Consider the following 56,576-nt stretch of genomic DNA (forward strand, 5'->3'; position numbering starts at 1 on the left):
GGACGACGGCACGATCTACGTGGGCGCCGCCGACGGCCCCTCGGCCGCGGCCGCCATCGACAAGATCAACGCCATCGCCAACCCGCAGCTTCCGAAGGTCGGTGAGCGCTTCCTGGGCACCGTCGTCAAGACGGCGGCGTTCGGCGCGTTCGTCTCGCTGCTGCCCGGCAAGGACGGTCTCGTCCACATCTCCAAGCTGGGTAACGGCAAACGCATCGACAAGGTCGAGGACGTGGTGAACGTCGGCGACAAGCTCCGCGTGGAGATCGCCGACATCGACAGCCGCGGCAAGATCAGCCTGGTCGTCGTCCGTGACGAGGACGAGCAGGCCGAGGGCTCGCAGGCCGAGTCCTCCTCGGCGGAGTCGGAGAAGGGCAAGCAGGCGAAGCCGGAGAAGGAGCGGAGCTCGCGGCCGAGGCAGCGCACCCGTCGTGGGCGGAACCGCGGTGGCGACAAGGGCGGTGACAAGGGGGACCGCGCCGAGAAGGTCAACAAGCAGGCCGGTGAGGGCGGACCGGCCGACGTCGAGTAACGGCCACCCACGAAAACCCCATCCACGAACGAACGACCTCGAACGGCCCGTCGCCGACGACACCGGCGGTGACGGGCCGTTCGGGTGAGGTGAGTCGACGAAGTCATGGCGCGACAGATTGCCGGACACCTTCAACCCATCGGTTCCACCCGTACCCTCGACTCCTCGACATCGGGGGTTGTCAAACGCACGGTGCTGCCCGGTGGACTACGAGTGATCACCGAATCGGTGCCGGGAGTGCGCTCCGCGACGCTGGGCGTGTGGGTCGGGATCGGTTCCCGTGACGAGCAACCGCGTGTCGCCGGAGCTGCGCACTATCTCGAACACCTGCTGTTCAAGGGCACGAAGCGGCGCGACGCCACCCAGATCGCGGAGGAGATCGACGCGGTCGGCGGGGAGATGAACGCCTTCACCGCCAAGGAGCACACGTGCTTCTACGCCCAGGTGCTGGACGAGGACCTGGAGCTGGCGGTGGACCTCGTCACCGACGTCGTGTTCCAGGCGACGTGCGAGGACCCTCACGTGGAGACCGAACGTCGCGTGGTGCTCGAAGAGATCGCCATGCGCGACGACGACCCCGAGGACCTGCTGCACGAGACGTTCGTGCGCACGATCATGCCCGCGCACCCGCTCGGCCGGTCGGTCCTGGGCACCGAGCAGTCCATCACGGACATGACTCCGGCGGCCCTGCGCGGTTTCTACCGCCGTCGCTACAGTCCACATCGGATGGTCATTGCGGTGGCGGGCAACGTGGAGCACAAGGACGTGGTGCGCCTCGTCCGTTCGGCGTTGCGCGACCGGCTGTCGGGGTCGGAGGTACCGATAGCGCCGAGGGCGGGCCGGGCGCGATTCGGGCGGTCCCCTCGGCTGGCGCTGCACAGCGACGACACCGAGCAGGCACACCTCATGCTGGGGGTGCGCACGCCGGGACGGCACGACGACCAGCGGTACACGTTGTCGGTACTCAACGCGGCCCTCGGTGGCGGCCTGAGCTCCCGACTGTTCCAGGAGGTCCGGGAACGCCGGGGACTCGCCTACCAGGTGTATTCCTCGGTGGCGAACTACGCCGACGCCGGGCATCTCGACGTGTACGTGGGCTGCCAGCCCGATCGACTCGGTGAGGTGGCCGGGGTCGTGGGTGAGGTCCTCGCGGAGGTGGCCGAGAACGGGCTCACCGACGCGGAGGTGGCCAGGGCCAAGGGACAGCTTCGCGGCGGTCTCGTTCTCGGGCTGGAGGACACCGCGTCCCGGATGTTCCGGCTCGGCAAGAACGAGTTGAACTACGGTCTCTACCAGAGCGTGAGCGACACCGTGGAGCGCCTCGACGAGGTCACGCCCGAGGACGTGGCGCGGCTCGCCCGTACGTTGTTGCGGCGACCCGGTGGCCGTTCGGCGGTCGCCGTGGTCGGACCGTACGCTCACACCGACGAGCTTCCCGATGAACTGCACGAGGTGATGGCATGACCGGGGCATCCGTGGACGGCGACAGGACTCCGATCAAGGTCGGTGTCCTCGGCGCGCGGGGCCGCATGGGGACCGAGGTCGTCAAGGCGGTGAACGCGGCACCCGACATGGAGGTGGTCGCGACGGTGAACTCCGGCGACGACCTCGCGGCGTTGACCGCGGCCGAGGTGGTCGTCGACTTCACCCACCCCGACGCGGTGATGGACAACCTGCGGTTCGCCGTGGACCACGGACTGCATGCGGTGGTCGGCACCAGCGGGTTCACCGACGAGCGGATCGAGACGCTCACCGGATGGCTGGCCGACAAGCCGGAGCTGGGCATGCTCATCGCCCCGAACTTCGCGCTCGGCGCGGTGCTCGCCATGAGGTTCGCCCAGCAGGCAGCGCGGTTCTACGACTCCGCCGAGGTGGTGGAACTGCACCACAATCGCAAGGCCGACGCCCCGTCCGGCACGGCGGCGCACACCGCCCGGCTGATCTCGACGGCGAGGGCCGAGGCGGGACGAGGGCCCGGCGAGGACGCCACGACGTCCGAACTGGACGGTGCGCGTGGCGCCGACGTGGCCGGGGTCCGCGTGCACTCGGTGCGGCTGCCCGGTCTCGTGGCGCACGAGGAGATCCTCTTCGGCGCGCAAGGGGAGACGCTGACCATCCGTCACGACTCGCTCGACCGCACGTCGTTCATGCCAGGGGTCCTGTTGGGGATTCGCTCGGTGCTCTCGCGCCCCGGCTTGACCGTCGGGCTCGAACACGTGCTGGGTGTGTGACCGTCGTCATGAGAACCCGTAACCTCGCCATCGTCGTCACCCTCGCGGTCGCCGTCTACCTGGTGTTGCTGGCCGGCCGTGCCGTGGAACTGCTGCGTGCGGACGAGCCGGTGGCCGTCGCTCTCGGCGCGGCCGTGCTGGTGTTGTCACTGCTCGGAGTCTGGATGCTGGTGACGACATGGCGTTCGGGGGTGCGGATTCAACGGCTCACGCGGCGGTTGGAGGCGGAGGGCGGTCTTCCCGACGTCTCCGACCTGCCGCGCAGGCCGTCCGGTCGCGTCGACCGGGAGGCGGCCGACGCGTGGTTCGACGAGCGGCGGGCCGAGGTGGAGGCCGATCCGGAGGACTGGCGCCGTTGGTACCGCCTGGCCTACGCCTACGACCTCGCGGGAGACCGTCGACGAGCTCGCGCCATCATGCGCAAGGCCGTGGAGCTCGAAGCCGCCGAGCACGCCGACGGCGATCGGTGACGAGTTTTCAGAACCGCAGCAGACTCGCGAACACCGCCGGAGCCGCCGCCAGGGCGCTGAACCGCACGAACCGCCCGAGGAACCCGAGTACCACGAACAGCGACGGCCGCATCCGCGCGATGCCGGCGAGCACGGCCGTGGCCATGTACGGGGGGAGTCCGATCAGCGAGCTCACCCCGTAGGTGGTGGTCATCCAGTGTGGGTGTCGGCGGCAGCGTTCGCGCACCGTCTCCAGGAACGCGCGCAGCCTCTTGGTGCGCTCCCGCCAGCGTTGCCGGAGCGGGGAGAGCGGCCGATCCTCGTGCCGGAGCTTTGCGTGCAGGAGCGGGGGCAGCTCGATGGTGCCGCGAGCGGCCAGGTAGTAGAGCAGCTTGCCCAGGACCTGCCCCAGCGCGACGGCCGCGCCGATGCCGATCCACGGCAGGGACGGTTCGCTGGTGACAAGCCCCACCACGAACAACTCGATGCTCACGACCGGCAGCACGGACGCGCCGAAGGCGACACAGAGCGAAAGGCACAGCCAGGCGAGCACCGGAGACCCTTTCGAGGGACGAGCGGGGTGACGCTCACCTTAGCGATCTCTCGGTGCTCGCGGAGGCGGATCGGCCAATTCCGGCGAAAACGGAGCCGAGGTCAGGACTTGACCGTTTCGGTGGACGTGGACTTCGCCGGGGACTTGAGGAACAGGTTGGTCACCGGCTCCACGACACGCGCCGCGATCGGACCGAAGATCGCCATGAGCAGCACGTACGTGGCGGCGAGTGCGGCGAGTTCACCGTCGACGGCGCCCGCCGACACGGCGAACCCGGCGATGACGATGGAGAACTCACCGCGCGAGACCAGGGCCGCACCGGCCCTCGCGCGGGCCATCCGTCCCAGCCCGGAGCGGCCGGCCGCCCACCAACCGGTGAGGACCTTCGTGGCCGTGGTGACCACGGCGAGGACGACGGCCCACAACAGCACCGGCGGGATGCTCCGCGGATCGGTGTTGAGCCCGAAGACGACGAAGAAGACGGCCGCGAACAGATCCCGCAGCGGTTCGAGCAGCTTCGTGGCGTTCTCCGCCGTCGAACCCGAGATCGCGATGCCGAGCAGGAACGCGCCCACCGCGGCCGAGACCTGCATGGCCGACGCCAGCCCCGCCACCAGCAACGCGGCCCCGAGGACCTTCAGCAGGAAGACCTCACGGTCGGGGCTGTCGACGACCGCCGAGACGTAACGGCCGTACTTCAGGGCCACGAGCATGACCACGGACACCACGGCGAGCGAGATGCCCACGGCCTTCAGCCCGCCGATGAGGCTCACCCCGGCCAGCACGGCGGTGAGGATCGGCAGGTAGATCGCCATCACGAGGTCCTCGAACACGAGGATGGACAGCACGACCGGGGTCTCCCGGTTACCCAGTCTTCCGAGGTCGCCGAGGACCTTGGCGATGATGCCCGACGAGGAGATGTAGGTGACACCACCGAGCGCGAGCGCGCCGAGCGGGCCCCAGCCGAGAATCAGGGCGACGGCGACGCCCGGCGCCGCGTTCAGCACGAGGTCGAGCAGACCGGCCATCCAGGACTGGCGCAGACCGGTGAACAGTTCGTCGGCGGTGTACTCCAGCCCCAGGGTGAGCAGCAGGAGCACCACGCCGATCTCGCTGGCGAGCGAGGTGAAGCCACTGATGTCGCCGAGGGGGAAGACTCCACCCTCACCGAAGGCGAGACCACCCAGCAGATATAGGGGGATCGGTGACATGCCGATCTTGCCCGCGAGCCGGCCCAATACGCCCAGCCCGAAGAACACAGCGCCTAGTTCGAGTAGTGACAGTGCTGTGTGGTCCACGCGTGTTTGCCTCAGCCTTGCTTGAGAATCCTGGCAGTTTCTTCGAGCCCCTCGGGCGTGCCGACGACCATGAGTACGTCACCAGCGGTGAACAGAAAGTCGGGAGTGGGGGAGGGATGAACCTGGCCGGCGCGCATGACCGCGACGACGGACACGCCCGTGCGACTACGCAGGGCCGCGTCACCGAGGGTGTGACCGTCGTACGGGGACCCGGGCTTGATCGACATCGGCTTCGTACTGATGCCGGGAAGCTCCCGTTGCTCCTCGATCAGCTGCGCGACCAACTGCGGAGCGCCGAGCAGGTTGGCGAGTGTGCCCGCTTCCTCCGCGGTGAGCTGAAGCGAAGCCAGGCACGCGTCGGGGTCCTCCGCCTTGGACACGATGAGTTCGATCATGCCGTCGCGATGCGTGATGACACCCACACGGCGGCCGTTGTTCAACGCGAAGTCCTTACGGACGCCGATTCCCGGCAAGGGGGTTACGTCGACGTTCACGGGTCCACGGTAGCGCATGGAGGGGGCGTGTCTTTCGGAGGTCGGTTCGAAAGAACGGAGGTCGGGATCGGATGCCGAGGCGACGGCTCGGGGGTCTCGATCGGGGACGGCGTTCCGGATCTCAATTCATGGATTCTACTATGAAATCGGCGTCGAGAAACTGAGAAGATCATCACGCCTTGCAATGGGCTGCGCTTACTGTGATCGGGAAAGGTTGTCCCGTAAGATGGGACCGCGGGGTTCTTGACGATCAGTACGCTGTATGCGCTGACTGTCCCCCGTCGAGCCCGATGACAATGTTTCCGATCCGAGACGGCGGTGGAACGTATGCTTGTGGCGATTCTCGCCCATTTCGCCGTCGCGGCGCTGCTGCCCGCGGTCGCGCGCAGGTGGGGGAGGGTCGCCTTCGTCGTCGGGGGTGTGCTGTCCGCCGCTACTCTCGCCATATTACTCCTTTTCCACTCCGGCGGAGCTTTCGGCGATCCCGGCGATGCCGTGGAACAGACGGTGGCGTGGGCGCCGTCCATCGATTTGGAAATCACGCTCCGAATCGATTCCCTTTCGGTGCTCATGTCGTTGCTCGTCTCCGGAATCGGCGCGCTGGTTCTTTTCTACTACGCGTGCTACGCGAAACCCGGTGACAAGAACATCGGCCGGAATTCCACGCTGTTGGTGACGTTCGCGGGGGCGATGCTGGGGCTCGTTCTCGTCGACGACGTCTTCTCCCTGTACCTGTTCTGGGAACTGACGACCGTGTGCTCGTTCCTGCTCGTCGGCGGGGACGGCACGACGAAGCGCTCGCGCCGGTCCGCCACGCAGGCGTTGCTGGTCACCGCCGCCGGCGGGCTGTCGATGCTGCTGGGGTTGATCCTGCTCGCGACGGCGGCCGGGACGGTCCGCGTGTCGGAGATCGTGGCCGACCCGCCGTCCCCGGGGCCGATGGTCAGCGTCGCGGTAGTGCTCGTGCTCGCGGGCGCCTTCACGAAGTCCGCCCAGTTCCCGTTCCACTTCTGGCTGCCCGCCGCGATGGTCGCGCCCACGCCGGTGAGCGCCTACCTGCACGCCGCGGCCATGGTGAAGGCCGGGGTCTACCTCGTCGCGCGCTTCGCTCCGGGGTTCTCCGCGATGCCGGCCTGGTGGGTCCCGGTGGTGGTGCTCGGGCTGTGGACCATGCTCCTCGGCGCCGTGCGAGCGCTGCGGCAGAACGACCTCAAGACGCTGCTCGCGTTTGGTACCGTGAGCCAATTGGGATTTTTGATGGTTTTGGTCGGTTCGGGCGGTTTTGTGTCCGCCCTGGCCGGCGCCACGCTTATTCTCGCGCACGGGTTGTTCAAATCGACACTTTTTCTCGTCACCGGCGTTATCGACAAACGCGCCGGAACGCGAGACCTGAGGCATTTGTCCGGTCTGGGTCGCCGGTGGCCCCTGCTGGCCGGGGTGGCGGCACTCGCGGCGGCGTCGATGGCGGGGGTGCCGCCGCTGCTGGGCTTCGTCGGCAAGGAGACGGTGCTGGAGGCGTTCCTGCACGGGGACGTCCTCGGGCGTGGCGTGAGCACGATCGTCCTGGTGGGACTGGTGATCGGCTCGGCGCTCACCGCGGCGTACAGCCTCCGGTTCCTGGTGGGGGCATTCGGAACCCGGCCGGACGTCGAGCCGACCGCGGTCGACCGGCCGGGAGCGCTGTTCGTGGCCCCGATCCTCGTGCCCGCCACGGCGAGTCTCGTGCTCGGCCTCGTCCCGTCCTGGGTGGAGGTCCTCGCGGGACGCTACGCCGAGGCCTATCCCCTCGGTGAGGAGCGCTATCACCTCGCGTTGTGGCACGGGGTGAACGTGCCCCTCCTCCTGTCGGCGGCCATCCTGGTGGCCGGTTACGGCGCCTACAAGGCCACCTGGGTGCTCCGCCGGTTCGCGGGCCGGCTGCCCAGGGCGTTGCAGGCGGAACCGTCGTATCAGGCCACGATGGGCGCGCTCGACCGGAGCGCCCGGTGGCTCACCGGTCGGTTGCAGGTCGGTTCGCTGCCGGTCTACCTCGGCGTGATCATCGTGACGATGTCGCTGGCGCCCACGTTGGGTCTGCTGGGCGGCGTCGGTGAGCAGACCGCCCTGCGTTTCGCCGACTCGTGGATCCAACCGGTGCTGGTGGTGGTGATGCTCGCCGCGGCGGGCGCCGTCGTGCTCACGCGTCGCCGACTGACGGCCGTGCTGCTGACCGGGTTGGTCGGCTACAGCATCGGTGCGCTCTTCGTGGTCGAAGGTGGCGTGGACCTCGCGCTGGCACAGTTCCTCGTGGAGTCGCTCACGCTCGTCGTGTTCGTGTTCGTGCTGCGCCGCTTCCCGGCCCGGTTCGGACAGGACCGGCCGCGTCCTCGGGGAGTGCGCTGGATCAAGGCGACCATCGCCGCCGTCGGTGGCACCGTCGTGGCGGTCCTCGCGGTGATCGTCTCCGGAGCGCGCAGCGGCCTGCCCGAGACCAGCCGGGAGTACATCGCCCGCGCCGAGCCCGAGGCCGGGGCCTCGAACGTCGTGAACGCGATCATCGTCGATTTCCGGGCCTTCGACACCTTGGGAGAGGTCACGGTGCTGGCCGTGGCCGCGATCGGGGCGGCGAGCCTCATCCTCGCCGCTCACCGTCAGCGTCGGCGGCCGAGCGACGTGGTCGAGAACACGGACGCCGCCGCGGAGGAGTCCGTGCCCGAGCGGACGGACGACGAATCCAGGCCCAAGGAAGGGGCGCCCTCGTGACCGCATCTCGTACCGACGCCGTCGCGAACCTGTGGTGGGACACCTGTGACCGCCCCCGCGAGCACTGGCTGATGCGGGAAAGTGAACAGACCCGCTGGCCTCGGTCGCTGCTGCTCGAAGTGTGTCTGCGCATCGTCTTCCCGACGGTGCTGCTCGTGGCGGTCTACCTGTTGTTCGCGGGTCACACGCGGGCGGGCGGCGGATTCAGCGCCGGGCTCGTGGCCGGGCTGGCGTTCGTCCTGCGATACGTCGCGGGTGGCTCGCTGACGGGACTTCGCCGTCCCTGGGTGCAACCGCCCGTGATCATGGGGTTCGGCCTGATCGTGGTGGTCGCGAGCGCGATCGTGCCGGTCTTCTTCGACCTTCCCCTGCTGTCCAGTGCCGTGTGGAAGGTCGACGTCCCGGTGCTGGGGTCGTTGAAGATCGCGACGAGCCTCGGGTTCGACACCGGCGTCTTCCTGCTCATCATCGGCGTCGTCCTGAACCTGCTGCGAACGCTCGGAGAAGGAATCCAACGGGGGGAACTGGAGAACGAACTGAACGACCAGCAGCCGGGGGACGCGAGCACGTGACGATCAATCTGACCATGGCGGTGGCCCTCGCCGGGCTCTACACCGTGGGGTTCTACCTGCTCATGCAACGATCGCTGATGCGCGTGGTCATCGGCATCGCGATCCTCGGCCACGGGGCGAACCTGTTCCTCCAGGTCGCGGGTGGCCCACCCGGTGAGCCCTCCTTCGTCGGGGAGGCCGTCGCCGAGCTCATGGTGGACCCGCTGCCCCAGGCGCTCGCACTCACGGCGATCGTCATCACGTTCGCCCTCACCACGTTCCTGCTGGCGCTGGCGTTCCGCTCGTGGGTCCTGCTCGGCCATGACGAGGTGCAGGACGACGTCGAGGACCGCCAAGTGGCCGTCCGTCAGGCTCGCGCCGTGGAGGAGAGCTCGTCGCCGGACGTCACCGACTCCGACACCACCGCCGAGGCGGAGGAAGCGTCGGAGGACGCTCCCGAGACCCCGAGGGAGGTCCGCCGATGACCGTGCTGCTCGCCCTTCCCGTCCTGCTGCCGCTGCTCGGCGCGGCGCTGTCTTTGCTCCTCGGCACTCGGCCCGATCTGCAACGCGTGATCGGCATGACCGTCCTCAGCGCCGTCGTCGTCATCGCGTCGGTGCTGGTGTACGCCACCGACACCGAGGGACCGGTGGTGCTGCAACTCGGCGGTTACGCCGCGCCGTTCGGCATCACCCTGATCGCGGATCGGCTCGCCTCGTTGCTGCTGCTCGTGTCGGCGGTGGTGACGTTGGCGGTGCTGGTGTTCTCCATCGGACAGCGCATCACCGACTACGGCCGGGAGATCGCGTCCACGACGTTCCAGCCCGCGTATCTGGTGCTGTGCGCGGGTGTCTCGCTGGCCTACATCACCGGCGACCTGTTCAACCTGTTCGTGGCGTTCGAGATCATGCTCTCGGCGTCGTACGTGCTCATCACACGCCGTACCAGCGCCCGACGGGTGCGGGCGGGGATGACGTACGTGATCGTGAGTCTCACGTCGTCGCTGCTGTTCCTGACGATGATCGGGCTGGTGTACGCGGCGACGGGCACCATCAACCTCGCCGACCTGTCGGTAGCGTTCCGGGACCTGTCGCCGGGCGTGCAGACGAGCATCGCGTTGCTCGCCACCGTTGTGTTCGGCATCAAGAGCGCGCTGGTCCCGTTGCACTTCTGGCTCCCGGACAGCTATCCGACGGCACCGGCGCCCATCACGGCCGTGTTCGCGGGCCTGCTCACGAAGGTCGGCGTGTACGCGCTGATCCGCACGCACACGCTGGTGTTCCAGAACGATGTCGTGTGGAACGTGCTGCTGGTGGTGGCGATCCTGACCATGATCGTCGGTGCCCTCGGGGCCATCGCCCAGGAGGACATCAACCGGTTGCTGTCGTTCCTGTTGGTCAGCCACATCGGCTTCATGTTGTTCGGGCTGGGCATGGCCACCGTCGTCGGCGTGACCGGCGCGATCCTCTACGTCGTCCACCACATCACCGTGCAGGCGGCGTTGTTCCTGGTCAGCGGCCTGCTGACCAGGCGAACGGGAACGGTGTCGCTGCGGGAGATGTCCGGTGTCGCCAAGAGCGCGCCGTTGATCGCGGCCCTGTTCGCGGTGCCCGCGCTCAACCTCGCAGGGATCCCGCCGTTCTCCGGCTTCATCGCCAAGATCACGCTGTTCCGCGCCGGGGCCGAGAGCACTACGGTGCTCGCGTACACGGCCACGGCCGCCGCGGTGCTGACGAGCTTCCTCACCTTGTACGCCATGACCCGCGTGTGGGTCGGCGCGTTCTGGGGCGCGAAACGCGAGCCGTTCCCCGACGACGACCCCACCGACGAACTCACCGTGGGGACGGGGCTCACCAACCGGCCGATGGTGTTCGCCACGAGCGTGCTGGTGGCGGCGGGCGTGGTCATCGCGCTCGCCGCGGGGCCGCTGTCGGCGATGAGCGAACGGGCCGCGGAGGACCTCATGGGCGGCGACCAGTACCGCGGCGTGGTGCTCACCGAAGGGAGGGGCTGACATGCAGAACGGAATGCGTCGGTTCTCCCCGCTGCTCGCCCCGTGGCTCCTGCTGGTGTGGGTGCTGCTGTGGCGTTCGGTCGAACCGCTCGTGCTGGTCTCCGGCGTGATCGTCACGGCCGCGGTGTTGCTGATGTTCCCCTTCAGCCCCGTGCGGTCACCGCTGCTGCTCCGTCCTCACCGGCTCCTCGGTCTCGCGGCGTATTTGGTGTGGGACCTGGTCAGCTCGGGTGTGCGGGTCGGATGGGACGCCGCGCGGTACGGCCCCCGCACCAAGGCGGTCATCGTCGAGGTGCCGATCCTCGTGGACCGTGACTTCCTGGTGGTCTCGGCGGCCAACCTGGTGTCCCTGGCTCCGGGAACGTTCGTGCTGCACATCGACCGGCCCAGGGGTTGTTTCTACATCTACGCGCTGGGCGTGTACTCGCCCGATGTGGAGCCGCACGTCCACAGTGCCATGAGGATGCAGGTCAGGGTGGCCAAGGCGTTCGGCACCGCCGACGAGATCCGCACCGCGGTCGAACGTGCGCGGAGCTTCGGCGCCGAGGCGAGCCGGACGGAGGTCGCCGCGTGAGCCACCCGAACACCGCCCCCGAGCCGACTTGTGAGGAAAAGCAGTGACCGTCGTCTACATCGCCACCCTGGCCATTCTCGCCGTGGCCGGACTGCTCACCCTGATCCGCCTGATCAAGGGGCCGTGGATCCTCGACCGCGCTATGGCCCTCGACGTGCTCGTCGTTCTCATCGTCGCGGGATTCGCCGTGAACATGGCGATGACCGACTCCGTGCTCTCGCTGCCGATCCTGGTGTGCACGGCGTTGCTGGGCTTCGTCGGCACGCTCAGCGTCGTCAGGCTCACCGAGGGCCGGAAGGAGCACCGCTGATGTGGATCGACGTCGTCTCCAGCGTCCTCCTGCTCCTCGGAGCCCTGTTCTGCGCGGTGGGCGCGTTCGGGCTGCTGCGGTTCCCCGACCTGCTCAGCCGGTTGCAGGCCGCGACGAAGCCCCAGACCGTGGGGCTGATCATGGTGCTGCTCGGCGCGGCGCTCCAGCTTCAGATCGTGGACGCCTTCGGCCTGGTCCTCGTGGCGCTGTTGCAGGTGGTGACGGCCCCCGTCCTGTCGCAGCTCGTCGGCAGGGCCGCCTACCGGATCGGTGCCGTGGAGAGGTCCTCCCTCGTGCGGGACCACCTGGGCGACCGCCTGCGCCGGGAAGGCTTTCCCACCCCGGAGGGGCGTCCGGGGGACCGGTGAGACGAGTCTCATCACACCACCGGGCACAATGAGACCCGCACGCGCGGCCGCCCTCCGGGGCGTGACCGGCGGACGAACACGAGACGATCATGAAGTGGCGAGGAGTGGGCCCGGTGGCTCAAGCGCTGTGTGGCGTGGTGGCATTGGACGGTCCGTCGGGAACCGGCAAGACGACGGCGGCGCGGAGGCTGGCCACCGAACTGAACGCCGGGTACCTGGACACCGGGGCCATGTATCGCGTGGCCACGCTGGCGGTGCTGCGGGCCGGGGTCGATCCCACCGACGCGGAGGCCGTCGTGGCGGTGGTGCGGCGGACGCGGATCGACGTGGCCACCGATCCGAGCGCGCCGAGGGCGCTGTTGGACGGAACGGACGTCAGCGTCGAGATCCGCACGGAGGAGGTCAACCGAGCCGTCTCCCCGGTTTCGGCGGTGCCGGAGGTCCGGGAGCTCCTCGTGAGCGAGCAGCGTCGAGCCATCCGCGAGGCCGTCGACAACGGCGGCGGCATCGTGGTCGACGGCCGGGACATCGGAACGGTGGTCGTCCCGGACGCGCCGCTCAAGGTCTTCCTCACCGCGTCGGCCGACGTGCGGGCGCGGCGGCGCAGCGCCCAGGACATGGCGGCGGGCCGGGCCTCCTCCTTCGAGGAGGCGAAGGCCTCCGTGCAGCGCCGCGACCACCTGGACTCGACGCGGGCGACCTCGCCGCTGCGGGCCGCCGACGACGCCGTGCTGCTCGACACCTCCGACCTGACGATCGACGAGGTCACCGCGAAGCTCACCGAACTCGTGGAGGGTCGGGGGCTGCTCGGCGACGAGGTCGCGGGAACGCGCCGGTGACTCCCGTGACCCGAGCGGACGGACAGGGCCTGCCGCCCGGAGCGATACCGTGGCTGCACGATCTGGGCAGGCTCATCGCCCGCCTGCTCTACCGGCCCGCGTACCGGCTGCGGGTCCGGGGCATGGAGCGGGTGCCGCGCACCGGTCCCGTCGTGCTCGTCGCCAACCACAGCACGATGCTGGAACCGCAGCTCATCTTCGGAATGTTGCCGCGGCGCTCGGTGTTCCTCGTCAAGAAGGAGATGTTCACCGGCGCGGTCGGGTGGGGGCTGCGCCGTATCGGACAGGTACCGGTACGGCGCGGTTCCCCGGATCGCACCGCGCTGCTGACTGTCACCGACGTGCTGCGGGACGGCGGACTGGTGGGCGTGTTCCCCGAGGGCACTCGCGGCGCGGGGGACGTGAGCCAAGCACAGCGGGGAGCGGCGTGGCTGGTGCGAGCGACCGGTGCCGTGGTGCTCCCGGTGGCGGTGCGGGGGACACTACGACCCCGGAGGACGTGGCGACGCCCGCGTCCGGTGATCGACGTGGTGGTCGGTGACCCGTTCACCCTCGACGTCGGCAAGGGACGAGCCGGTCTCGTCCGGGCCACCGACCGGCTTCGGGAGACCCTCGCCGCGCTCGTGCGCGCCGTTGACGACGAGCGTGCCCGCCGAGACCGCGAGAACTGACGATTCCGGGGGAGCGCCCCCGGCAGGACAGGCAGAACGAGGGAAGAGACGACGCATGACCGAACTGGACGGAACCTGGTCCGACGAGGCGGAGTTCCTCCGACTCGACGCTGCCGCCGCCGAGGAAACGTACCCGGAGGCGGGCGAACCGCCGCAGCCCGTGGTGGCCGTCGTCGGCAGGCCGAACGTCGGCAAGTCCACGCTGGTGAACCGCATCCTGGGCCGTCGGGAGGCGGTCGTTCAGGACACGCCGGGCGTGACGAGGGACCGCATCGCCTACGACGCTTCCTGGCGCGGCCGCCGCTTCACGCTGGTGGACACCGGTGGCTGGGAGCCGGGCGCGTCGGGCCTGCAGGCCTCGGTCGCGGCCCAGGCCGAGCTGGCGATGTCCACGGCCGACGTGGTGCTGCTCGTGGTGGACGCCTCCGTGGGAGCCACCGCGACCGACGAGGCCGTGGCCAAGGTCCTGCGCCGCTCGAAGCGGCCCGTGATCCTCGCGGCGAACAAGGTCGACGACGAGCGGCTCCTGGCCGAGGCGGCGTCGTTGTGGTCCCTCGGGCTGGGCGAGCCGAGGCCGGTGAGCGCGCTGCACGGGCGCAGCTCCGGTGACCTGCTCGACGCCGTCGTGGAGGCCCTGCCGGACGCCCCCCGCGAAACCGACCGGGCCACCGCGGGGCCGAGGCGGGTGGCTCTGGTGGGCAAGCCCAACGTCGGCAAGTCGAGTCTGCTGAACAAGCTGACGGGCGAGCAGCGCGCCGTGGTCGACTCCGTGGCGGGCACCACGGTGGACCCGGTGGACTCGCTGGTCGAACTCGACGGCCAGCTCTGGCGTTTCGTGGACACCGCGGGGCTGCGCAAGCGGGTGCAGACGGCGAGCGGCACCGAGTACTACGCCTCCCTGCGCACCAAGACCGCCATCGACGCGGCGGAGGTGGCCATCGTGCTGCTCGACGCCAGCGAGCCGCTGTCGGAGCAGGACCTGCGCATCGTCACCACCGTCGCGGACGCGGGACGGGCGCTGGTGCTCGCGTTCAACAAGTGGGACCTCGTGGACGAGGACCGCCGCCACCAGCTCGAACGAGAGGTCGATCGAGGGTTGGTGCGCGTGCCGTGGGCGGAGCGGGTGAACGTGTCGGCCCTGACCGGACGAGCCGTGCGCAAACTCGCCCCCGCTCTCCGAACCGCCTTGGCGTCGTGGGAGCAGCGCGTGCCCACCGGACAGCTCAACAGTTGGCTGTCCGACCTCATCGCCGCCACTCCGCCCCCGGTGCGTGGCGGCAAGCAGCCGAAGGTGCTCTTCGCCACGCAGGCGGGGGTGCGGCCGCCCACGCTGGTGCTGTTCACCACGGGCTTCCTGGAGGCGGGCTACCGCCGGTTCATCGAGCGCAAGTTCCGCGAGCGCTTCGGGTTCACGGGCACCCCGGTCCGGATCAACGTCCGAGTGCGGGAGAAGAAGCCCAGGAAGAAGTGACGTGCGCGGGCTCAGAGCACGGGCTCGCGCAGCGGCACCGTGACGAGTGAGGGGTCGCCCGCCGGGCTGCCCCTGTCCACCCACCGGGCGAGGCGCTCGGGGGTGAACAACTCGTCGATGACCATGAACGCCGCACCGACGAGCCCCGCTCGGTTGCTGAGCGTGGAGCGCGTAATGCGCAGTTCCCGTGTCGCGAGCGGCAGTGATCGCCGGTAGACGGTCTCCCGCACGGCGGCCAGCAGCAGGTCGCCCGCTCGCGACACTCCGCCACCGATGACCACGAGGGCGGGGTTGTAGAAGCTGACGAGCGTCGCCAGCAAGCTGCCGATGAGCCGTCCGGCGCGGGTCAGCAGCTCCACCGACGTGCGGTCGCCGCTTTGCGCCGCGCGGGAGACGTCGGCCGCCGTCACCGTACCGGTGGAGGCGAGCACCTCGGCGAGGAACGGGCTGCGGCCCTGCTTCGCCGCGGCCAGCCCGTCGCGGGCCAGTGCCGCGCCGCCCGCGTACGCCTCCAGGCACCCCGTGTTGCCGCACCGGCACACGACGTCGTCCTCGTCGGAGGCCGCCGCGTGCCCGATGTCGCCCGCGCAGCCCTGGCTGCCCCGGTGCAACGTGCCACCGGACACCAGGCCCGCACCGATACCGGTGCCGATCTTCACGTAGAGGATGTCCCGCTGACCCCTCGCCGAGCCGGCCCGCAGCTCGCCGAGCGCCATGGTGTTCACCTCGTTGTCCACCCAGACCGGGGTGTCGTAGCGGCGCGCGAGACGTTCGCGCACCGGGTAGCCGTCCCAGCCGGGCATGATCGGTGGCGCGCTCGGCCGTCCCGTGGCGAACTCCACCGGACCGGGAAGGCCGATGCCCACTCCCCACACCGCGAGGTCCGGGGCGGCGAGTTCGGTACGCACCTGGTCGAGCAGTTCGTCGAAGATCTGCTCGACGCGGTCCAGCACGGGGTCCGGTCCCGCCGCGATGTCGTGCCCCTCGGTGTGCTCGGCCAGCACCGTTCCGGTGAGGTCGGTGACTCCGACGCTGATGCCGGTGGCACCGAGTTCCGCGGCGAGGATCACTCCCGCTTGCGCGCGAAACCGGAGCTCACGGGGCGCTCGCCCGCCACTGGAGGGCCCGAGGGCTCCTTCCTCCAGCAAACCACACGCCGTGAGTTGGTTCACTCGCTGTGTGACGACGGTGCGGCCGAGGCCCGAACGCCGGCCGATCTCCGGCCGGGTCCTCGCGGTACCCGAACGCACGAGATCGAGCACGGTGGCCAGGCTGTCGACGTGATCACCGACCGGCATCGTCGGGATTGTTGGTCCGGATTGAGACACCTGCACCCGCTCCATCTTTCCATCATGGGCCGCCTCGAAATGGCACCCTCGGGTGGTGTGGTGGGATTGAACGGGCGTCAGCAGGCGTTACCCCTGTGAGGCAGACGTGGTGAGGTCAGGAGGTTGACGTGGATCGCAATCCGGAGCAGCTGTACGACCTGGACTCCGGGGTCTTCGTGCCGGAAGAGGCGGTGCTGCTCTACCACTTCGACGGATTCGTCGACGCGGGCTCGGCAGGGAGGACCCTCGTTGACCACCTGCGGTCGGAATTCGACGGACCCGTGGTGGCGCGGTTCGACGTCGACCGGCTGCTCGACTACCGCTCGCGGCGGCCCGTGATGACGTTCGCCGCCGACCACTGGGCCGACTACGACGAACCGGAGCTGGTCGTGCGCCTGTTGCACGACTCCGACGGAACACCCCTGCTGCTGTTCACCGGCCCGGAGCCCGACACGCAGTGGGAGACGTTCATCGCCGCCGTGCGCGGCCTGGTGCAGCGCTGGCGGGTGCGGCTGTCGGTCACCGCGCACGGCATCCCGATGGGCGTGCCGCACACCAGGCCGCTGGGCATCACCGCCCACGCGACCCGCCCCGAACTCACGCGCAGCCACCGGGCCACCTTCAACCACGTGCAGGTGCCGGGCAGCGCCGGGGCGTTGTTGCAGTACCGGCTCGGCCAGGCGGGGCACGACGTGGTGGGGTTCGCCGTCCACGTCCCGCACTATCTCGCGCAGTCGCGGTACCCGGCCGCGGCGCTGCGGCTGAGCGACGCGGTGTCCGAGGCGACCGGCTTGCGCATCCCTCAGGCTGGTCTGCGGGAAGCCGCGCACGCCGCGAACCTGGAGGTCGACCGTCAGGTCCGGGAGAGCGCCGAGGTCGCGGACGTGGTCGCCGCGCTGGAACGGCAGTACGACGCCTTCACCGAGGCGAGCCCGGAGAGCAACCTGCTCGCCGACACCGAGGAGATGCCCAGCGGCGACGAGTTGGCCGCGCACTTCGAGCGCTTCCTCGCCGAGCAGCAGCAGGGCCGCTCCGAACCGGGGGAGAATTGACGACCGGGCCGCCCCTCGTTCGGGTTCGCGGGGTGAGGAAGGCAGCGTGACGCGGCGGACACGACCGCCGATCGCGCTGCCATTCGTTTCTCCACCGGCTCGTGGCGTCGACCGGGGTCCTCGGCGCCCGTGCCGAGCCCTTCGTCCGTGTCGGTGGGTTTCGGGGCGCACACGCCCGGTGGAAGGCCGGAGATCCCGTGTCGAATGTCCTACCGGGTCCCACGTGAAGGGGAGGGGGCGGTCCTTCGGTCCGTCGACAAAAGACAAACCCCGCCCCGGAGCTTTCCGGGACGGGGCTGGTGGTGCGCGATACTGGGATCGAACCAGTGACCTCTACCGTGTCAAGGTAGCGCTCTCCCGCTGAGCTAATCGCGCGAGGCGGAGACGGGAATCGAACCCGTGTACAGGGCTTTGCAGGCCCTTGCCTGAACCACTCGGCCACTCCGCCGTGTGTGTGGATCAAGCGCGAGCTCGATCCAACTGCGGAATGCCGCCGCAGTCGAGCGGACGACGGGACTCGAACCCGCGACCCTCACCTTGGCAAGGTGATGCGCTACCAACTGCGCTACGTCCGCAATCTCCGACTCCGTGTCACTCGGCCTCTCGGTCGGTGACCCGTCGTCGTCGTGTGGAAAGAACTTTATCCGATGCCCTTCCGGCCGTTTTCACCGGGGGTGGTCATGTTCTCGCGCAAGCCTCTGATCAGCCAAGATCATGCGGAATCAGCCTCGTGAGCGCGTCGTCGACGTCGACCCACAGGTGTTCGTTGCCGGGCAGCACGACGTCGTAGGTCTGGTCGAGGAAGTCGGCCAGCTCCTGGGCGGAGGCTTCGAACATCGCGTGACCGGAAGGCGAGTTCAGTTCGACGAAGACGGAGTCGGGGTCCTCGATCGACGGCTTGATGCGCACGTCGCCGTCGCCCGCCTCGCCGAGCAGGCCGTCGGCCAGGAGGTCGCGGGCGAAGACCCACTCGACCCAACCGGCGCGTCCCGTGCGGAACGCCGCCACGACCGCGTACGGATCGCGGGTGTCGTACCGCAGTTCCACCTTCACCGGAACCGGAGGCGTTCGCGGCGCGAGAAGGTCGAAGACCGCCGTGGACCGGAGCGTGACGTGATCGTTTCGCATGTCGTTACCCTTCTGCTCCCTTCCGGCCGGCTTCGGCCGTGTCCTACGGGTGTGACGCACTCCGGCGCCGGCTCGATCACCTTGAGTCCGAACATCACCCAAACGTGTGCGTCGCGTGGGAGGCCCCGGTACATCCTGCTTGCTTGCCGGGGCGAAGGACAGACAAGTCGCGCGAATGTTGCAGCGGACACCCGGCGGGTGCCGGACCGCCGTGCGTCCTCGTTTCGGGCTCGCATCGACCTGTCACCAGTGGAAACGGCTCTCGGTGCTCCCGCCGCGATCCCGTTGCCGCCCCAAAAGGGGACCCCGCTTTCGGGGCGCGATCAGCCTCCGCTACAGTTGTTCCCACAACAGCACAGGGCGATTAGCTCAGCGGGAGAGCGCTTCGTTCACACCGAAGAGGTCACTGGTTCGATCCCAGTATCGCCCACCACGACGATTCAGTTGTTTTCCTTGCAGGGCCCGGCATTCGCCGGGTCTTTCTCATGTTCCCGTGGTCATTGGTTCCAACCAGCCGCGACGGGCACACACCCCGGCCCGAGTGAACAGTTCGGACACGGTGTGCTGCTGATTTCACGGCGTCGGCCGGGTAACGGCCACGAGGTCCACCCACCACGGCGGGTGTTCGCTCACTCACGGCGACAAGCGATGTCTTCCGACGTGCCACGACGTCTGCTCGACGTCACGATCTCGCGAGGTCGCCGGGATGAACTTGGTCGGGGCCGGGAACAACCGTTCTCGGTGCCTCCCACGGTAGTGGGCGACCCGGGGATTGTGACGTTCCTGTTACCACGACCACCTTGTGCTCGACATCACAGCGGGGCCGGGTGTGAGTGTGGTCTCCTGGGAGGCTTGTCCGCGTGACCCGAGGTCGGGGCGGCCGATGTGAGGGCTAGCATCGTGCGTGCACGTCAAACCACTTTCGCAAGGGAGTTCCCCGTGTCGCAGTCGTCGTCCGCCGCAGTCTCGTCCGCCTCGCGCGTGGTGGTGCGAGCAGGCACTACGGCGGGTGCCGCGGTACGTGAGGCGGGTTACCCCAGCAAGGGTGCCGAGGCCATCGTCGTCGTGCGTGACCCCTCCGGGGCCCTTCGAGACCTCGCGTGGACGCCGGACGCCGACGTCGAGGTGGAGCCGGTCGCGGCCAACACCGAGGACGGCAGGAGTGTGATCCGGCACTCGGCCGCGCACGTGCTCGCGCAGGCCGTGCAGCAGCAGTTCCCCGAGGCCAAGCTGGGTATCGGGCCGCCCATCAAGGATGGCTTCTACTACGACTTCGCGGTCGACCGGCCGTTCACCCCCGAGGACCTCGAAGCGCTCGAGAAGCGCATGAAGCAGATCATCAAGGGCGCCCAGCAGTTCTCGCGTCGCGTGGTGCCCTCGGTGGAGGACGCCAAGGCCGAACTCGCCGACGAGCCGTTCAAGCTCGAACTGGTGGACCTCAAGTCGGGCGGCGACGCCGACGCCGTCGACACCTCCGAGGTGATGGAGGTCGGCGCGGGCGAGTTGACCATCTACGACAACCTCGATCCGCGGACCAAGGAGCGGGTGTGGGGCGATCTGTGCCGGGGTCCGCACGTGCCCACCACCAAGTACATCCCCGCGTTCAAGCTCACCCGTGTCGCGGCGGCCTACTGGCGCGGTGACGAGAAGAACCCGCAGCTGCAGCGCATCTACGGCACCGCGTGGGAGTCGAAGGAAGCGCAAGAGGCCTACCTGGAGATGCTGGCCGAGGCCGAGCGGCGCGACCACCGCAAGCTCGGCGCGGAGCTCGACCTGTTCTCGTTCCCGGACGAGATCGGGTCGGGGCTGCCCGTGTTCCACCCCAAGGGGGGTGTGATCCGCAAGGAGCTGGAGGACTACTCGCGGCGTCGCCACGAGGAGGCGGGCTACCAGTTCGTCAACACGCCCCACATCACCAAGGGGCAGTTGTTCGAGACCTCGGGGCACCTGCACTGGTACCGCGAGGGCATGTATCCGGGCATGCACCTCGACGCGGAGTACAACGACGACGGCAGTGTGCGCAAGCCCGGCCAGGAGTACTTCCTGAAGCCGATGAACTGCCCCATGCACAACCTCATCTACCGCTCGCGAGGGCGCAGCTACCGTGAGCTGCCGTTGCGGTTGTTCGAGTTCGGCACCGTGTACCGCTACGAGAAGTCCGGTGTCGTGCACGGCCTCACGCGGGCGCGGGGCTTTACTCAGGACGACGCGCACATCTACTGCACCGTCGACCAGATGCACGACGAGATCAAGTCGCTGCTGCAGTTCGTGCTCGACCTGCTGCGCGACTACGGTCTCGACGACTTCTACCTGGAACTGTCCACACGAGACCCGGAGAAGTCCATCGGCAGCGACGAGGAGTGGGAGCGGGCCACGAACGCGCTGCGCGAGGCGGCCGAGGCCAGTGGGCTGGACCTGGTGCTCGATCCGGGTGGCGCGGCCTTCTACGCGCCGAAGATCAGCGTTCAGGTCAAGGACGCCATCGGCCGGAGCTGGCAGATGTCCACCATCCAGGTGGACCTCATGGAGCCGGAACTGTTCGAGCTGGAGTACCAGGCCGCCGACGGGTCGCGGCAGCGCCCGGTGATGATCCACCGCGCCCTGTTCGGGTCGATGGAACGGTTCTTCGGCGTGCTCACGGAGCACTACGCGGGCGCGTTCCCCGCGTGGCTGTCGCCGATCCAGGTGGTGGGCATCCCCGTCGCCGACGCGCACGTGGAGCACCTCCGGGGCGTCGAGAAGGCGTTGCGTGAGCGGGGAATCCGGGTCGAGGTGGACGCCGGCGACGACCGCATGCAGAAGAAGATCCGCACCCACACCACGCAGAAGGTGCCGTTCCTGCTGATCGCGGGTGGCAAGGACGTGGAGGCGGATGCCGTGTCGTTCCGCTTCCGCGACGGCAGCCAGATCAACGGGGTTCCCGTGGCGACGGCCGTGGATGCCGTGGCCGACTGGATCGCGCGCCGGGAGAACGCGTCGCCGACCGCGGAGACGATGGGAGCCCTCGTTGGCCGGTGAGCGGGGCGAGGACCGGACGTTCGTGGAACAGGACGGGGTGGGGGTCCCCGACCAGCTTCAGCGGTTGTGGACCCCTCACCGGATGGCCTACATCCGGGGAGAGAACAAGCCCGACGGCGACGGTGAGAGCGGGTGCCCGTTCTGTCGACTGGCCGGTTTGGACGACGAGACGGCGCTGATCCTCGCGCGCGGTGAGACCGTCTTCGCGGTGCTCAACCTCTACCCGTACAACCCCGGACACCTCATGGTGGTGCCGTACCGGCACGTGGCCGACTACACGGACCTCACGGCCGAGGAGACGGCCGAGGTGGCCGACTTCACCAAGCGGGCGATGCGGGTGATCAGGACGGTGTCGCAGGCCCACGGGTTCAACATCGGACTGAACCAGGGGGTCGCGGCGGGAGCGGGAATCGCCGCCCACCTGCACCAGCACGTGGTGCCGAGGTGGGGCGGCGACTCCAACTTCATGCCGGTCATCGGTCACACGAAGGTGCTGCCGCAACTGCTCGGGGAGACTCGGAAGTTGCTCGCCGAGGCGTGGTGAGGTCTCAGTCCCGGAGCCCGGCCTCGATGTCGAGTTCGATGATGACCTTGTCGCTGACGACCGCCGAGGGGATGCCCGCGCCGACCCCGAAGTCCGAGCGCTTGATCTCCGTGCGGGCCGCCACGCCGATCACCTTGCTGCCCTCGGTCAGGCCGGGGCCGAAGCCGCCGAGCTCGGCGGTCAGCGTCACGGGCTTGGTGACGCCGCGCACGGTCAGCTCGCCGTCGATGAGGTAGTCCTCGCCGTCGACGCGGATGCCCGTGGAGCGGAAGCTCAGCGTGGGGTGGTTCTCGACGTCGAGGAAGTCGGCGCCGCGCACGTGGTCGTCGCGCTGCTGGTTGGTGGTGTCGATGCTCGCGGCCCGCATGGTGGCCGTCACCGAGGAGTCGGTGATGTTCTCCGCGGTGACGATCTCGCCGCTGACGTCGGTGAACCGGCCGCGCAGGCGCGTGACACCGAGGTGCCGCACGACGAAGCTCACGTTGGAGTGCACCGGGTCGATCGTCCAGGTACCGGTGAGGTAGCCGGGGATCTCGGTCGTACTGGTGGTCATGGAACTCCTCGCATCAGTGTGGTTGAGCGTTCAAGCAAAATGATAATAGAGTTGATTGAGCGCTCAACCAAGTGGTCCGTGAGGTTAGAATGGACGTCATGTCGGCACCTCGATGGCTCACGTCGGAAGAACAGCGCGTGTGGCGCGACTTCTCGGCCGCCATCGACATGCTCCGAGCCCACCTCGAAACGCAACTGCAACGCGACGCGGGCATGCCGACTACTTACTACTCCGTCCTGGTCGCCCTCTCGGAGGCCCCCGGCCGAGTGCTCAGGATGAGCGATCTCGCGCTCGCCACGCGTTCCTCCCGGAGCAGACTGTCGCACGCCGTCGCCCGTATGGAGGCCAACGGCTGGATCCGCAGGGAGACGTGTCCCACGGACAAACGGGGCGCGTTCGCCCACCTCACCGACGCCGGGCTCCGAGCCATTCGCGACGCCGCCCCCGGACACGTCGAGGCGGTGCGCGAGGCCCTGTTCGACGCGCTCACCCCGGAACAGGTCCGTCAGCTCGGTGAGATCAGCAAGGCGATCACCGACCGATTGACCCCGGCCTGCGCCCGCGCCCAGGCGGCCGAGTCGGAGACGGCCACGGGCTCCCACGGCACCGTGGAACCGGCCGCCGACAGTCGTCTGTGACACGCGGTGTAGGGGCGAAAGACGCTGGAGTGATGGTGGCTCGATAGGGTTTGCTTGCCGAGTTGATCCGCACTCGCCAGCAAGCACCCGTAGGATGAGATGCTCAACATCTTCGCGCGCGCGTCCGTGTCTCGCGTTACCGACCCGATCGGTGCCGCCTTGGTGCGCGTCGGGCTGACCCCGAACGCGATGACTCTCATTGGCACCGCGGGTGCCATCGCGGGAGCCCTGGCGTTCTTCCCGACCGGGATGCTGCTCGCGGGCACCTTCGTGGTGTGGGGCTTCGTCATGCTCGACCTGCTCGATGGAGCGATGGCGAGGGCGAAGGGGAGCACGCCGTTCGGAGCGGTGCTCGACGCCACGTGCGACCGGTTGGTGGACGGTGCGGTGTTCGCGGCCATCGCCTGGTGGGCGTTCGTCGTGGCGGACAATCCCAGGGTGGCCGCGGCCGCGTTGCTGTCCCTCGTGCTCGCGCAGGTCATCTCCTACGTCAAGGCGAGAGCGGAGGCCTCCGGGTTCGGTGACGCGGCCAACGGAGGACTCGTCGAACGTGCCGAGCGACTGATCATCGCACTCGTGGGGACGGGATTGCAGGGGCTGGGAGTGCCGTACGCCATCGAGGGATCGCAGTGGCTGCTCGCCGTGCTCTCGGTGGTCACTCTGGGCCAGCGCGTCACGGCTGTGGCCATGGCGGCGAGGAAGGCGCGACTGTGAGCAAGCAGCGGCTCGTGGAATGGGGTTATGCCACGGCGTGGCGCTTGGTGCCGAAACTGCCGGAGACGTTCGTCACCGCGATGTTCGCCCTGGGGGCCGACATCGCCGCCCGGCGGGATCGGGGTGGCGCCGCGAGACTGCGCCGCAACCTCGCCAGAGTGGTGCCGCAGGCGGGTCCCGTGGAGCTGGAGGACCTCACCCGCCGGGCCATGCGCTCGTATGCCCGCTACTGGCAGGAGGCGTTCTGTCTGCCGTCGATGGACGCCGAGGCCGTGCGCGGCCGGGTGGACGTCACGGGGATCGAGTACCTCGACGCGGCCCTCGAGGAGGGCAACGGGGCGGTGCTCGCGCTGCCGCACACGGGCAACTGGGACGTCGCGGGCGTGTGGCTGGTGGGACACTCCGGCAACTTCACCACGGTGGCGGAGCGCCTGCGGCCGGAGTCGCTGTACGAGCGGTTCGTCGCCTACCGCGAGTCGCTCGGGTTCGAGGTCGTTCCCGCCGACGGGAGCGTGTCCTTCCGGCTGTTGCTGCGGCGGCTCCGAGAGAACAAGGTGGTGTGCCTGGTCGGCGATCGCGATCTCACCGGCTCGGGTGTGCCGGTGACGTTCTTCGGGGAGAAGGCGACGTTCCCCGCGGGTCCCGCGAGGCTGGCCTTGAGCACCGGGGCCGCGCTGTTGCCGGTGGGATGCTGGTTCACCGACGGCGGCTGGGCGCTGCGGGTGCATCCCCGCATTCGGGTCAACACCCGCGAGGAGGTGCCCGCCGCGACGCAGGCGCTCGCCGACGTCTTCGCTGGGGACATCGCGGCACACCCCACGGACTGGCACATGCTCCAGCCGTTCTGGCTCACCGACCACGAGAACGACACCGACGACGAGGCGGCCCGGTCGGACGAACGGAGCGCGTCATGAAGGTCGGCATCGTGTGCCCGTACTCCTTCGACGTGCCCGGCGGAGTGCAGGGGCACGTCGTGGACCTCGCCAAGGAGTTGCGTTCGCTCGGGCACACCGTGTCGGTGCTCGCCCCCGGTGACGACGAGAGCGCGCACCTTCCCGACTTCGTCCAACCCGCGGGCCGCGCGGTCGGCATTCCGTACAACGGTTCGGTGGCACGACTGCAGTTCGGCCCCGTCTCGTACGCGCGGGTGCGGCGCTGGCTGCGTGACCACGACTTCGACGTGCTGCATCTGCACGAACCGACGGCGCCGAGCCTGTCGTTGTTGGCGTTGACGGTGGCCGAGGGCCCCATCGTCGCCACGTTCCATACCTCCACCCCCCGGTCCCGCACGCTGGCGGCCTTCGAGCCGGTGTTGCGTCCGCTGATGGAGAAGGTGACCGCGCGTATCGCGGTGTCGGCGCTGGCCCGGCGGGTTCAGGTGGAACACCTCGGTGGGGACGCCGTGGAGATCCCCAACGGGGTGGACACCGCCTTCTTCTCCGGCGCCGAACCGCTGGAGGGGTATCCGCGTCCGGGTGGCACGATCGGATTCGTCGGCCGGTACACCGAGCCCCGGAAAGGGATGGGGGTGCTGCTCGAAGCGCTCCGGCTGCTGGCGCCCGAGTTGCCGGAGCTGCGGCTGCTGGTCGTCGGACGCGGGGAGGCCGAGACGCTGTACCGGGAGGCGGGGCCCGAACTCGCGGCGCGGTTGGACCTGCTCGGACAGGTGGACGACGAGACCAAGGCGCGGGCGCTGCGCAGCGTGGACGTCTACTGCGCTCCCAACACCGGTGGGGAGAGTTTCGGGATGATCCTCACCGAGGCCATGGCGGCGGGCACCCCCGTGGTGGCCAGCGCGCTCGATTCGTTCCGCCGCGTGCTCGACGACGGCAACGCCGGGGTGCTGGTGCCCACCGGCGACGCCGAGGCCTTGGCGAGCGCGCTGCGGGAGTTGATCGCCGACCCGGTGCGCCGGGCCTCCCTGGCGGACGCGGCCAGCCGTCACGTCGCGCGCTACGACTGGGGCACGGTCGTGAAACAGGTCGTCCGCGTGTACGAGACGGCGATCGCGGCCGACCCCCGCAAGGTCGGTGCCGAGAGTGGCGTTCTGCGATGACGACCTGGCTGGTGGTGCTCGCGCTCGTCGTGGCGCTGGTGGTGGCGAGTGCGCTGTGGCTGGTCGCCACCGCGAACCGACTCGACCGGCTGCACGTGCGCATGGACGCGGGCTGGGCCGCCCTCGACGCCGCGCTCGCGCGTCGGGCGGTGGTGGCCAGGACGGTGGCGGCGAGCGCGCTGAGTGGGGAGGACGCCGAGGAGCTCAAGTCCGCGGCCGACCGGGCCGAACGCGCGCCTCGTCCGGAGCGGGAGTCCGCGGAGAACGAACTCACGCTCCGGCTCGCCGAGGTCGACCGACGGAGGTTGCCCGCCGGGCTCAACGACGAGCTGGCCGACGCGGAGGAGCGCGTGGTCATCGCCCGCCGGGTCTACAACGACGCGGTGCGCGACACGTTGGCACTGCGGCGCCGCCGGCGGGTGCGGTACTTCCGGCTCGCGGGAACGGCCCGGCGTCCGGAGTACTTCGAGATCGCCGAGCCCGACCTCGTGGCACCCCCGAACTCCTGAGAGCCGAATCAGGCTCGGGCCTTGGCGGGGTCTCGCGCCGGGAGTTTCTGCGGGGCGACTTCGTAGCGGGCGTGGTGCCGGGTGAAGCTTGCCCGACCGGAGGTGAGCGAGCGGAGGTCCACGGGGTAGCGCACCAGCTCGGCCGACGGCACCTCGGCACGGATGAGGGTGTGTCCGCCCTCCAACGACTCGGTGCCCAGCACCCGGCCCCGTCGGGAGGACAGATCACCCAGCACGGCGCCGAGGTAACTGTCGGGCAGCCGGACGACGACCTCGTCGAGCGGTTCGAGCGTCACGAGCCCGGCCTTGGCCGCCGCGTCCTTCACCGCGAGTGCCCCGGCGGTCTGGAACGCGGCATCGGAGGAGTCCACACTGTGGGCCTTGCCGTCGAACAGGGTGACGCGCACGTCCACCACGGGATCGTCGCCGCCGATGCCCTCGCGCAACTGCGCGCGTACCCCTTTCTCCACGCTGGGAATGAACTGGTGGGGAATCACGCCGCCGACGATGCGGTCGACGAATTCCACCCCCTCGCCGCGGGGAAGGGGCTCCACCGACACGTCGCACACCGCGTACTGCCCGTGGCCACCGGACTGTTTGACGTGGCGGCCGTGGCCCTCGGCGGACCGGGCGAACGTGGCGCGGCGGCTGGTGCGCACGGGCTCGGTGGTCACCTCCGCGCCCCCGGCCCGGAGCATGGACAGCACGACGTCCGCGTGCGCCTCGCCCATGCACCACAACACCAGTTGTCCGGTCTCCGCGTTGTGCTCCAGCCGTAGCGTCGGGTCGCCCGCGACGAGTCTCGACAGGTTGCGGGCGAGGGTGTCCTCGTCACTGCGGGTCTGGGCGACGACGGCGACGGGCAGCAACGGCTCGGGCATCTCCCACGGCGCGATGAGCAGGGGATCGTCGGTGCCCGACACGGTGTCGCCGGTCTCGGCGGAGGTGAGTTTCGTCAGCGCGCACACGTCGCCCGCCACGCAGTGGGGCACTTCCCGGAGAGCGGCTCCGAGTGGGGAGTACAGGTGCGCCACCCGCTCGTCGGCGTCGTGTTCGTCGTGGCCTCGGTCGGTGAGGCCGTGGCCGCTGACGTGGATCGTCCGTTCGGGACGGAGCGTTCCCGAGAACACCCTGACGAGCGACACCCGGCCCACGTAGGAGTCGACGGAGGTGTGCACGACCTCGGCGGCGAGCGGACCGTCGGGATCGGGGGCCAGCCGGGGATGGGGGATGCCCTCCGGCGTGGTGGCCGTCGGCGGTGCGTGCTCCAGCGGGGAGGGAAACGCGCGGGCGATGCCGTCGAGGATCTCGGCCGTCCCCACGCCCGTCTGCGCGCACGCGGGGATCACCGGATGAAACGTGCCCCGAGCGACGGCCTGCTCCAGGTCGGTGATCAGGGTGTCCTCGGAGATCGGCTCCCCGGCGAGGTAGCGGTCCATGAGGGTCTCGTCCTCGCTCTCGGCGATGATGCCCTCGATCAGCGCGTCACGGGCCTCCGACAGGCGTTCGGCGTCCTCCGACCCGACGTCGTCGAGCCGCGGGGGATGGCCGTTCGAGTAGTCGTAACGGCGTTGTGTCACCAGTCCGACCAGGGCCGGGTCGCCGTCTCCCGTCGGGAGGTACAGCGGGAGGACTCCCGCGCCGAACGCCTCCCGGCAGGCCGCGATCGTCGCGTCGACGTTGGCGCGAGCGTGGTCGAGACGCGACACGACGACGGCGCGCGGCAGGCCCGCGGCGGCGCATTCCTCCCACAGCGAGACGGTCGCGGGGTCGATGCCGTGGCCCGCGCTCACGACGAACAACACGGCGTCGGCGGCGCGGAGTCCGGCCCGGACCTCGCCCACGAAGTCGGCGTAGCCCGGCGTGTCGATGAGGTTGATCTTGATGTCGCCGTGGACGACGGGAGCGACGGCGAGACCGACGGAACGCTGCTGCCGGATGGCGGCTTGATCATGGTCACACACGGTGGTGCCCTCGACCACGGACCCGGCCCTGTTGAGGGTCTTCGCGGCGACGAGCAGGGCCTCGGTGAGGGTGGTCTTCCCGGAACCGGAGGGGCCGACGAGTGCGACGTTGCGTACCCTGCCGGGATCCTCCACGGCGACCGCGGTCGCCGAGCCGCTGGTTTTGACGTTCTTCTCGGCCATCACGGCCTCCTGCGACGCTGGCGGATGCTGTGCTTTCGAGCACACACCCGATCGGGGCGCCTGGCAAGACGGGCGGGCACGGGGCGGCTGCCACCCCGAAGTGGACTTCCGAAATAGGTGTGTAATGGCCATCTTCGACAGTCCACATCCGTCCTACGGTGGTGCCGTCAGGCCGAGAGGAAACCGGTGAAAGGTACTGCTGTGTCGAACGTTGCGCCCAGTGACGAGTCCCGGAACGGCACCGCGCGGGTCAGGCGCGGAATGGCCGAGCGGTTCAAGGGCGGAGTGATCATGGACGTCGTCACTCCCGAACAGGCCCGGATCGCCGAGGACGCCGGGGCGGTCGCCGTGATGGCTCTGGAGCGGGTGCCCGCCGACATCCGCGCCCACGGTGGCGTCGCTCGCATGAGCGACCCCGACCTCATCGAGAGCATCATCTCCGCCGTGTCGATCCCGGTGATGGCCAAGGCGCGCATCGGCCACTTCGTCGAGGCGCAGATCCTGCAGGCGCTCGGCGTGGACTACATCGACGAGTCCGAGGTGCTCACCCCCGCCGACCACGACCACCACATCGACAAGTGGGCGTTCACGGTGCCGTTCGTGTGCGGGGCGACCAACCTGGGCGAGGCGCTGCGCCGCATAGGCGAGGGTGCCGCGATGATCCGGTCCAAGGGAGAGGCGGGCACCGGGGACGTGTCCAACGCGACCACCCACATGCGCCGTATCCGTAGCGAGATCCGCGCGTTGACGGCGCTTCCCGAGGACGAGCTCCACGCGGTGGCGAAGGAGCTGCGAGCCCCCTACGACCTGGTGAGGGAGGTCGCGGAGACCGGAAGGCTGCCCGTGGCATTGTTCACGGCGGGTGGCATCGCCACGCCCGCCGACGCGGCGATGATGAGGCAGCTCGGTGCCGAGGGAGTCTTCGTCGGCTCGGGCATCTTCAAGTCGGGCGACCCCGCCCGGCGGGCGGCGGCGATCGTCAAGGCCACCGCCTCCTACGACGACCCGGACGTTCTCGCGAAGGTCTCACGAGGGCTCGGGGAAGCGATGGTGGGTATCAACGTCGCCGAGGTGCCCGCGCCGCAGCGGTTCGCCGACCGCGGGTGGTGAGGGCCCGAGCGCGTACGAGGGCGGAACTTTCGGGATGCTCCGGGAACCTCGTGGGGGAGAGGGCGCCGACGTCCGACCGTCCCGCCGCCGTGCGCGGAGTCCACGGTGGGAGTGGGCGGGGCCGTCAGGACTGCTCGGAGACGAGCACGGCCATGGTCCGAGGCTCCAACGCTCTGAACACGTGCGGCAGATCGCCGGGATAGGAGATGTAGTCGCCCGGCCCCAGCTCCACCGGATCGTCGAGGAGTCCGACGAGCGCGCGCCCGCTGCTCAACACGACGTGTTCCACGGTGCCGGGCGTGTGCGGCTCGGACTCCCTCGGCCGGCCGGGCTCGGCCTGAACGAGGTAGACGTCGCGGCGGGCGTGCGGGGGAGCGGGGGACAGCAGGGTGGTGACGTAGTCCGCGCTCTCCGCGGCGAATCGCGGCCCTTCCCCCGCTCGCACCACGCGGACGCGGGGCCTGACCGGTTCGACGAGCTGACTGAACGAGACGCCGAGGGCGGTGCTGAGCGCCCAGATCGTCTCGACGCTGGGGTTTCCGGTGCCGGACTCCAGCTGGGACAAGGTCGATTTCGCGATACCTGCCCTGCGGGCGAGTTCGGTGAGTGACAGGCCCGCCTTCTGCCGCTCTCGCTGCAGCGCGGCCGCGATGGCCACGAGTGGGGCTCCGTTGTCCCTGCTCTCCGTCATACTGTTCGCTCCATGAGTCCGATCGTTCGTCTTGACGAACACGGTCCGTTGTGTTCAGCATAGAAGGCGTGCGTTCGATATGGCGAACCCTCGGCCCCGACCTCGCGCGAGACATCGCGCTGGTCTGCCTCGCCGACTCCCTGGTCGGTCTCTCCTTCGGGGCCATCACCCTCACGTCGGGACTGCCGTTGTGGCTGCCCGTGCTGTTGTCGGTGGTGGTCTTCGCCGGTGCCGCCCAGTTCATGTTCGTGGGACTGGTCACCTCCGGCGGTAATCCGATCGCGGCCATCGTCGCCGCCCTGCTCCTCAACGCGCGTTACGTGCCCTTCGGTTTCACGGTCGCCGACCTGCTCGGCGGGAGGTGGGCGAGCCGGCTGTTCGGCACCCACCTGGCGATCGACGAGACGGTCGCGTTCGCGCTGGCCCAGTCGGACCGCGAGCGGCGCAGAGCCGCGTACTGGGTCTGCGGGGTGGGCCTGTTCGTCACCTGGAACCTCGGCGTGATCGCCGGCGCCGCCGTGGGCACGGCGGTAGGCGACACCGCCGTGCTGGGGCTCGACGCCGTGCTCCCGGCCGTGCTGCTCGCGCTGGTGCTGCCCTCGTTGCGGAACGCGGACACCCGACGAGCCGTGCTGATCGGTGTCGTCGTCGCATTGGGGGCGGCCCCCTTCGTCCCGGCCGGTCTGCCGATGCTCCTCGGGCTCGTCGGGGTCGTCGCGACCCTGCGCCGGGGCGGCGCCGAGAGCGCGGAGGAACGGGGACCGGTCCCGACCGACCAGGCACCGGCCCTGACCGACCAGGAGGACGGGACGCCGTGTTGACCGCCACCACACTCCTCGTGTCCACCGCCGTGCTGTGCGTGGGCACCTTCGCGCTCCGGTCAGTCGGGCCCGTCCTGAAGTCCCGTGTCCGGCTGTCGCCGAGGGCGGAGCGATCGTTCGCCGTCTCGGCCGTCGTGTTGCTGGCCTGCCTGGTCGCGACGTCGGCGCTGCTGGAGGGCGCGGAGTTCGCGGGCTGGGCCCGTCCGGCCGGCGTCGTCGTGGGCGGGGTGCTGGCCTGGAAGCGGGCGCCGTTCGTGGTCGTCGTGGTGGCCGCCGGGGTCACCGCGGCGGGCCTGCGGTTGCTCGGCGTGCCCTGAGCGCCACTCACCTCCCTCGGCCCACTAGGCTTGACCAGCAGTGATCGCGGAGGCGTCCCGCGTACCGTGGCAAGCGAGGTCGAGGGCGGGCGTTCACGCCGTAGCTGACCGGGCGCTTTGCGTGCGGACGAGGCGAGAGCGCGATGCTCGTCGCGGTGGGCGATGCCACAACCTCCGGTGCGGCTGTCGATAGGATCGTGGCCGTCCGGCGGGGAAGGGTGCCAGCCACCGCGTTCATCCGAGCTGACCGGCCGTCCGCGGAGCGACGCTTCCGTCCGTTCGCACCGTGTCCGAGGTCGCGTAGACGCGAAAGAGAGTTGGAGGAGAGATGAGCGGCCACTCGAAGTGGGCCACCACCAAGCACAAGAAGGCCGCCCTCGACGCCAAGCGTGGCAAGCTGTTCGCGAAACTCATCAAGAACATCGAGGTCGCCGCGCGCACCGGCGGGGGTGATCCCGAAGGCAACCCCACCCTGTACGACGCCATCCAGAAGGCGAAGAAGAACTCCGTCCCGCAGGACAACATCGAGCGGGCGCGCAAGCGCGGCGCCGGTGAGGAAGCCGGTGGCGCGGACTGGCAGACCATCACGTACGAGGGCTACGCCCCCGGCGGCGTCGCGGTGCTCATCGAGTGCCTCACCGACAACAAGAACCGGGCGGCCTCCGAGGTGCGCACCGCCCTGAGCCGCAACGGCGGCTCGCTCGCCGACCCCGGTTCGGTGGCGTACCTGTTCAACCGCAAGGGCGTCGTCGTCATGCCGAAGAACGACCTGTCCGAGGACGACGTGCTCATGGCCGTGCTCGACGCGGGCGCGGAGGAGGTCAACGACCTCGGCGAGAACTACGAGATCATCTCCGAACCCGGCGACCTGGTGGCCGTGCGGACCGCGTTGCAGGAGGCGGGATACGACTACGAGTCGGCCGACATGAACTTCCTGCCGTCGGTCCAGGTGCCGCTGGACGCCGAGACCGCGCGCAAGGTGTTCCGGCTGATCGACGCGTTGGAGGACTGCGACGACGTGCAGAACGTCTACTCCAACTTCGACGTCAGCGACGAGATCCTCGCCGAGGTCGGCTGAGCCGAGGACTTCGGGACGGCACGGCGCGCCTGTACCGGATGCGTCCGGTGATACGGCACAATGTCGGCCGTGACTGTGGAGACCACCTTCGACAACGGCCACGAACTCGATTCCGATCAGCAGCTGCGGGAATGGATCGTCGAGCAGGCCGAACAACGCGGTAACGCGGTGGTCTCGGTCCCTCCCGACGATCGGGGAGCGGGATACGCGTTCACGGTGTGCGCCTGGGCCATGCACGGCATCCCGGAGGCGGTCGTCGTGGGGCTGCCGCAGGAGATGTCCACGGTGCTGCTGGACGCCTATGTGGACCGTGCGGCCACCGGCGAGCGATTCGAGTTCGGCGGGCTCTACGACGACTTCTTCGAAGGCGTGCCCGTGACGTTCGAGAAGGTGGCGCCGGCACACTATCCGGAGTTCTTCGGCAGCGCGTTCCTCGTCTACCCCGAGGGCGATTTCCCCGCCGTGCAGATCATCGTGCCGACGACGGACGGCTTCTGGCCGTGGAGCGAGGACTCCCCCGAGGGCTTCGCCCAGTGGCAGCCCGTGCTGACGGCCAGCGGCCGGCCCGAGAGCTGGACGCCCGGCGTCGACGGCCCCTGACCGGCCCGCGCATCCGCCCTCCGTGCTCTCGCCCCCGCGTACGCTGGTTCGCAGTCGTCCGCGTGTCCGCACGCACCTCGCCGGGACAGCGTGTTCCACGCGGTGTGGTGACGCGACGCGGTAGCCTTCGACTCGAACTGGTGTTCGTGGAAAGGACTGGCCTCGTGCGCGTGCTGGGTGTGGACCCCGGACTGACCCGGTGCGGGCTCGGGGTCGTCGACGGTGGTGCCGGGCGGTCCGTGTCGTGCGTGGCCGTGGGTGTGGTGCGCACGCCCGTCGACGCCGAGCTTCCGTCGCGGCTGTTGCAGGTCAGCGAGGCGGTGGACGACTGGCTCGACACCCACCGGCCGGACGTGGTCGCCGTCGAACGTGTCTTCAGTCAGCACAACGTCCGCACCGTGATGGGAACGGCGCAGGTCAGCGGTGTGGTGGCGGTGTGTGCCGCGCGTCGTGGCCTTCCGGTGTCCTTTCACACGCCCAGCGAGGTGAAAGCCGCCGTCACCGGTTCCGGCCGTGCCGACAAGGCACAGGTGACCGCGATGGTGACCCGCGTGCTGCGCCTGCGGAAGGCTCCCAGCCCGGCCGACGCCGCCGACGCGCTCGCGCTCGCGATCTGTCACCTGTGGAGGGAACCGATACGGGCACGGCTCGCGGAGGCCGAGGCGAAGGCGGCCGAACTGGCCCGTGTCCACAGGGCTCGGCTGGCCGAGGCGGCGAAGCGGCGTGAGAACAGGACAGGGACGGGATTGACATGATCTCCTCGGTACGCGGTGAGGTGCTGTCGGTGGGGCTCGATCACGCGGTGATCGAGGTCGGCGGTGTCGGACTCGCCGTCCAGGCGACTCCGGGCACGCTCGCGACGTTGCGCAGGGGCGGCCAGGCCCACCTCTACACGACGTTGGTGGTGCGAGAGGACGCGCTGACGCTGTTCGGATTCGCCGACGCGGACTCGCGGGAATTGTTCGGGCTGCTGCAGACGGTGTCGGGGATCGGCCCTCGACTCGCGCTCGCGGCCCTGGCCGTGCTGGAGCCGGAGAAGCTGCGGCGTGCCCTGACGGAGGGCAACATCACGGTGCTCACCCAGGTACCCGGCATCGGTCGTAAGGGAGCCGAGCGGCTGATCATCGAGCTGCGCGACAAGGTGGCGGCGCTCGCGCCGGCCGACGCCGAGGGCGTGCGTGCCGAGGCCGTGAGCAGCGCGGTGCGGGCCGACGTGATCGACGCGCTGGTGGGTCTGGGCTTCTCGGCGAAACAGGCCGAACAGGCCGTGGAGCAGGTGGCGGGCGACGTGCCCGACGACACGTCGCGGATGCTGCGGGCGGCCCTCGCCGTGCTCGGCAAGAAGAAGTGAGGCGACGGACGTGCACGACGACATGATCGAACCGTCCGGAGAGGTGAGGCGGGCTCCCGGCGAGACACCGCTGTCCGCGACGGCCCAGACGGGCGAGCGGGAAGTGGAGACGGCACTACGGCCGCGCCGGTTGGCGGAGTTCGTGGGCCAGCCGCGGGTCCGGGAACAGCTCGAACTCGTCCTGGAGAGCGCGCGCAAGCGCGGGGTGGCGCCGGACCACGTGCTGCTGTCGGGGCCGCCCGGTCTCGGGAAGACGAGCCTCGCCATGATCATCGCTTCCGAGCTCAACGCCGCCATCCGCATCACCTCCGGCCCCGCGCTGGAGAAGGCGGGCGATCTCGCGGCGATCCTGTCCAACCTGGCCGAGGGGGACGTGCTCTTCATCGACGAGATCCACCGCATCGCCCGGCCCGCGGAGGAGATGCTGTACCTCGCGATGGAGGACTTCCGCGTCGACGTGGTGGTGGGCAAGGGGCCCGGTGCCACGAGCATCCCGCTGGAGATCCCGCCGTTCACCCTGGTCGGTGCGACGACCAGGTCGGGGGCGCTCACCGGCCCGCTGCGCGACCGATTCGGCTTCACCGGGCAGATGGAGTTCTACAGCCCCGCCGAGTTGGAGCAGGTGCTCCGGCGGTCGGCGTCGATCCTCGGCATCGACATCGACGCGGAGGGGCGAGCCGAGATCGCCCGGAGGTCGCGCGGCACCCCCCGTATCGCCAACCGGCTGCTGCGCCGGGTTCGCGATTACGCTGAGGTGCGTGCCGACGGCGTGGCCACACTCCCCGTAGTGAGGGCCGCGCTGGAGGTGTACGACGTGGACGAGCTGGGGCTCGACCGGCTCGACCGCGAGGTGTTGGAAGCGCTCGTGCGGTCGTTCAACGGTGGGCCGGTCGGGGTGTCCACACTCGCGGTGGCCGTGGGTGAGGAGCCCAGTACGGTCGAAGAGGTGTGTGAGCCGTATCTCGTTCGGGCGGGTATGCTCGCGCGGACGCCACGGGGCCGGGTCGCCACCGGGTTGGCGTGGGAACACCTCGGGCTGCGGCCCCCCGACGACGCGGGAGGCCTTGACTCCACGTCATCGTCCCTGTTCGACTGAGGGAACACCGAGGTCTCTGCCACCGGCGTTCGATTTCTCGACAGCACCTGGCACACTCGAAAAAAGCACATCCGGACACAACTCGGACGTCACGCTCCACCACAGGCGGCGTCTGCGAATGGAGAACCATGGAAGGCCTTATCCTGCCGCTGCTGTTGATGCTCGTCGTCGCGCTGCCGCTCGTCCTGAGCACGCGTAAGCAGAAGAAGCTCATAGCCGAGCAGCAGGAGATGCAGAACAGCCTGACCGAAGGTGACCGCGTGATGACCACCTCGGGTCTGTACGCGACAGTCGCCGACGCCAGCGACGACACCACCATCGACCTGGAGATCGCCGAAGGCGTGGTGACGACCTGGCTGCGCCAGGCCGTGCGTGAGCGCATCGTGCCGTCCTCCGAGGTGGACGACGCGGAGGAGACCACCACGGCCTCCGAGATCGAGGCCGAGGACGCGAAGGGCGAGGCTGACACGAGCGACGAGAACGCGCCGGTCGCCTCCGCCGAGCAGAGCAAGAAGTAACGACTGGTCGTTACGGCACCGCGGCACCGGTGGACCCGCCGGTGTGGGTGGTCTGTTGCGCATGCCCAGCGCCGAGTAAGGTCTCGGTGCTGGGCGCGTTCGCTACCTCGCGGTGAGTGATCCGCCTGCCGACTCGTCAAGCCGTCGAACCAGTTCGAGGAGAGCGACCGACCGTGGCACCTCCCGCCGGGCAGATCCGCCCTGGCCGCTACTTCGCGTTTTTCGTCGTGATCGTGGCCGCGTTGTATTCGCTGGTGTTCTTCACCGGTGACGGCAGTCCGACACCCAAACTCGGAATCGACCTCAAGGGCGGCACACGGGTCACCCTGACGGCGAGGACGCCGGACGGTTCCGAGCCGTCGCGCGAGCAACTTCAGCAGGCCCGACAGATCATCGAGAACCGCGTCAACGGCATCGGTGTCAGCGGCGCCGAGGTCGTGCTCGACGGTAGCAACGTCGTCATCACGGTTCCCGGCGACGAGGGTGAGCAGGCGAAGACGCTGGGACAGACGGCCAAGCTGGCCTTCCGACAGGTTCTTGCGGCGGTCCCGGCGGGGCAGTCGGCGCCGCAGCAGCCGGAGTCCGGCGCCGACGCCGGTGACACCGATGGGAACAGCGGCGGTGACGAGGGCTCCCAAGGGGAGAACTCCCGTGACACCGACGCCGACACGAAGTCCGGTGAGGACTCCGACGGCACCGACGATGACGACGCCTCCGGCAACGGGGGCGGCGGCAGCCCGCTCGGCTCCGCTCCCGCCCAGCAGCCCGACGGCGACGGCGACGACAACGACGGCCGGGGCGGCGACGACGACCAGACCCTCCAGGAGAAGGCCGCCGAGCAGATCCGCCGGGCCAAGGAGTGGCGACAGGACCCGGCGCTCGCGCCCTCCGATCCGTCCCAGATGGAGCAGGCGCAGCAGGTGCAGCAGCAGGCACTGGCGCGGCTGACCTGCGACCCGAACGAACTCGACCCCTTGGCCGGCAACGACGACCCGAAGTTGCCGCTGGTGACGTGCAACCAGGACGGCACCGAGAAGTACGTCCTGTCGCCGGTGTTCCTGGAGGGCACGGCCATCTCCGACGCCTCGTCCGTCTACAACACCCAGGAGGGCGGCTGGGTCGTCAACCTGTCGTTCACGGCGGAGGGCTCGGACACGTGGGCGGACTTCACCGCGCAGAACGTCGGGCAGCGTGCGGCCTTCGTGCTCGACACCCAGGTGGTGTCCGCGCCGACGATCAACCAGGCCATCGCCGGTGGTGACACGCAGATCACCGGTCAGTTCACGCAGTCCGAGGCGAAGAACCTGGCGGACGTGCTCAAGTACGGCTCGCTGCCGTTGTCGTTCGAGTCCTCCGACGCCACCACCGTGTCGGCCACGCTGGGACTCGCCACTTTGGAGGCCGGACTGATCGCGGGAGCCGTCGGCCTCGCGCTGGTGTTCGTGTACTGCCTGTTCTACTACCGCATCCTCGGCGTGCTGACGATCCTGTCGCTCGCTCTGTCCTCTCTGATCGTCTACGCGGTACTGGTCCTGCTCGGCCGGTGGATCGGCTACACCCTCGACATCGCGGGCGTGGTCGGCTTCATCGTCGGTGTGGGTGTCACCGCCGACTCGTTCGTCGTCTACTTCGAACGGTTGAAGGACGAGATGCGGGAAGGCCGGACCTTCCGCTCGGCCGTGCCGCGTGGTTGGCAGAAGGCGCGGCGCACGATTCTCGCCTCGGACGCCATCATGTTCCTCGCGGCGGGTGCGCTGTACGTGCTCGCGGTGGGCGAGGTGAAGGGCTTCGCCTTCACCTTGGGTATGTCCACGGTGCTCGACCTGATCGTCGTGTTCCTGGTGACGCACCCGCTGGTGGCGCTGGTGTCCCGATCGAAGAAGCTTTCGAGCCCCAAGCTTTCCGGCCTCGGTGCGGTGCAACGCATCGGTGAAGGCCGCCGAGCCGCGGCTCGCGCTGCTGTGAAGGAGGCGTGACGTGGCGAAGTCAGACTCGGCCACCACGAACGCAACGACCGACACGCCCGCGAAGGGCTCGGTCTTCCAGCGCCTCTACACCGGTACCGGGGCGTTCGACATCGTCGGCCACCGCAGGAAGTGGTTCGTCTTCTTCGGCGCGCTCCTGATCGCCTGCATCGCAGCGATCGGCATCCGAGGCTTCAACCTCGGCATCGAGTTCGAGGGCGGGACGCAGATCCAGCTTCCCGCGGTGGGCGCCGACGGGCCGATCACTACCGAGGAGGCGAGTGACGCCTTCGCCGACGTCATGGGCTCAAACCCCGCCCAGACGCAGCAGGTCGGTGTCGGTGAGGCCGCGACCATCCAGATCCGATCGGAGACGCTGGAGCCCGACGAGGTCCAGCAGGTCAAGCGAGCCCTGTTCGAGCAGCTCCAACCGCTTGACGACTCCGGTGAGCCCAGTGAGCAGGTCATCAGCGACAGCCGGGTCAGCGCCACGTGGGGCGGCGAGATCTCCCGGCAGGCGCTCATCGCCCTGGCGGTATTCCTGGTCCTGGTGGCGGTCTTCCTCGTCATCTACTTCGAGACGTGGATGGCGGTCTCCGCCCTTATCGCGCTGTTGCACGACATCGTGGTCACCGCGGGTGTCTACGCGTTGGTGGGCTTCGAGGTGACTCCCGCGACGGCCATCGGGTTGCTCACGATCCTCGGGTACTCGCTGTACGACACCGTGGTGGTGTTCGACAAGGTCAAGGAGAACACCCGAGGCATCCTCAACCTGACCCGCCGCACCTACGCCGAGGCCGCGAACCTGGCGCTCAACCAGACGTTGATGCGCTCCATCAATACCTCCGTCATCGCCCTGCTGCCGGTGCTCGGCCTGCTGATCATCGGCAACCTTCTGCTCGGTTCCGGAACGCTCCAGGACCTGGCGCTGGTGCTGCTCACCGGTATGCTCGCCGGCACGCTCTCGTCGGTCTGCCTCGCGACGCCGCTGCTGGTGGCGTTCAAGATGCGTGACCCGAGGTACCGGAAGCAGGCGGAGAAGGTGCGGGCCCGCAGGGAGAAGAAGCGCGGCGTCGAGAACGGGACGGCTCCGGCCGACGACGACTTCAACCCCGCCGACGACGAGCAACTCGCCGCCGAACTGCGTCGCGAGAAGGCGTACGCCGCCGCGGCGAGCGTTCCCGCCCGGCACCCGAAGGCGGTTCAGCAGCGGCGCGCGGGCCGCCCGACCGGGAAGCGGAAGCGGTGAGCGGAACTCAGCTCGACCGGGCGTTGGACCTCATCACCGAGATCCCCGACTTCCCGGAGCCCGGTGTCCTGTTCCGTGACCTGAGCCCGCTCTTCGGCGACGCCACCGCGTTCGCCAGCGTGATCGAGGCATTGGGCGAGGCCATCGGCGACGGGGTCGACCGCCTTGCCGCCGTGGAGGCCCGTGGCTTCGTGCTGGCGGCTGCTCTCGGCTACGCCAGGCGACTCGGGGTGGCCCTGGTCCGCAAACCGGGCAAGCTGCCCAACGTCGCCGGCCGGGTCGACTACGAGCTGGAGTACGGCAAGGCGAGCCTGGAACTGCCGATGGGGTCGGTCAACGCCGGTGAGCGCGTCGCGATCGTGGATGACGTGCTGGCCACGGGCGGCACCGTGGCGGCGACCGCCGAGCTGATCCGCAGCGCGGGGGCCGAGGTCACCGGGGTCGCCGTGGTGCTGGAACTGGCCGAACTCGGGGGTCGCTCCCGGCTCGACGGGCTGCCCGTGCATGCCCTGCGCACGGTCTGAGCGCAGGGGCCGGGTCGGCCCGAGAATCGGATGCGCCCGCAGGCATAGCGTGCGCTCTCAGCGCGTTACGCTTGACGACATCAGTCGCGTGACGAGCTGGAGGTACGGGTGAGCCGGGAGCTGGATTCCGTGGTCACTGCCCGTTCGGAGGCCGGCACGCCTTCCCGAGCCGGCCAGGACAGCACGTCCGGAGCCACCGTTCGCGCGCCGTCGGCCACTCGCCGGGTGCGGGCCAGGCTGGCCCGGCGGATCACCGCGCAGCGTCCCACGCCGGTCAAGCAGGTCCTGGAACCGTTGGCGGCCATCCACCGGGAACTCCACCCGAGCGCCGACCTGGCACTGCTGCAGCGCGCCTACGACGTCGCGGAGGAACTGCACCGCGACCAGCGTCGTAAGTCCGGTGATCCCTACATCACGCACCCGCTCGCGGTCGCCACGATCCTCGCCGAGCTGGGAATGGACACCACGACGCTGGTGGCCGCGTTGCTGCACGACACCGTCGAGGACACCGGTTACTCGGTGGAGCAGCTCACCGAGGACTTCGGGGAGAAGGTCGCGCAGCTCGTCGACGGCGTCACGAAGCTCGACAAGGTCAAGCTCGGTACGGCGGCGGAGGCCGAGACCATCCGCAAGATGGTCATCGCGATGGCGCGGGACCCGAGGGTGCTGGTCATCAAGCTCGCCGACCGCCTGCACAACATGCGCACCATGCGCTTTCTGCCGCCGGAGAAGCAGGCCCGCAAGGCGAAGGAGACGCTCGAGGTCCTGGCGCCGCTGGCGCACCGGTTGGGCATGGCCACCGTCAAATGGGAGCTGGAGGACCTCGCCTTCGCGATCCTGCAGCCGAAGAAGTACGACGAGATCGTGCGGCTGGTGGCCGACCGCGCGCCGTCGCGGGACACCTACCTGCGGTGGGTCATTGGGGAGCTGACGAAGCAGCTCGAAGAGTCGCGGATCAACGCCAAGGTCGAGGGGCGACCCAAGCACTACTACTCGATCCATCAGAAGATGATCGTCCGTGGTCGCGACCTCGACGACATCCACGACCTCGTGGGCGTGCGCATCCTGGTTGACGAGGTTCGCGACTGCTATGCCGCCATGGGCGTCGTGCACGCGTTGTGGCAGCCGATGCCGGGCCGGTTCAAGGACTACATCGCGCAGCCGCGCTACGGCGTGTACCAGTCGTTGCACACGACCGTGATCGGCCCCGACGGCAAGCCGCTGGAAGTGCAGATCCGTACTCACGAGATGCACCGCACCGCCGAGTACGGCATCGCCGCCCACTGGCGGTACAAGGAGACCAAGGGCACCCACCGCGGCAACGCCGTGGACATCGACGAGATGGCGTGGATGCGCCAGCTCCTCGACTGGCAGCGAGAGGCGGCCGATCCCGGCGAGTTCCTCGAATCGCTGCGCTACGACCTCGCCACCCGCGAGATCTTCGTCTTCACGCCCAAGGGCGACGTGATCACGTTGCCGGTGGGGTCCACGCCGGTGGACTTCGCCTACGCCGTGCACACCGAAGTCGGGCACCGCTGCATCGGCGCGAGGGTCAACGGCAGGCTCGTCGCGCTGGAACGCCAGCTCGACAACGGCGAGGTCGTGGAGATCTTCACCTCGAAGGCCGAGGGCTCGGGCCCGAGCCACGACTGGTTGTCGTTCGTGGCGTCCCCGAAGGCCAAGGCGAAGATCCGCCAGTGGTTCGCCAAGGAGCGGCGTGACGAGGCCATCGAGGCGGGCAAGGAGGCCATCGCCAAGGAGGTCCGCAAGGTCGGCCTGCCACTGCAACGGCTGGTGTCCGCCACCACGATGGGCGCGGTCGCCAAGGAGCTGCGGCACTCCGACATCAGCTCGCTCTACGCGGCGGTGGGGGAGCACCAGGTCGGCGCCAAGCACGTCGTGCAGCGTCTGGTGGCGCTCATCGGCGGGGTGGAGGAAGCCGAGGAGGAACTCGCCGAGCGAGCCACGCCCTCCACGGTCACGCGCCGGCGCGGGGCCGGTGACGTCGGTGTGGTGGTCAAGGGCCAGACCGACATCTGGACCAAGCTCGCGCGTTGCTGCACCCCCGTGCCGGGCGACGAGATCCTCGGTTTCGTCACCCGCGGCGGCGGGGTGAGCGTGCACCGCACGGACTGCACCAACGCCAACGAACTCCGCAAGCAGCCCGAGCGGCTGCTGGAGGTCGAGTGGGCGCCCACCGAGTCGTCGGTGTTCCTCGTGGCGATCCAGGTGGAGGCGCTCGACCGGCACCGGCTGCTGTCCGACATCACCAAGGTGCTCGCCGACGAGCGGGTCAACATCCTCTCGGCGTCGGTCACGACCTCGCGGGACCGCGTGGCGGTCAGCCGGTTCACGTTCGAGATGGGCGATCCCAAACACCTGGGCCACGTGCTCAAGGTGGTTCGCAACGTCGAGGGCGTCTACGACGTCTACCGCGTGACCTCGACCTCGTAACGATCCGGCCGGGGTCCTCGGCGTCGTACTGTGCCTGATCATGAACAAGGGGCTCGAATTCCGCACCGACGCCGAGATCGCCAAGCTGACGTTCGCGCGGCCGGAGAAGATGAACGCCATCAGCCACGAGATGTGGTCGGCGATTCCCGACGTGGTCGCCGAGGTCGAGGCCGACCCGACCGTGAAGGTCCTCGTGGTGACCGGGACGGGTGGTCAGTTCTCGGCGGGGGCCGACATCGGCGAGTTTCGTACCCTACGGTCCACCGCCGAGGGGGCGGCGGCCTACGACCGGGCGGTGACGGCGGCGGTGCGGGCGCTCACCACCATGCGCAAGCCGAGCATCGCGATGATCCACGGCAACTGCATCGGCGGTGGGTGTCAGCTCGCGGTGGCGTGCGACTTCCGGTTCGTGGCGACGGACGCGACGCTCGGTATCACGCCGGCCAAACTCGGCATCGTCTACGACTTCACGTCGACACGGCAGCTCGTCACGCTCGTCGGACCGGCCCACGCGCGGTACCTGTTGCTGTCGGCGCGGCTCGTGGACGCGCGGCGGGCCGCGGAAATGGGCCTGGTCAACGAGGTGTTCGACCCGGATGAGCTGGAGAAGACCACGATGGAGTTCGCGCGTACCCTCTGCGAGCGCTCCCAGGTGTCGATCCGGGGAATGAACGAGATCATCGAGCGCATTCTCGAAGGACAGCGGGAGTCCGATGCGGAGGTGGAACGCATCCGCAGCGAGGCCGTCCGCAGCGCCGACTACGCGGAGGGCGTCGCCGCCTTCCTGGAACGCCGCCCGCCCCGCTTCAACTGAGCCGTGTCCGCAGCTTGTGCACGCGTGTCCGCAGTTCAGGTACGCGTGTCCGCACCCGGTGCACACGTGTTCGCCTCCCACGCTGCGAACACCCGTACACAGGCTGCGGACACGCGTACGCCAGGTGCGGACACGCGTACGCCAGGTGCGGACACGCCGGCGGTCAGGACTCGACGGTCACGTCGGTGAACTTCACCTCGGTGTTGGGCTTGCCGCCGCCGGGGGACGGGTCGAACCTGCCGTCGTGGCCCGCGCGAGCGACCTCGTCGAGTACCTCGAGCCCCTCGTCGTCGATGGTGCCGAACACCGTGTAGCTGGGCGGCAGCGGCGCGTCGCCGTAGACCATGAAGAACTGGCTGCCGTTGGTGTCCGGGCCGCTGTTGGCCATCGCGAGGATGCCGCGACCGTAGGTGAGGGAGTCGAAGGTCTCGTCCGCGAACATGTAGCCGGGGCCGCCCATGCCCTCACCGGTCGGGTCGCCGCACTGGAGCATCTGGAGGCCCTCGGTGCCGATCCGGTGGCAACTCGTGTCGGTGTAGAAGCCTTCCTCCGCCAGGTGCACGAAGCTGTTGACCGTGCACGGGGCCAGCGACCTGTCGAGGTCGAGCCCGATGTCGCCGACGTTGGTGTGCAGCGTGACCTTCACGGTGCCCTCGGACGGGACGTTCTCGCCGTCGGGGAGGGAGACCTCCTTGGCGGGCTCGCCCGACTTCCGGTACTCGCACGACGTCGGGTTGGGCAGCGCCTCGGGACGGGAGGCGGGTTCGACGCGCTCGGTGGGGATCTCGATGTCTTCCGATCCGGAGGCCGAGTCCGACGCTCCGGGCGTCGCGTCCGACGAGCTGGCGGGATCGTCGATGCCCTCCGCCGCGCTGTCACCGCCCCGCGTGCCCAGGAACACGACGAGGCCCGCGACGGCCACCACGGCTCCCACCGTGACGGCGACTCCGACGATCCTGCGTCGCCTCTCCCGCTCGGCACGACGGGCGAGCTGTCGTTCCAGCTTGCGTTTCGCGGCCTCGCGGCGTTGCTGGTTGGTCGCCACCTGACCTCCTCGGAGTCTTCGACACACCCGCTGCGGTTGGCGGCAGTCTATGGGCACTGTCTGTGAGGACCTTGTGTAGGGGCGGCTAGGGTGAGACCGATCCCAGATCCGGAGGTGCTCGCCGTGCTCGTCGTCGGATTCCCGGCAGGAGCGTTCCGCGCGAACTGCTACCTCGTCGCCGCCGGGCCCGGAGGCGAGTGTGTCGTCGTCGACCCCGGCGAGGGGGCCGAAGAGGGGATCGAGCGGGCATTGCGGGAGCACGAGTTGACCCCGGCCGCCGTGCTCGCCACCCACGGCCACTACGACCACGTCGCCTCGGCCGCGGCCGTGGCCGACACGCACGGCGTCGCCGTCCACATCCGACCGGAGGACCGGCACCTGCTGACCGACCCGCTCGCCGGGCTCGGACCGGAGCTGGGCGCCGTGGTCGGCACGGTGACCCTGCCCGAACCCGCGGCGGTCGAGCCCTTGTCCGAGGGACCGCTCGATCTCGCCGGGCTACGGATCGAGGTGCTCCACACGCCGGGCCACACCCCGGGGTCGGTGGTGTTCGGGCTGCGCACCGAGGAAGGCGGCAGGGTGGCGCTGACCGGCGACACGTTGTTCGCGGGCTCGGTGGGCCGCACCGATCTGCCGGGCGGCGACCCGGCCGCCCTGGCCACCTCGCTGCGGACCACGGTGCTCTCGTTGGCCGACGACACGGTGGTCCTGCCCGGACATGGGGGCAGCACCACGATCGGCCGGGAACGGGCGGGCAACCCGTTTCTCACCTGACGGCAGCGACGACCAGTGAAGGTATCGAAGGCGCGGAAATGAGCGAACAGGAGCCGACCTCGGGTACCTCCCCGAGGGAACCCGAGCGGATTCCCCTTTCCGGCGACGACCGGACGGCACGCCGGAAGCGGACGACATCGGGGCTGATCGCCGTGGCACTGCTCGCCGCGGCGTTCGGCGGGGTGGCCGGGCTCATCGGTGGCCAGGTCACCGGGCTGGTGGTGGCGGCGGTCGTCGCGGTGCCGTTGTTGCTGCTGGTGCTGTCCGGCGCGCGGCGTCGGATGTGGTTGGAGGGCACCACGGTCGTCGTGCGCACGTGGGGTTCGCGCCGGGTGGATCTGGCCACCGCCTCGCGCATCGACCTGCTGCTGACCGATGTGCGGGGCATGAGGACGGTGAGCTTCCTGGTGACCGGCGCGCAACGGTCGGCCGTCAAGATCGACCTCGCCGTGTACGCGGGCACCGGCGGGCGGGAGCTCGGCATCCTGCCGCTGCGCAGACTCGCCGACGCGATGGTGAACAACATGGACGCGGGCGGTCTCGTGTTCTCGCAACTGCTCGTGGCCCAGTTGCGCGCCGAGGCGCGGGGCGACGCCGCGGCCGACCGGCCGCTCTACCGCCTCGCCTCGGCCGCGCCTTCGGGCAAACTCGCGCAGCGTTTCAGCATGGAAGCCGTCAGCCGCTTCGTGGCGACGCTGGAGAACTGACCTCCTCGTCGGCGTCCTCGGCCGCTTTCTCCGTCTCGGGAGGGTCGTCGCGCACGGCGACGACGGCGGCCAGCACCGTGGTCAGGGGCACGGCGGCGATGATGCCGATGCTGCCCGTGAGCGTGCGCACGATCTCCTGCGCCACGTCCTGGGACTGCAGGATCGGCGACAGTCCCACATCCGCCAGCGAGGAGAGCAGCAGCAGGGGCAGCGCCGCGCCCGCGTAGGCGAGGACGAGCGTGTTCACGGCCGAACCGACGTGGGCACGTCCGATTCGCAGCCCCGCCGCGTACAGTTCGCGCCACGTGAGCGCGGGATTGGCCCGGCGCAGCTCCCACACCGCGCTCGCCTGGGCCACGGTCACGTCGTCGAGGACACCGAGCGCGCCGATCACGATGCCGGCGAGTAGTAGGCCACGGGCGTCCACGTTCCCCCCGAGCGCGCCGATGAGCGTGCTCGTGTCGGTGTCGAGTCCCGTCAGATTGGCCGCCGCCGAGAACACGGCCGACAGCACGCCGATCAGGGTGAGGCTGACCATTGTGCCGAGCACGGCGACCGACGTGCGGGCGGAGAACCCGTGGGTCAGGTATAGCGCGACGAACATGATCAGGCCCGCCGCGGCGATCGCCACCGGGAGAGGACTGCGTCCGGCGAGGATCGCGGGAAGCACGAAGACGATGATGACGGCGAAGCTGATGCCCAGGGCCGCGAGCGACGCCAGCCCCTGCCAGCGCCCGAGCAGCAGGACCGCGGCCGCGAACAGCGTCCCCAGCACCAGCAGCGGCACGCCTCGTTGGAAGTCGCGCAGCTGGTACGACGCCGGGTCCGTGGCCTCGGCGCCGCTGTAGGCCAGCACCACCTCGTCGCCCACGGCGAAGCGGGGACTGCTGGGTTCGAGAGGAAGGATCTTGGTGATCGTCGTGCCCGCCGCCGGACCGTCCTCCAGCGACACCTCGACCGACAGACACCGCCGGTCGTCCGGATCGGGTTCTCCCACCCGTACTTCCCCCGGCGCGAGGCAGGGACCGGCCGTGGCGGCCGTTACCACGCCGTCGACGGGGGTGCCTCCCGAGTTCTCGTACTGCTCGGGGCCGCCTTCCCAGGGATACAGCACGCCCACGGCGATCAGCGTCGCCGCCGCGATCGGGGCCAGCAGGACCAGCAGCAGACGTCGCACCCGCCGGGACGCCGGGGCCGCGGGCTCGTGGCCGTGTCCGTGCCCATGACCATGCCCGTGGTCGACGTCCTTCCGCGCGGCCGGGGAAGAGGCCGGGCGGGGACGAGTCGACGCCGAGCGCTCGGGAGTGCCCCGTGGGGACGGTTTGTCGGAAGCGCCGGTTTCCTTCCGCGCGGGGCGGGTTGTCTCGGGAGCGCGGCGGCGAGGCGGGGCGGGGCGCGTTCCGGAAGCGGTGGCACCGCGGTCCCGGCTCCGCCGAGGCGGGGCGTCGGCGGGGGCGCCCTCACCCGCCCGGCGTCGCTGGCGAACCGGACGCGGGGGAGCCACGGGTCTCACCCGCGGCAGGCGCTCGGTCGGATCGTCGGAGTAGTCGGAAGGCACCCGGTCATCTTGCCCGGTGGAACACCCGGCTCCGCCGCAGGTGGGACGCGTGTCCGAGGCTTCGCGCGAGACGCCGAAAATTGAGTGGAACCGAGGGCGGGGGCATCACGTCACAGTGAGTGAGAACGCGCAGTGGCGGCGTGCCGCTCGCTGAAGGCGTCGCGCACGCCCGGCTGGGGGTCGGACGTGCGGGCCCCGGCACGCCGCCCCCGTTCTCCCCTTCCCCGATGTTCCGACCGCCGAAACGACGGCGTTGCGTTCTCGCCCCGTTACGAGCGAGGCTGCTCGGGGACCGACACGGGAAGGAACAGACCGACTGTGGGCTCCGACGAGACCTCTCCCCAGACAGCCGCCACCGGCTACACCACCAGCAAAGCGTTCCTCGAGGCGCTCGCCGAAGGCGGCGTCCGGTACGTCTTCGCCAACCTCGGCAGTGATCACCCCGGCATCCTGGAGGCCTACGCGCAGGCGCGCGTCGAAGGCCGCGAGCACGCTTTCCCCGAGCTGGTGATCTGCCCGCACGAAAGCGTGGCGATGGCGGCGGCCCTCGGTTACGCGCAGGTCACCGGGGTCCCCCAGGCGGTCATGGTGCACGTCGAGTGCGGGACGCAGAACATCGGCGGCATGCTCCACAACGCCGCCAAGGGCCGCATCGGCGTCCTGATGTACGCCGGGGCCTCGCCCTTCACGCAGGAGGGCGAGCTGTTCGGCAGCCGAAACGAGTTCATCCAGTGGATCCAGGACGTCCACGACCAGCGCGGCATCGTGCGGGGCTACACCAAGTACGACAACGAGATCCGCACCGGTGCCAACGTCAAACAGCTCGTGCACCGGGCGTTGCAGATCGCGCGCAGCGCTCCCGCCGGGCCGGTGTATCTCGTGGGGCCGCGCGAGGTGATGGAGTCGGAGGCGCCGACTCGGCAGGCCGACGCGGCTCACTTCCCGCCCGTGGCGCCCGCCGCGCTGGCCCCCGACGTCGTGGACCGCGTGGCGAGCGCGCTCGCCGAGGCGCGTCGACCCGTGGTCGTGACCTCCTACCTGGGCCGCGACCGCGAGGCGGTGCCCGCGCTCGTGGAGTTGTGCGAGGCGGCGGGCGCCGGGGTCCTGGAGTCGGTGCCCTCCTACGTCAACTTCCCCGCCGACCATCCGCTGCACTGGGGCTTCCAGTGGAACGACCAGCACCACAACCCGTTGCTGGAAGAGGCCGACGTGGTGCTGGTGCTGGGCAGCGACGTGCCGTGGATCCCGACGAAGAACCGCCCGAACGCGGAGGCTCGGGTGTTCGTCGTCGACGAGGACCCGCTGAAGGACCAGATGCCGTTGTGGCACGTGCCCGCGGAGCTGTTCGCCAGGGCCGACCTCGGCACCGCGGTGCGGCAGTTGCACCACCGGGTCGCCGAGCTGGCCGACCCGGCGGTCGTCGCGCGTCGCCGGGAGCTCGCCGCGGCCGAGCACGAGCGGCTGTGGGCGGAGCGGGCGAGGCGGGAGACGCCCGTCGGTGAGACGATCACGCCGGAGTACCTCGTCGCCTGCGTGCGGGACGCCATCGACGACGACACCCTCGTGCTGACGGAGGCGATCACGCACTACCCGACGGTGAGCTGGCACCTGCACCGCACCGTGCCGGGATCGCTGCTCGGCTCCGGCGCCGGATCGCTCGGGTGGGCCATCGGCGCCGCCGTCGGCGCCAAGCTCGCCGAGCCGGAGCGCACGGTTGTGTCGCTGGTGGGGGACGGCTCGTACCTCTTCGGGGTGCCGTCCTCGGTGTTCTGGATGGCCCGCCGTTACGGTGCGCCCTCGTTGACCGTCGTGTTCGACAACAAGGGGTGGAACGCGCCCAAGGCGTCCACGTTGGGAGTGCACCCGAAAGGCACGGCGGCGCAACGCGATGACTTCGGCGTCCACTTCACCGACCGGCCCGACCTGCCCGGTATCGCCGAAGCGGCGGGCGGGGCATGGGGAAGGACCGTCGAGGCGGCGAGCGAGTTGAAGGATGCCCTGGCCGAGGCCCTGGCCGCGGTGAGGGCGGGTCGGCCCGCGGTCCTCGCCGTGCGGGTGCCCGAGATGTGATGACGGATCGTTGCCCGAAACCCGCCTCACCTCGCCGGGGGCCTCGTACCATGAGCCCCCGTGAATGGGGAGACGAGGCAGTTCGCGACGCCGCGGTCTCGGTCGGTACTCGCTCGTGGGCTGTCCCTGTTGGACGCGTTCAGCACGGGTGAGCCGGAGCTGACCCTCGCCGAGATCGCCAAGCGGACCGGGTTGCCCAAGCCCACGGCTCACCGGTTGCTCGGCGACCTCGTGGAGTGGGGCGCGGTCGAGAAGTCGGGTCCCGGCAGCTACCGGTTGGCCACCAAGCTGTTCTGGCTCGGTCAGCTCGTGCCCCTGCACCGGGTGCTGCGCGAGGCGGCCCTGCCGCACCTGGAACGCCTGCACGAGGTCAGCGGGGAGAACGTGAACCTCGCCGTGCCGGACAGCGTCTACTCGCTGTTCGTCGAGCGCGTGACCGGGCGCGACGCCATGCCCTTGCGGGTCCGGGTCGGCGCGCGGATGCCGGCGCACTGCGCGGCGACGGGCAAGGTCTTCCTCGCCTGGGGCGGGCGGGAACGGCTCCGGCAGCTCGTGAGCGTCGGGCTGACTCGGTACACGCCGAGGACCATCGTGCTTCCGGGACTGCTCCACCGCGATCTCGAACGGGTGAAGGAGCGCGGGGTCGCCTTCACCTACGAGGAGGCGGAGCCGGGGGTCGCCGCCGTCGCGGCACCCGTGTACGGGCGGGGAGGCCGGGTCGTGGCCGCGCTGTCGGTGACGGGGCGGGCCCAGACGCTCGACCTCGACCGCTTCGGGCACGCGGTGCGAGCGGCGGCCACGGCGGTGTCGGAGGCCCTGCCGTCCAGCGTGTGACCCCGAACCCGTTCACCCGGCGGGAGTATGGAGTGAGCACGCGCGGGAAACCTGGTGGCGACGGCATCGGTTGCGTTGGCTAACCTGTGCTGTCGGCGGCCAACGCATCCGGTCACGGTGTGTCATGGTCCGTCCGGAACTCACTGTCGTTCGAACACCACTTGAGAGGATCCCGCGAAGTGCTCCGCACTCACGACGCCGGCACGCTGCGTGCCGAGCACGTTGGCCAGACAGTCACCCTCACCGGATGGGTGGCCCGGCGGCGCGATCACGGTGGTGTGATCTTCATCGATCTCCGGGACGCGAGCGGCGTGGCCCAGGTGGTCTTCCGCGAGGGCGAGATGGCCGAGCGTGCCCACGCGCTGCGTTCCGAGTACTGCCTGAAGGTCACCGGTGAGGTGTCGCGGCGGCCGGAGGGCAACGAGAACCCGGACATCCCCACCGGTGACATCGAGGTGCTGGTCACCGATCTGGAGGTGCTGTCGGAATCGGCCGCGCTGCCGTTCCCGATCGACGAGCGGCTGGAGGTGGGGGAGGAGACCCGCCTGCGCTACCGCTACCTCGACCTGCGCCGCTCCGGCCCGGCGCGGATCATGCGCCTGCGCAGCGAGGTCAACCGCGTCGCCCGCGAGGTGCTGCACCGGCACGGCTTCCTCGAGATCGAGACGCCGACCATGACCCGCTCGACTCCCGAGGGCGCGCGCGACTTCCTGGTGCCCGCTCGCCTGAAGCCGGGCTCCTGGTACGCGCTGCCGCAGTCGCCCCAGCTGTTCAAGCAGCTGCTGATGGTCGGCGGGCTGGAGCGCTACTACCAGATCGCGCGCTGCTACCGCGACGAGGACTTCCGTGCCGACCGGCAGCCCGAGTTCACCCAGCTCGACATCGAGATGAGCTTCGTCGAGCAGGACGACGTCATCGCCCTGGCGGAGGACGTCCTGGCGGCGCTGTGGAAGCTCGTCGGGGTCGAGGTCACCACGCCGTTCCGGCGGATGACCTACGCGGAGGCGATGAGCAAGTACGGCACCGACAAGCCGGACCTGCGCTTCGGACTCGAACTGGTCGAACTCACCGACTTCTTCGCCGAGACGCCGTTTCGCGTCTTCCAGGCTCCCTACGTCGGGGCCGTGGTCATGCCCGGTGGGGCCGACCAGCCGCGCCGCACGCTCGACGCCTGGCAGGAATGGGCCAGGCAGCGTGGCCACAAGGGACTGGCCTACGTGCTCGTGGGCGAGGACGGCACGCTCGGCGGTCCGGTCGCCAAGAACCTGTCGGAGACCGAGCGCGAGAACCTCGTGGACGCCGCGGGCGCCAAGCCGGGCGACTGCATCTTCTTCGCCGCGGGCAAGCCCAAGGACGCGCGTCAGCTGCTCGGCATGGCTCGGGTGGAGATCGCCCACCGACTCGGCCTGATCGACGAGAACTCCTGGTCGTTCGTGTGGGTGGTGGACTTCCCGATGTTCGAGCCGGCCGAGGACAGCGACGACGTCAGCGTCGGCGGCGGCAAGTGGACCGCGCTGCACCACGCGTTCACCTCCCCGACCCCCGAGTGGATCGACAAGTTCGAGTCCGATCCGGGCAACGCCCTGGCCTACGCCTACGACATCGTCTGCAACGGCAACGAGATCGGCGGCGGTTCGATCCGTATCCACCGCGCCGACGTGCAGAAGCGCGTGTTCGAGGTCATGGGCCTTTCCCAGGAGGAGGCGCAGGAGAAGTTCGGCTTCCTGCTCGACGCCTTCCAGTACGGGCCGCCGCCGCACGGCGGTATCGCGTTCGGCTGGGACCGCATCGTGATGCTGCTCTCCGGAGCCGAGTCGCTCCGCGAGGTGATCGCCTTCCCGAAGACAGGTGGCGGTTACGACCCGCTCACCGGTGCGCCGGCGCCGATCACCGCGCAGCAGCGCAAGGAGGCGGGCGTCGACGCCAAGCCGACGGCGACTCCGCAACGCTGAAGGTCACCTCGCCCATGACACCGTGAGTGGAGTCGCGCCCCCGAGTGTCAGCCGATTGCCTGTGGTGGCGCCCGCTCGTCGACTAGTAGGGTCGAACACGATGATTCTGGATGCCTCCTCCACCGACGGGTCGTCAATCGGTGCGGGAGCCGAACCGTCCCCGGTCGCGCACGCCGTGGCGACCGCGGAGGCCGTCCTCGCCCAGCGTTTCGGCAGCGCGATACCGCTCGCGGAACCGGAGGACCTCGCGGGTAGCGGCCCGGCCGTGGTGGTCAGGGCCAGGGTGGCGTCGTCGGCGTTCGCGCTACCGCGCACGTTGGTGATCAAGCATTACCCGGACGAGTCGACGAGCGGTGCGTTCGCCCGTGAGGCGGCGAGCTACCAGTTGTTCACGGCATTGCCTCCCGAGGACCGCGTGTGTCCCGAGCTGCTCGCCCACGACGGCGACCGGCGCATCCTCGTGATCGAGGACCTGGGACGCGCTCCCACGTTGGAGGACAAGCTGCGGGGCTCGGACAGCCGGGCCGCCGAGACGGCGTTGTTGTCGTGGGCGCGGTCCCTCGGCCGCATGCATGCCACCACCGCGAGCCGGGAGGCCGACTTCCACGCGCTGCTACGGCGGCTCAGCGGGAAATCGCGGGGCGACGAGGAGGCCGGGTACCTCGACGGCGAGGAACTGGTGCCGCTCGCGGCGGTGGCGGAGCTCCCCGCGCTTCTGCACGACTCGTTCGGGGTGACCACGTCGGAGGCGGTGCTCGACGCCGTGGAGCGGGCCGCGGACAACGCCCGCTCGGTGTCGTACCGGGCGTTCTCCCCCGTGGATCTGTGGCCGGACAACAACCTGATCACCGGCGCCGGAGTACGGTTCCTCGACTTCGAGCACGGCCGCATCCGCAGCGCGCTCACCGACGTCGCCCACCTTCGGGTGCCGTTTGCCTCCAGCCGGCAGCCGCTGGCACTGCCCGCGGGGCTGAGCGAGGCGATGACCGCCGCGTGGCGCGCGGAGGTCATCGAGTTGTGGCCCGCGCTCGGCGAAGACGAGCTGCTGTCGGCCTATCTCCTGGGCGCACAGTTGGTGCTCGTGTGGTTGTCGACGTGGCGGGAGCTGCCGCGCCTGGCCGACACGAGGAAGGCCGGTCCCACCAGTCGGGCCGCCGCCCTGGTCACGTGGTGGCGCGACCTGTCGGCGCGAGCCGACCACGGTGGTGACTCCGCCGTCGCCGAACACGCCGCGGCCGTGGCCGCCGCCTTCGAGGCACGCTTCGAGCCGGACCTCGACCTGGCGCTGTACCCCGCGTTCCGCTGACCGGGCGGTGAGAGCCACCGGGCGGGGCGGCGGCGGGAGGAGCACCGTCCGTCCCGGCGGCTACGGTCGAGGGGTGCACCAGGACGAACTCTTCAGGGTGAATCCGGACGTCGCCGAGCGGCCGTCTCCGTCGGAGGGACGGCGTGAACACTCCGCGCCGCCGAACGCGCCCCTCGCGGCGCGGATGCGGCCCCGCTCGCTCGACGAGGTCGTCGGCCAGCGGCACCTGCTGGGGGAGGGCGCGCCGTTGCGCAGGCTCGTGGAGGGCGCCACCCCGGCCTCGGTGCTGCTGTACGGCCCACCGGGCACGGGCAAGACCACGCTCGCCAACCTCGTCTCCACGGCCACCGGGCGGCGGTTCGTGGCGCTGTCGGCCCTGTCTGCGGGGGTGAAGGAGGTCAGGGGCGTCATCGAGGAGGCCCGGCGTCGCCGTGCCTACGCCGCCGAGGACACGGTGCTCTTCATCGACGAGGTGCATCGGTTCTCCAAGACCCAGCAGGACGCGTTGCTGGGCGCGGTGGAGGACCGCACCGTCCTGCTGGTGGCGGCCACCACGGAGAACCCGTCGTTCTCGGTGGTCGCGCCGTTGCTGTCGCGTTCGCTCGTGCTCCAGCTGCGGCCGCTGACCGACGAGGACATCGCCGAGCTCGTCCGTCGTGCCGTCGCCGACGAGCGCGGTCTCGCCGGGGCCGTGGAGGTCACCGACGACGCCGTGCGGCACCTCGTGCGACTCGCGGCGGGGGACGCGCGCCGGGCCCTGACGGCGCTGGAGGCGGCGGCCGAGGCCGCCACGGCCACGGGGAGCTCCACCGTGGACCTCGCCACCGTGGAGTCCACGGTGGACAAGGCCGCCGTCCGCTACGACCGGGACGGTGATCAGCACTACGACGTCGTCAGCGCGTTCATCAAGTCGATTCGGGGCTCCGACGTCGACGCCGCCCTGCACTACCTCGCCCGCATGATCGAGGCGGGGGAGGACCCCCGGTTCATCGCCCGCAGGCTCGTGGTGCACGCGAGCGAGGACATCGGGATGGCCGACCCCACCGCCCTGCAGACGGCCGTCGCCGCCGCCCACGCCGTCCAGTTCATCGGCATGCCCGAAGGACGTCTCGCGCTCGCCCAGGCGACCGTGCACCTTGCCACGGCACCCAAGTCGAACGCCATCATCACGGCCATCGACGCCGCCCTCGCCGACGTGCGTTCCGGCGGGGTGGGTACGGTTCCTCCGCATCTGCGGGACGGTCACTACGCCGGTGCGGCCGCGCTCGGCAACGCCAGGGGCTACCGCTACCCGCACGATGTGCCCGAGGGCGTGCTCGCCCAGCAGTACCCGCCCGACGAGCTGGTCGGGCGGGACTACTACCGGCCCAGTCGGCACGGCGCCGAGCGGACCCTGTACGAACGTGTCCCCAAGTTGCGCCGCACGATTCGGGGAGGCGGTCGGTAGCGGCTGACGACGCGCGGTAGCCTGACGGCCAATCCTGGTGGTCACACAATAGTTTTGAGGAGGGCACGTGTCGGCAGGGCAGATCGCCGCGTTGATCGCCGCAGGCGCCTTCGTGCTGCTGGTGTTGTTCCTGGCGATCGCGTTGGTCAAGCTCGGCCGCACGCTGGACGAGGCCACGATCGCGATCCGGAAGGCGCACGAGAACACCGACCCGATCCTCACCGGGGCGAACGAGACGATCACTCACGTCAACACGCAGTTGGAGCGAGTGGACGGCATCACGGCCAACGCGCAGGCGGTCTCCGGGAACGTCTCGGCCCTGACGTCGCTGTTCACGGCCACGCTCGGCGGCCCGCTGGTCAAGGCAGCAGCACTGTCCTACGGCATCAGCAAGGCGTTGCGCTCGCGGCGTCGCAAGGCCGAGGAGGGCAAGCACTCCCGCCGCGGACGGAGGAAGGGCGGTAGGCGATGAGGCGACTGTTCTGGCTCGGGGTCGGAGTCATCGCCGGTGTGAGTCTGGCCCGTAAGGCGAGCGAGACGGCTCGTCAGGCGACTCCCGCCGGGTTAGCCTCGAACCTGGGTGACGCGGTGCGGGAGTTGGCCGGCGCGATCGGAGCGTTCGGCGCGGACGTCCGTGCCGGAATGAGCGAGCGGGAGCAGGAGCTGAACGACATCGTGGAACGGCGCTCGGGCCTGCCTCGGCAGAGCCGAGCGGGGCAGGCTTCACGGGGCAAGGGAGACCACCCGTACGGCAGGCACGCCGCGGCCGAGCCCCGGACGCGGCGAGCGCGTCGGGCGGAGTTCTGACGCGGCCCTCGTCGGCAGCCGTGGGAGCTCCGCCGCCTTCGTTCCCATCCATTCCGACCGTTCGCGCGACACCGCGCCGGGACGGCATCACGCCAAGGACGACCAGTGGAAACTCACGAAATCAACAAGCGGTTCCTCGACTACTTCGAAAAGCGCGGTCACACCAAGGTCCCCAGCGCCTCGCTGATCCTGGACGACCCGACGTTGCTGTTCGTCAACGCGGGAATGGTGCAGTTCAAGCCGTACTTCCTCGGCGAGGTCCCGGCTCCCTACCCGCGTGCCACGAGCGTGCAGAAGTGCGTGCGCACCGGTGACATCGACGAGGTCGGCAAGACCACCCGCCACAACACGTTCTTCCAGATGGCGGGCAACTTCTCGTTCGGCGACTACTTCAAGCAGGGCGCCATCGAGCGGGCGTGGGAGCTGCTCACGACCTCGCAGGACGACGGCGGCCTGGGGTTCGACCCGGACCGGCTGTGGGTCACGGTGTACGAGCACGACGCCGAGACCGCGGCGATGTGGCGGGAGATCGCGGGTCTGCCGTCGGAGCGCATCCAGTTCCGCGGCGCCGACGACAACTACTGGGACATGGGCGTTCCCGGTCCGTGCGGCCCGTGCTCGGAGATCTACTACGACCGGGGTCCCGAGTACGGTCGGGAAGGCGGCCCCGTGGTGGACGAGGACCGCTACCTCGAAATCTGGAAC

Annotated in this window: 56 protein-coding genes and 4 tRNA genes (2 of these 60 only partly in view); 47 read left to right on the forward strand and 13 right to left on the reverse strand. The window is 69.7% G+C overall.

Going from position 1 to position 56,576, the window contains the following annotated elements:
• The 4 genes from SACGLDRAFT_RS08030 to SACGLDRAFT_RS08045 all read left to right on the forward strand — a co-directional run.
• Positions 1-532 carry the final stretch of a polyribonucleotide nucleotidyltransferase gene (locus tag SACGLDRAFT_RS08030; protein WP_005463437.1) on the forward strand. The gene continues 1,889 nt to the left of window position 1, outside the view, so only the last 532 of its 2,421 coding nucleotides appear in the window; the start codon falls outside the window, past its left edge; it ends in the stop codon at positions 530-532.
• Between the two features lie 105 nt (positions 533-637).
• Positions 638-1,996, forward strand: a complete 1,359-nt coding sequence (locus SACGLDRAFT_RS08035) for a M16 family metallopeptidase (protein WP_005463438.1) — start codon at positions 638-640, stop codon at positions 1,994-1,996.
• Positions 1,993-2,763: a 4-hydroxy-tetrahydrodipicolinate reductase gene (gene dapB, locus SACGLDRAFT_RS08040; protein WP_005463439.1), complete on the forward strand. Its 771-nt coding sequence runs from the start codon at positions 1,993-1,995 to the stop codon at positions 2,761-2,763. The genes SACGLDRAFT_RS08035 and dapB overlap by 4 nt, the downstream gene beginning before the upstream one ends.
• A gap of 8 nt (positions 2,764-2,771) precedes the next feature.
• Entirely contained in the window at positions 2,772-3,233 is a 462-nt protein-coding gene (locus SACGLDRAFT_RS08045; protein WP_005463440.1) for a tetratricopeptide repeat protein, read from the forward strand.
• Positions 3,234-3,240: 7 nt separating this feature from the next.
• On the opposite strand, the gene SACGLDRAFT_RS08050 is transcribed toward SACGLDRAFT_RS08045, so the two are convergent.
• The 3 genes from SACGLDRAFT_RS08050 to SACGLDRAFT_RS08060 all read right to left on the reverse strand — a co-directional run bounded on the left by SACGLDRAFT_RS08050 (position 3,241) and on the right by SACGLDRAFT_RS08060 (position 5,557).
• Positions 3,241-3,765 (reverse strand): hypothetical protein, encoded by a 525-nt coding sequence (locus tag SACGLDRAFT_RS08050; protein ID WP_005463441.1) that lies wholly within the window; start codon positions 3,763-3,765, stop codon positions 3,241-3,243.
• A 101-nt stretch (positions 3,766-3,866) separates the two neighbouring features.
• Positions 3,867-5,063 (reverse strand): cation:proton antiporter, encoded by a 1,197-nt coding sequence (locus tag SACGLDRAFT_RS08055; RefSeq protein WP_005463442.1) that lies wholly within the window; start codon positions 5,061-5,063, stop codon positions 3,867-3,869.
• 11 nt (positions 5,064-5,074) lie between these two features.
• Complete coding sequence (locus SACGLDRAFT_RS08060) at positions 5,075-5,557, reverse strand: cation:proton antiporter regulatory subunit (RefSeq protein WP_040919730.1); 483 nt, start codon at positions 5,555-5,557, stop codon at positions 5,075-5,077.
• 327 nt (positions 5,558-5,884) lie between these two features.
• Here SACGLDRAFT_RS08060 and mbhE point away from each other — a divergent pair, with 327 nt between their 5' ends.
• The 10 genes from mbhE to der all read left to right on the forward strand — a co-directional run bounded on the left by mbhE (position 5,885) and on the right by der (position 15,097).
• Positions 5,885-8,299, forward strand: a complete 2,415-nt coding sequence (gene mbhE, locus SACGLDRAFT_RS08065) for a hydrogen gas-evolving membrane-bound hydrogenase subunit E (RefSeq protein ID WP_005463445.1) — start codon at positions 5,885-5,887, stop codon at positions 8,297-8,299.
• On the forward strand, positions 8,296-8,871 hold the full coding sequence (locus SACGLDRAFT_RS08070) for an MnhB domain-containing protein (RefSeq protein ID WP_005463447.1): 576 nt from the start codon (positions 8,296-8,298) through the stop codon (positions 8,869-8,871). The genes mbhE and SACGLDRAFT_RS08070 overlap by 4 nt, the downstream gene beginning before the upstream one ends.
• A complete protein-coding gene (locus SACGLDRAFT_RS08075) occupies positions 8,868-9,335 on the forward strand; it encodes a Na(+)/H(+) antiporter subunit C (protein ID WP_005463449.1) in 468 nt (155 codons plus the stop codon). The genes SACGLDRAFT_RS08070 and SACGLDRAFT_RS08075 overlap by 4 nt, the downstream gene beginning before the upstream one ends.
• On the forward strand, positions 9,332-10,864 hold the full coding sequence (locus SACGLDRAFT_RS08080; protein WP_005463451.1) for a Na+/H+ antiporter subunit D: 1,533 nt from the start codon (positions 9,332-9,334) through the stop codon (positions 10,862-10,864). The genes SACGLDRAFT_RS08075 and SACGLDRAFT_RS08080 overlap by 4 nt, the downstream gene beginning before the upstream one ends.
• 1 nt (position 10,865) lies before the next feature.
• Positions 10,866-11,438 (forward strand): Na+/H+ antiporter subunit E, encoded by a 573-nt coding sequence (locus SACGLDRAFT_RS08085; protein WP_005463453.1) that lies wholly within the window; start codon positions 10,866-10,868, stop codon positions 11,436-11,438.
• 43 nt (positions 11,439-11,481) lie between these two features.
• Positions 11,482-11,748 (forward strand): monovalent cation/H+ antiporter complex subunit F, encoded by a 267-nt coding sequence (locus SACGLDRAFT_RS08090; protein WP_005463455.1) that lies wholly within the window; start codon positions 11,482-11,484, stop codon positions 11,746-11,748.
• The gene (mnhG, locus tag SACGLDRAFT_RS08095) at positions 11,748-12,116 is read left to right on the forward strand and encodes a monovalent cation/H(+) antiporter subunit G (RefSeq protein WP_005463457.1); all 369 of its coding nucleotides are present in this window, start codon (positions 11,748-11,750) and stop codon (positions 12,114-12,116) included. The genes SACGLDRAFT_RS08090 and mnhG overlap by 1 nt, the downstream gene beginning before the upstream one ends.
• Positions 12,117-12,229: 113 nt before the next feature.
• Positions 12,230-12,955: a (d)CMP kinase gene (cmk, locus tag SACGLDRAFT_RS08100; protein ID WP_005463459.1), complete on the forward strand. Its 726-nt coding sequence runs from the start codon at positions 12,230-12,232 to the stop codon at positions 12,953-12,955.
• Positions 12,952-13,626 (forward strand): lysophospholipid acyltransferase family protein, encoded by a 675-nt coding sequence (locus tag SACGLDRAFT_RS08105; protein WP_005463461.1) that lies wholly within the window; start codon positions 12,952-12,954, stop codon positions 13,624-13,626. Before cmk ends, SACGLDRAFT_RS08105 begins: the two co-directional genes overlap by 4 nt.
• Before the next feature lie 55 nt (positions 13,627-13,681).
• The gene (der, locus tag SACGLDRAFT_RS08110) at positions 13,682-15,097 is read left to right on the forward strand and encodes a ribosome biogenesis GTPase Der (RefSeq protein WP_005463468.1); all 1,416 of its coding nucleotides are present in this window, start codon (positions 13,682-13,684) and stop codon (positions 15,095-15,097) included.
• 11 nt (positions 15,098-15,108) lie between these two features.
• On the opposite strand, the gene SACGLDRAFT_RS08115 is transcribed toward der, so the two are convergent.
• Positions 15,109-16,395, reverse strand: coding sequence for an ROK family protein (locus tag SACGLDRAFT_RS08115; protein ID WP_005463470.1), 1,287 nt, complete (start codon positions 16,393-16,395; stop codon positions 15,109-15,111).
• Between the two features lie 158 nt (positions 16,396-16,553).
• Here SACGLDRAFT_RS08115 and SACGLDRAFT_RS08120 point away from each other — a divergent pair, with 158 nt between their 5' ends.
• A complete protein-coding gene (locus tag SACGLDRAFT_RS08120; RefSeq protein WP_005463473.1) occupies positions 16,554-17,477 on the forward strand; it encodes a proteasome assembly chaperone family protein in 924 nt (307 codons plus the stop codon).
• A 300-nt stretch (positions 17,478-17,777) separates the two neighbouring features.
• Here SACGLDRAFT_RS08120 and SACGLDRAFT_RS08125 read toward each other — a convergent pair.
• From SACGLDRAFT_RS08125 to SACGLDRAFT_RS08140, 4 genes are all read right to left on the reverse strand, one after another.
• Positions 17,778-17,852: transfer RNA gene (locus SACGLDRAFT_RS08125), tRNA-Val, on the reverse strand.
• Position 17,853: 1 nt separating this feature from the next.
• Positions 17,854-17,925, reverse strand: a tRNA-Cys gene (locus SACGLDRAFT_RS08130).
• A 54-nt stretch (positions 17,926-17,979) separates the two neighbouring features.
• A tRNA-Gly gene (locus SACGLDRAFT_RS08135) sits at positions 17,980-18,052 on the reverse strand.
• Positions 18,053-18,179: 127 nt separating this feature from the next.
• Positions 18,180-18,605: an SsgA family sporulation/cell division regulator gene (locus SACGLDRAFT_RS08140; protein ID WP_005455582.1), complete on the reverse strand. Its 426-nt coding sequence runs from the start codon at positions 18,603-18,605 to the stop codon at positions 18,180-18,182.
• 358 nt (positions 18,606-18,963) lie between these two features.
• On the opposite strand from SACGLDRAFT_RS08140, the gene SACGLDRAFT_RS08145 reads away from it, so the two are divergent.
• From SACGLDRAFT_RS08145 to SACGLDRAFT_RS08155, 3 genes are all read left to right on the forward strand, one after another.
• Positions 18,964-19,038 (forward strand) — tRNA-Val (locus SACGLDRAFT_RS08145).
• A 506-nt stretch (positions 19,039-19,544) separates the two neighbouring features.
• Positions 19,545-21,623, forward strand: coding sequence for a threonine--tRNA ligase (gene thrS / locus SACGLDRAFT_RS08150; RefSeq protein WP_005463474.1), 2,079 nt, complete (start codon positions 19,545-19,547; stop codon positions 21,621-21,623).
• Positions 21,613-22,167: an HIT family protein gene (locus SACGLDRAFT_RS08155; protein WP_005463476.1), complete on the forward strand. Its 555-nt coding sequence runs from the start codon at positions 21,613-21,615 to the stop codon at positions 22,165-22,167. The genes thrS and SACGLDRAFT_RS08155 overlap by 11 nt, the downstream gene beginning before the upstream one ends.
• Before the next feature lie 4 nt (positions 22,168-22,171).
• On the opposite strand, the gene SACGLDRAFT_RS08160 is transcribed toward SACGLDRAFT_RS08155, so the two are convergent.
• On the reverse strand, positions 22,172-22,720 hold the full coding sequence (locus SACGLDRAFT_RS08160) for a YceI family protein (RefSeq protein ID WP_005463477.1): 549 nt from the start codon (positions 22,718-22,720) through the stop codon (positions 22,172-22,174).
• Between the two features lie 98 nt (positions 22,721-22,818).
• Between SACGLDRAFT_RS08160 and SACGLDRAFT_RS08165 the strand changes: the two genes are divergently transcribed.
• The 5 genes from SACGLDRAFT_RS08165 (at position 22,819) to SACGLDRAFT_RS08185 (ending at position 26,637) form a co-directional block, all read left to right on the forward strand.
• A complete protein-coding gene (locus SACGLDRAFT_RS08165) occupies positions 22,819-23,358 on the forward strand; it encodes a MarR family winged helix-turn-helix transcriptional regulator (RefSeq protein WP_040919735.1) in 540 nt (179 codons plus the stop codon).
• A gap of 99 nt (positions 23,359-23,457) precedes the next feature.
• Positions 23,458-24,072: a phosphatidylinositol phosphate synthase gene (gene pgsA, locus SACGLDRAFT_RS08170; protein WP_005463484.1), complete on the forward strand. Its 615-nt coding sequence runs from the start codon at positions 23,458-23,460 to the stop codon at positions 24,070-24,072.
• Positions 24,069-24,986, forward strand: a complete 918-nt coding sequence (locus SACGLDRAFT_RS08175) for a phosphatidylinositol mannoside acyltransferase (RefSeq protein ID WP_005463486.1) — start codon at positions 24,069-24,071, stop codon at positions 24,984-24,986. The genes pgsA and SACGLDRAFT_RS08175 overlap by 4 nt, the downstream gene beginning before the upstream one ends.
• The gene (locus tag SACGLDRAFT_RS08180) at positions 24,983-26,128 is read left to right on the forward strand and encodes a glycosyltransferase family 4 protein (protein ID WP_005463494.1); all 1,146 of its coding nucleotides are present in this window, start codon (positions 24,983-24,985) and stop codon (positions 26,126-26,128) included. Before SACGLDRAFT_RS08175 ends, SACGLDRAFT_RS08180 begins: the two co-directional genes overlap by 4 nt.
• Positions 26,125-26,637, forward strand: a complete 513-nt coding sequence (locus SACGLDRAFT_RS08185; RefSeq protein ID WP_005463496.1) for a hypothetical protein — start codon at positions 26,125-26,127, stop codon at positions 26,635-26,637. The genes SACGLDRAFT_RS08180 and SACGLDRAFT_RS08185 overlap by 4 nt, the downstream gene beginning before the upstream one ends.
• Positions 26,638-26,645: 8 nt before the next feature.
• Here SACGLDRAFT_RS08185 and SACGLDRAFT_RS08190 read toward each other — a convergent pair whose 3' ends face one another.
• Positions 26,646-28,784: an elongation factor G-like protein EF-G2 gene (locus SACGLDRAFT_RS08190; RefSeq protein ID WP_005463503.1), complete on the reverse strand. Its 2,139-nt coding sequence runs from the start codon at positions 28,782-28,784 to the stop codon at positions 26,646-26,648.
• A 201-nt stretch (positions 28,785-28,985) separates the two neighbouring features.
• On the opposite strand from SACGLDRAFT_RS08190, the gene pdxS reads away from it, so the two are divergent.
• A complete protein-coding gene (gene pdxS / locus SACGLDRAFT_RS08195) occupies positions 28,986-29,894 on the forward strand; it encodes a pyridoxal 5'-phosphate synthase lyase subunit PdxS (RefSeq protein ID WP_005463505.1) in 909 nt (302 codons plus the stop codon).
• Between the two features lie 124 nt (positions 29,895-30,018).
• Here the strand turns inward: pdxS and SACGLDRAFT_RS08200 are convergent, their stop codons facing one another.
• On the reverse strand, positions 30,019-30,585 hold the full coding sequence (locus tag SACGLDRAFT_RS08200) for a helix-turn-helix domain-containing protein (RefSeq protein ID WP_005463507.1): 567 nt from the start codon (positions 30,583-30,585) through the stop codon (positions 30,019-30,021).
• Between the two features lie 68 nt (positions 30,586-30,653).
• Between SACGLDRAFT_RS08200 and SACGLDRAFT_RS08205 the strand changes: the two genes are divergently transcribed.
• The 13 genes from SACGLDRAFT_RS08205 to SACGLDRAFT_RS08265 all read left to right on the forward strand — a co-directional run bounded on the left by SACGLDRAFT_RS08205 (position 30,654) and on the right by SACGLDRAFT_RS08265 (position 43,371).
• Entirely contained in the window at positions 30,654-31,406 is a 753-nt protein-coding gene (locus SACGLDRAFT_RS08205) for an AzlC family ABC transporter permease (RefSeq protein WP_198283531.1), read from the forward strand.
• Positions 31,400-31,723 (forward strand): AzlD domain-containing protein, encoded by a 324-nt coding sequence (locus tag SACGLDRAFT_RS08210; RefSeq protein ID WP_005463511.1) that lies wholly within the window; start codon positions 31,400-31,402, stop codon positions 31,721-31,723. Before SACGLDRAFT_RS08205 ends, SACGLDRAFT_RS08210 begins: the two co-directional genes overlap by 7 nt.
• Positions 31,724-32,051: 328 nt before the next feature.
• Positions 32,052-32,801, forward strand: a complete 750-nt coding sequence (locus SACGLDRAFT_RS08215; RefSeq protein WP_005463513.1) for a YebC/PmpR family DNA-binding transcriptional regulator — start codon at positions 32,052-32,054, stop codon at positions 32,799-32,801.
• Between the two features lie 60 nt (positions 32,802-32,861).
• Positions 32,862-33,401: a DUF4262 domain-containing protein gene (locus SACGLDRAFT_RS08220; protein ID WP_005463518.1), complete on the forward strand. Its 540-nt coding sequence runs from the start codon at positions 32,862-32,864 to the stop codon at positions 33,399-33,401.
• Between the two features lie 164 nt (positions 33,402-33,565).
• A complete protein-coding gene (gene ruvC, locus SACGLDRAFT_RS08225; protein WP_005463519.1) occupies positions 33,566-34,156 on the forward strand; it encodes a crossover junction endodeoxyribonuclease RuvC in 591 nt (196 codons plus the stop codon).
• Positions 34,153-34,752, forward strand: a complete 600-nt coding sequence (ruvA, locus tag SACGLDRAFT_RS08230; protein WP_005463520.1) for a Holliday junction branch migration protein RuvA — start codon at positions 34,153-34,155, stop codon at positions 34,750-34,752. Before ruvC ends, ruvA begins: the two co-directional genes overlap by 4 nt.
• A gap of 22 nt (positions 34,753-34,774) precedes the next feature.
• Complete coding sequence (ruvB, locus tag SACGLDRAFT_RS08235) at positions 34,775-35,848, forward strand: Holliday junction branch migration DNA helicase RuvB (RefSeq protein WP_085978120.1); 1,074 nt, start codon at positions 34,775-34,777, stop codon at positions 35,846-35,848.
• Between the two features lie 128 nt (positions 35,849-35,976).
• The gene (yajC, locus tag SACGLDRAFT_RS08240; protein ID WP_005463522.1) at positions 35,977-36,366 is read left to right on the forward strand and encodes a preprotein translocase subunit YajC; all 390 of its coding nucleotides are present in this window, start codon (positions 35,977-35,979) and stop codon (positions 36,364-36,366) included.
• 173 nt (positions 36,367-36,539) lie between these two features.
• Positions 36,540-38,342 (forward strand): protein translocase subunit SecD, encoded by a 1,803-nt coding sequence (gene secD / locus SACGLDRAFT_RS08245; RefSeq protein WP_005463523.1) that lies wholly within the window; start codon positions 36,540-36,542, stop codon positions 38,340-38,342.
• A 1-nt stretch (position 38,343) separates the two neighbouring features.
• Positions 38,344-39,579, forward strand: a complete 1,236-nt coding sequence (secF, locus tag SACGLDRAFT_RS08250) for a protein translocase subunit SecF (protein WP_005463525.1) — start codon at positions 38,344-38,346, stop codon at positions 39,577-39,579.
• Entirely contained in the window at positions 39,576-40,103 is a 528-nt protein-coding gene (locus tag SACGLDRAFT_RS08255) for an adenine phosphoribosyltransferase (RefSeq protein WP_005463526.1), read from the forward strand. Before secF ends, SACGLDRAFT_RS08255 begins: the two co-directional genes overlap by 4 nt.
• 108 nt (positions 40,104-40,211) lie before the next feature.
• A complete protein-coding gene (locus SACGLDRAFT_RS08260) occupies positions 40,212-42,557 on the forward strand; it encodes a RelA/SpoT family protein (RefSeq protein ID WP_005463528.1) in 2,346 nt (781 codons plus the stop codon).
• Between the two features lie 40 nt (positions 42,558-42,597).
• Positions 42,598-43,371, forward strand: coding sequence for an enoyl-CoA hydratase/isomerase family protein (locus SACGLDRAFT_RS08265; RefSeq protein WP_005463530.1), 774 nt, complete (start codon positions 42,598-42,600; stop codon positions 43,369-43,371).
• Positions 43,372-43,534: 163 nt separating this feature from the next.
• Here the strand turns inward: SACGLDRAFT_RS08265 and SACGLDRAFT_RS08270 are convergent, their stop codons facing one another.
• Positions 43,535-44,416: a peptidylprolyl isomerase gene (locus SACGLDRAFT_RS08270; RefSeq protein ID WP_005463532.1), complete on the reverse strand. Its 882-nt coding sequence runs from the start codon at positions 44,414-44,416 to the stop codon at positions 43,535-43,537.
• Positions 44,417-44,539: 123 nt separating this feature from the next.
• Here SACGLDRAFT_RS08270 and SACGLDRAFT_RS08275 point away from each other — a divergent pair, with 123 nt between their 5' ends.
• A complete protein-coding gene (locus tag SACGLDRAFT_RS08275) occupies positions 44,540-45,190 on the forward strand; it encodes an MBL fold metallo-hydrolase (protein ID WP_005463534.1) in 651 nt (216 codons plus the stop codon).
• Between the two features lie 38 nt (positions 45,191-45,228).
• Positions 45,229-45,897, forward strand: a complete 669-nt coding sequence (locus SACGLDRAFT_RS08280) for a hypothetical protein (RefSeq protein ID WP_005463536.1) — start codon at positions 45,229-45,231, stop codon at positions 45,895-45,897.
• On the opposite strand, the gene SACGLDRAFT_RS08285 is transcribed toward SACGLDRAFT_RS08280, so the two are convergent.
• The gene (locus SACGLDRAFT_RS08285) at positions 45,866-47,074 is read right to left on the reverse strand and encodes a YibE/F family protein (protein ID WP_005463538.1); all 1,209 of its coding nucleotides are present in this window, start codon (positions 47,072-47,074) and stop codon (positions 45,866-45,868) included. The genes SACGLDRAFT_RS08280 and SACGLDRAFT_RS08285 overlap by 32 nt on opposite strands.
• Positions 47,075-47,773: 699 nt before the next feature.
• Between SACGLDRAFT_RS08285 and SACGLDRAFT_RS08290 the strand changes: the two genes are divergently transcribed.
• The 8 genes from SACGLDRAFT_RS08290 to alaS form a co-directional block, all read left to right on the forward strand.
• Positions 47,774-49,525, forward strand: coding sequence for a thiamine pyrophosphate-requiring protein (locus SACGLDRAFT_RS08290; protein WP_005463540.1), 1,752 nt, complete (start codon positions 47,774-47,776; stop codon positions 49,523-49,525).
• Positions 49,526-49,585: 60 nt separating this feature from the next.
• On the forward strand, positions 49,586-50,359 hold the full coding sequence (locus SACGLDRAFT_RS08295) for an IclR family transcriptional regulator (protein WP_005463542.1): 774 nt from the start codon (positions 49,586-49,588) through the stop codon (positions 50,357-50,359).
• Between the two features lie 179 nt (positions 50,360-50,538).
• A complete protein-coding gene (aspS, locus tag SACGLDRAFT_RS08300) occupies positions 50,539-52,311 on the forward strand; it encodes an aspartate--tRNA ligase (protein ID WP_005463544.1) in 1,773 nt (590 codons plus the stop codon).
• A 100-nt stretch (positions 52,312-52,411) separates the two neighbouring features.
• Positions 52,412-53,617, forward strand: a complete 1,206-nt coding sequence (locus SACGLDRAFT_RS08305) for a hypothetical protein (RefSeq protein WP_005463546.1) — start codon at positions 52,412-52,414, stop codon at positions 53,615-53,617.
• A 73-nt stretch (positions 53,618-53,690) separates the two neighbouring features.
• A complete protein-coding gene (locus tag SACGLDRAFT_RS08310; RefSeq protein ID WP_005463548.1) occupies positions 53,691-55,064 on the forward strand; it encodes a replication-associated recombination protein A in 1,374 nt (457 codons plus the stop codon).
• A 67-nt stretch (positions 55,065-55,131) separates the two neighbouring features.
• Positions 55,132-55,536 (forward strand): DUF948 domain-containing protein, encoded by a 405-nt coding sequence (locus tag SACGLDRAFT_RS08315; RefSeq protein ID WP_005463550.1) that lies wholly within the window; start codon positions 55,132-55,134, stop codon positions 55,534-55,536.
• The gene (locus SACGLDRAFT_RS08320) at positions 55,533-55,871 is read left to right on the forward strand and encodes a hypothetical protein (RefSeq protein ID WP_005463552.1); all 339 of its coding nucleotides are present in this window, start codon (positions 55,533-55,535) and stop codon (positions 55,869-55,871) included. Before SACGLDRAFT_RS08315 ends, SACGLDRAFT_RS08320 begins: the two co-directional genes overlap by 4 nt.
• Before the next feature lie 105 nt (positions 55,872-55,976).
• Positions 55,977-56,576, forward strand: the beginning of a protein-coding gene (gene alaS, locus SACGLDRAFT_RS08325) for an alanine--tRNA ligase (RefSeq protein WP_005463554.1). The gene runs 2,067 nt beyond the window's last position; only the first 600 of its 2,667 coding nucleotides appear in the window; its start codon is at positions 55,977-55,979; its stop codon lies beyond the right edge, outside the window.

The sequence above is a fragment of the Saccharomonospora glauca K62 genome, from assembly GCF_000243395.2.
Lineage (GTDB): Bacteria > Actinomycetota > Actinomycetes > Mycobacteriales > Pseudonocardiaceae > Saccharomonospora > Saccharomonospora glauca.

Coding starts and splice junctions, on each gene's coding strand:
- der (WP_005463468.1), top strand. CDS start 13,682: ATGACCGAACTGGACGGAACCTGGTCCGACGAGGCGGAGTTCCTCCGA.
- pgsA (WP_005463484.1), top strand. CDS start 23,458: ATGCTCAACATCTTCGCGCGCGCGTCCGTGTCTCGCGTTACCGACCCG.
- SACGLDRAFT_RS08045 (WP_005463440.1), top strand. CDS start 2,772: ATGAGAACCCGTAACCTCGCCATCGTCGTCACCCTCGCGGTCGCCGTC.
- dapB (WP_005463439.1), top strand. CDS start 1,993: ATGACCGGGGCATCCGTGGACGGCGACAGGACTCCGATCAAGGTCGGT.
- SACGLDRAFT_RS08140 (WP_005455582.1), bottom strand. CDS start 18,605: ATGCGAAACGATCACGTCACGCTCCGGTCCACGGCGGTCTTCGACCTT.
- mbhE (WP_005463445.1), top strand. CDS start 5,885: ATGCTTGTGGCGATTCTCGCCCATTTCGCCGTCGCGGCGCTGCTGCCC.
- SACGLDRAFT_RS08320 (WP_005463552.1), top strand. CDS start 55,533: ATGAGGCGACTGTTCTGGCTCGGGGTCGGAGTCATCGCCGGTGTGAGT.
- SACGLDRAFT_RS08200 (WP_005463507.1), bottom strand. CDS start 30,585: ATGACGGAGAGCAGGGACAACGGAGCCCCACTCGTGGCCATCGCGGCC.
- SACGLDRAFT_RS08115 (WP_005463470.1), bottom strand. CDS start 16,395: ATGCCGGTCGGTGATCACGTCGACAGCCTGGCCACCGTGCTCGATCTC.
- yajC (WP_005463522.1), top strand. CDS start 35,977: ATGGAAGGCCTTATCCTGCCGCTGCTGTTGATGCTCGTCGTCGCGCTG.
- SACGLDRAFT_RS08265 (WP_005463530.1), top strand. CDS start 42,598: ATGAACAAGGGGCTCGAATTCCGCACCGACGCCGAGATCGCCAAGCTG.
- SACGLDRAFT_RS08190 (WP_005463503.1), bottom strand. CDS start 28,784: ATGGCCGAGAAGAACGTCAAAACCAGCGGCTCGGCGACCGCGGTCGCC.
- SACGLDRAFT_RS08080 (WP_005463451.1), top strand. CDS start 9,332: ATGACCGTGCTGCTCGCCCTTCCCGTCCTGCTGCCGCTGCTCGGCGCG.
- SACGLDRAFT_RS08215 (WP_005463513.1), top strand. CDS start 32,052: ATGAGCGGCCACTCGAAGTGGGCCACCACCAAGCACAAGAAGGCCGCC.
- ruvA (WP_005463520.1), top strand. CDS start 34,153: ATGATCTCCTCGGTACGCGGTGAGGTGCTGTCGGTGGGGCTCGATCAC.
- SACGLDRAFT_RS08180 (WP_005463494.1), top strand. CDS start 24,983: ATGAAGGTCGGCATCGTGTGCCCGTACTCCTTCGACGTGCCCGGCGGA.
- SACGLDRAFT_RS08280 (WP_005463536.1), top strand. CDS start 45,229: ATGAGCGAACAGGAGCCGACCTCGGGTACCTCCCCGAGGGAACCCGAG.
- SACGLDRAFT_RS08185 (WP_005463496.1), top strand. CDS start 26,125: ATGACGACCTGGCTGGTGGTGCTCGCGCTCGTCGTGGCGCTGGTGGTG.
- SACGLDRAFT_RS08035 (WP_005463438.1), top strand. CDS start 638: ATGGCGCGACAGATTGCCGGACACCTTCAACCCATCGGTTCCACCCGT.
- SACGLDRAFT_RS08165 (WP_040919735.1), top strand. CDS start 22,819: ATGTCGGCACCTCGATGGCTCACGTCGGAAGAACAGCGCGTGTGGCGC.
- SACGLDRAFT_RS08305 (WP_005463546.1), top strand. CDS start 52,412: ATGATTCTGGATGCCTCCTCCACCGACGGGTCGTCAATCGGTGCGGGA.
- SACGLDRAFT_RS08160 (WP_005463477.1), bottom strand. CDS start 22,720: ATGACCACCAGTACGACCGAGATCCCCGGCTACCTCACCGGTACCTGG.
- SACGLDRAFT_RS08085 (WP_005463453.1), top strand. CDS start 10,866: ATGCAGAACGGAATGCGTCGGTTCTCCCCGCTGCTCGCCCCGTGGCTC.
- ruvB (WP_085978120.1), top strand. CDS start 34,775: ATGATCGAACCGTCCGGAGAGGTGAGGCGGGCTCCCGGCGAGACACCG.
- SACGLDRAFT_RS08220 (WP_005463518.1), top strand. CDS start 32,862: ATGTCGGCCGTGACTGTGGAGACCACCTTCGACAACGGCCACGAACTC.
- mnhG (WP_005463457.1), top strand. CDS start 11,748: ATGTGGATCGACGTCGTCTCCAGCGTCCTCCTGCTCCTCGGAGCCCTG.